This window comes from Ruegeria sp. CK2, from assembly GCF_056536585.1.
In genome coordinates, this window is record NZ_JBQFPW010000001.1 from 229410 (window position 1) to 284316 (window position 54907).

General features: G+C 56.5%; 63 protein-coding genes, 1 tRNA gene and 1 pseudogene (2 of these 65 only partly in view). 33 read left to right on the forward strand and 32 right to left on the reverse strand.

Translation table 11 applies throughout. The features are described from left to right. From ACR0BU_RS01075 to ACR0BU_RS01090, 4 genes are all read left to right on the forward strand, one after another. Window positions 1-660 carry the 3' portion of a S41 family peptidase gene (locus tag ACR0BU_RS01075; RefSeq protein WP_480735178.1) on the forward strand. The gene continues 519 nt to the left of window position 1, outside the view, so the window shows 660 of its 1179 coding nt (coding positions 520-1179); its start codon lies off the left edge, out of view; its stop codon occupies window positions 658-660. 233 nt (window positions 661-893) lie between these two features. Continuing rightward, complete coding sequence (locus tag ACR0BU_RS01080) at window positions 894-1727, forward strand: creatininase family protein (RefSeq protein WP_480735177.1); 834 nt, start codon at window positions 894-896, stop codon at window positions 1725-1727. Window positions 1728-1979: 252 nt separating this feature from the next. Next, window positions 1980-2303, forward strand: a complete 324-nt coding sequence (locus ACR0BU_RS01085; RefSeq protein WP_298932607.1) for a 2Fe-2S iron-sulfur cluster-binding protein — start codon at window positions 1980-1982, stop codon at window positions 2301-2303. After that, window positions 2303-3097 carry an FG-GAP repeat domain-containing protein gene (locus ACR0BU_RS01090; RefSeq protein ID WP_480735175.1) on the forward strand — a complete coding sequence of 265 codons (795 nt, stop codon included), beginning with the start codon at window positions 2303-2305 and terminating at the stop codon, window positions 3095-3097. The genes ACR0BU_RS01085 and ACR0BU_RS01090 overlap by 1 nt, the downstream gene beginning before the upstream one ends. A gap of 90 nt (window positions 3098-3187) precedes the next feature. On the opposite strand, the gene purD is transcribed toward ACR0BU_RS01090, so the two are convergent. Next, a complete protein-coding gene (gene purD / locus ACR0BU_RS01095) occupies window positions 3188-4450 on the reverse strand; it encodes a phosphoribosylamine--glycine ligase (protein WP_480735174.1) in 1263 nt (420 codons plus the stop codon). Between the two features lie 75 nt (window positions 4451-4525). On the opposite strand from purD, the gene xseA reads away from it, so the two are divergent. Both xseA and ACR0BU_RS01105 read left to right on the forward strand, forming a co-directional pair. Next, window positions 4526-6010 carry an exodeoxyribonuclease VII large subunit gene (gene xseA / locus ACR0BU_RS01100; RefSeq protein ID WP_298932611.1) on the forward strand — a complete coding sequence of 495 codons (1485 nt, stop codon included), beginning with the start codon at window positions 4526-4528 and terminating at the stop codon, window positions 6008-6010. Window positions 6011-6013: 3 nt separating this feature from the next. Further along, window positions 6014-6655: a glutathione S-transferase family protein gene (locus ACR0BU_RS01105; protein WP_480735172.1), complete on the forward strand. Its 642-nt coding sequence runs from the start codon at window positions 6014-6016 to the stop codon at window positions 6653-6655. Between the two features lie 7 nt (window positions 6656-6662). Here the strand turns inward: ACR0BU_RS01105 and ACR0BU_RS01110 are convergent, their stop codons facing one another. Further along, complete coding sequence (locus tag ACR0BU_RS01110) at window positions 6663-7043, reverse strand: hypothetical protein (protein WP_480735171.1); 381 nt, start codon at window positions 7041-7043, stop codon at window positions 6663-6665. Between the two features lie 161 nt (window positions 7044-7204). Between ACR0BU_RS01110 and ACR0BU_RS01115 the strand changes: the two genes are divergently transcribed. The 5 genes from ACR0BU_RS01115 (at window position 7205) to ACR0BU_RS01135 (ending at window position 11466) form a co-directional block, all read left to right on the forward strand. Then, window positions 7205-7843 (forward strand): lysoplasmalogenase family protein, encoded by a 639-nt coding sequence (locus tag ACR0BU_RS01115; RefSeq protein ID WP_480735169.1) that lies wholly within the window; start codon window positions 7205-7207, stop codon window positions 7841-7843. Window positions 7844-7901: 58 nt separating this feature from the next. Continuing rightward, window positions 7902-9044: a signal recognition particle-docking protein FtsY gene (ftsY, locus tag ACR0BU_RS01120; RefSeq protein WP_299078261.1), complete on the forward strand. Its 1143-nt coding sequence runs from the start codon at window positions 7902-7904 to the stop codon at window positions 9042-9044. Between the two features lie 88 nt (window positions 9045-9132). Further along, complete coding sequence (locus ACR0BU_RS01125; protein WP_480735167.1) at window positions 9133-10035, forward strand: EamA family transporter; 903 nt, start codon at window positions 9133-9135, stop codon at window positions 10033-10035. A gap of 16 nt (window positions 10036-10051) precedes the next feature. After that, window positions 10052-10657 (forward strand): inner membrane-spanning protein YciB, encoded by a 606-nt coding sequence (locus tag ACR0BU_RS01130; RefSeq protein WP_300067460.1) that lies wholly within the window; start codon window positions 10052-10054, stop codon window positions 10655-10657. 140 nt (window positions 10658-10797) lie between these two features. Beyond that, on the forward strand, window positions 10798-11466 hold the full coding sequence (locus ACR0BU_RS01135; RefSeq protein WP_298932623.1) for a Crp/Fnr family transcriptional regulator: 669 nt from the start codon (window positions 10798-10800) through the stop codon (window positions 11464-11466). Window positions 11467-11861: 395 nt separating this feature from the next. On the opposite strand, the gene ACR0BU_RS01140 is transcribed toward ACR0BU_RS01135, so the two are convergent. The 6 genes from ACR0BU_RS01140 to rpiA form a co-directional block, all read right to left on the reverse strand. Continuing rightward, complete coding sequence (locus ACR0BU_RS01140) at window positions 11862-13301, reverse strand: Do family serine endopeptidase (protein ID WP_298933466.1); 1440 nt, start codon at window positions 13299-13301, stop codon at window positions 11862-11864. A 175-nt stretch (window positions 13302-13476) separates the two neighbouring features. Then, complete coding sequence (locus tag ACR0BU_RS01145; RefSeq protein WP_480735165.1) at window positions 13477-13671, reverse strand: DUF2065 domain-containing protein; 195 nt, start codon at window positions 13669-13671, stop codon at window positions 13477-13479. Beyond that, window positions 13671-14564: a protease modulator HflC gene (gene hflC / locus ACR0BU_RS01150; protein WP_299078253.1), complete on the reverse strand. Its 894-nt coding sequence runs from the start codon at window positions 14562-14564 to the stop codon at window positions 13671-13673. Before hflC ends, ACR0BU_RS01145 begins: the two co-directional genes overlap by 1 nt. After that, window positions 14564-15706, reverse strand: coding sequence for an FtsH protease activity modulator HflK (gene hflK / locus ACR0BU_RS01155; RefSeq protein ID WP_298932629.1), 1143 nt, complete (start codon window positions 15704-15706; stop codon window positions 14564-14566). The genes hflC and hflK overlap by 1 nt, the downstream gene beginning before the upstream one ends. Before the next feature lie 72 nt (window positions 15707-15778). Further along, window positions 15779-17137, reverse strand: coding sequence for a glutathione-disulfide reductase (gene gor, locus ACR0BU_RS01160; RefSeq protein WP_480735164.1), 1359 nt, complete (start codon window positions 17135-17137; stop codon window positions 15779-15781). A gap of 128 nt (window positions 17138-17265) precedes the next feature. Beyond that, window positions 17266-18054, reverse strand: a complete 789-nt coding sequence (gene rpiA / locus ACR0BU_RS01165) for a ribose-5-phosphate isomerase RpiA (RefSeq protein ID WP_299885075.1) — start codon at window positions 18052-18054, stop codon at window positions 17266-17268. 167 nt (window positions 18055-18221) lie between these two features. On the opposite strand from rpiA, the gene ACR0BU_RS01170 reads away from it, so the two are divergent. From ACR0BU_RS01170 to ACR0BU_RS01180, 3 genes are read left to right on the forward strand one after another with little or no spacing between them, the layout of a single operon-like run. Beyond that, window positions 18222-18923, forward strand: a complete 702-nt coding sequence (locus ACR0BU_RS01170) for a glutathione S-transferase family protein (protein WP_299885078.1) — start codon at window positions 18222-18224, stop codon at window positions 18921-18923. A 1-nt stretch (window position 18924) separates the two neighbouring features. Continuing rightward, entirely contained in the window at window positions 18925-20298 is a 1374-nt protein-coding gene (locus ACR0BU_RS01175; RefSeq protein ID WP_480735161.1) for an L-serine ammonia-lyase, read from the forward strand. 51 nt (window positions 20299-20349) lie between these two features. Beyond that, window positions 20350-21264: a DMT family transporter gene (locus ACR0BU_RS01180; RefSeq protein ID WP_300067469.1), complete on the forward strand. Its 915-nt coding sequence runs from the start codon at window positions 20350-20352 to the stop codon at window positions 21262-21264. Here the strand turns inward: ACR0BU_RS01180 and ACR0BU_RS01185 are convergent. Continuing rightward, on the reverse strand, window positions 21209-21937 hold the full coding sequence (locus tag ACR0BU_RS01185; protein ID WP_480755720.1) for a thiamine diphosphokinase: 729 nt from the start codon (window positions 21935-21937) through the stop codon (window positions 21209-21211). The two genes, ACR0BU_RS01180 and ACR0BU_RS01185, sit on opposite strands and share 56 nt — an antisense overlap. A gap of 100 nt (window positions 21938-22037) precedes the next feature. Here ACR0BU_RS01185 and ACR0BU_RS01190 point away from each other — a divergent pair, with 100 nt between their 5' ends. Both ACR0BU_RS01190 and ACR0BU_RS01195 read left to right on the forward strand, forming a co-directional pair. Then, window positions 22038-23597, forward strand: coding sequence for a hypothetical protein (locus tag ACR0BU_RS01190; RefSeq protein WP_480735159.1), 1560 nt, complete (start codon window positions 22038-22040; stop codon window positions 23595-23597). A 200-nt stretch (window positions 23598-23797) separates the two neighbouring features. Continuing rightward, entirely contained in the window at window positions 23798-24346 is a 549-nt protein-coding gene (locus ACR0BU_RS01195) for an N-acetyltransferase family protein (protein ID WP_480735157.1), read from the forward strand. A gap of 8 nt (window positions 24347-24354) precedes the next feature. On the opposite strand, the gene ACR0BU_RS01200 is transcribed toward ACR0BU_RS01195, so the two are convergent. The 7 genes from ACR0BU_RS01200 to nthA form a co-directional block, all read right to left on the reverse strand. Continuing rightward, window positions 24355-24555, reverse strand: a complete 201-nt coding sequence (locus ACR0BU_RS01200) for a hypothetical protein (RefSeq protein WP_480735156.1) — start codon at window positions 24553-24555, stop codon at window positions 24355-24357. 63 nt (window positions 24556-24618) lie between these two features. Next, window positions 24619-24849: a hypothetical protein gene (locus ACR0BU_RS01205; RefSeq protein ID WP_480735155.1), complete on the reverse strand. Its 231-nt coding sequence runs from the start codon at window positions 24847-24849 to the stop codon at window positions 24619-24621. Between the two features lie 30 nt (window positions 24850-24879). After that, window positions 24880-25116, reverse strand: coding sequence for a DUF2842 domain-containing protein (locus ACR0BU_RS01210; protein WP_298932648.1), 237 nt, complete (start codon window positions 25114-25116; stop codon window positions 24880-24882). Next, window positions 25116-26411, reverse strand: coding sequence for an adenylosuccinate synthase (locus ACR0BU_RS01215; protein WP_299078225.1), 1296 nt, complete (start codon window positions 26409-26411; stop codon window positions 25116-25118). The genes ACR0BU_RS01210 and ACR0BU_RS01215 overlap by 1 nt, the downstream gene beginning before the upstream one ends. Before the next feature lie 131 nt (window positions 26412-26542). Then, on the reverse strand, window positions 26543-26878 hold the full coding sequence (locus ACR0BU_RS01220) for a nitrile hydratase accessory protein (RefSeq protein ID WP_299078222.1): 336 nt from the start codon (window positions 26876-26878) through the stop codon (window positions 26543-26545). Further along, the gene (gene nthB, locus ACR0BU_RS01225; RefSeq protein WP_480735152.1) at window positions 26875-27549 is read right to left on the reverse strand and encodes a nitrile hydratase subunit beta; all 675 of its coding nucleotides are present in this window, start codon (window positions 27547-27549) and stop codon (window positions 26875-26877) included. The genes ACR0BU_RS01220 and nthB overlap by 4 nt, the downstream gene beginning before the upstream one ends. Further along, a complete protein-coding gene (gene nthA, locus ACR0BU_RS01230; protein ID WP_480735150.1) occupies window positions 27546-28160 on the reverse strand; it encodes a nitrile hydratase subunit alpha in 615 nt (204 codons plus the stop codon). Before nthA ends, nthB begins: the two co-directional genes overlap by 4 nt. A gap of 150 nt (window positions 28161-28310) precedes the next feature. On the opposite strand from nthA, the gene secG reads away from it, so the two are divergent. From secG to ACR0BU_RS01285, 11 genes are all read left to right on the forward strand, one after another. Further along, window positions 28311-28676 (forward strand): preprotein translocase subunit SecG, encoded by a 366-nt coding sequence (secG, locus tag ACR0BU_RS01235; RefSeq protein ID WP_120635078.1) that lies wholly within the window; start codon window positions 28311-28313, stop codon window positions 28674-28676. Between the two features lie 159 nt (window positions 28677-28835). After that, a complete protein-coding gene (locus tag ACR0BU_RS01240; protein ID WP_299078213.1) occupies window positions 28836-30479 on the forward strand; it encodes a CTP synthase in 1644 nt (547 codons plus the stop codon). 100 nt (window positions 30480-30579) lie between these two features. Further along, entirely contained in the window at window positions 30580-31356 is a 777-nt protein-coding gene (locus ACR0BU_RS01245; protein ID WP_480735148.1) for an isocitrate lyase/PEP mutase family protein, read from the forward strand. Window positions 31357-31426: 70 nt separating this feature from the next. Then, the gene (locus ACR0BU_RS01250; protein ID WP_298932663.1) at window positions 31427-31720 is read left to right on the forward strand and encodes a DUF1330 domain-containing protein; all 294 of its coding nucleotides are present in this window, start codon (window positions 31427-31429) and stop codon (window positions 31718-31720) included. Between the two features lie 42 nt (window positions 31721-31762). Continuing rightward, the gene (locus tag ACR0BU_RS01255; protein ID WP_298932665.1) at window positions 31763-32212 is read left to right on the forward strand and encodes a tellurite resistance TerB family protein; all 450 of its coding nucleotides are present in this window, start codon (window positions 31763-31765) and stop codon (window positions 32210-32212) included. 20 nt (window positions 32213-32232) lie between these two features. Then, the gene (locus ACR0BU_RS01260) at window positions 32233-32670 is read left to right on the forward strand and encodes a tellurite resistance TerB family protein (RefSeq protein ID WP_298932667.1); all 438 of its coding nucleotides are present in this window, start codon (window positions 32233-32235) and stop codon (window positions 32668-32670) included. Beyond that, window positions 32667-33419: a phosphate/phosphite/phosphonate ABC transporter substrate-binding protein gene (locus ACR0BU_RS01265; protein ID WP_480735146.1), complete on the forward strand. Its 753-nt coding sequence runs from the start codon at window positions 32667-32669 to the stop codon at window positions 33417-33419. Before ACR0BU_RS01260 ends, ACR0BU_RS01265 begins: the two co-directional genes overlap by 4 nt. 125 nt (window positions 33420-33544) lie before the next feature. Continuing rightward, complete coding sequence (locus ACR0BU_RS01270) at window positions 33545-34321, forward strand: ABC transporter ATP-binding protein (protein ID WP_298932669.1); 777 nt, start codon at window positions 33545-33547, stop codon at window positions 34319-34321. Between the two features lie 32 nt (window positions 34322-34353). Beyond that, complete coding sequence (locus ACR0BU_RS01275; RefSeq protein WP_298932671.1) at window positions 34354-35103, forward strand: transporter substrate-binding domain-containing protein; 750 nt, start codon at window positions 34354-34356, stop codon at window positions 35101-35103. Between the two features lie 82 nt (window positions 35104-35185). Beyond that, window positions 35186-36073, forward strand: coding sequence for an ABC transporter permease (locus ACR0BU_RS01280; RefSeq protein ID WP_298932672.1), 888 nt, complete (start codon window positions 35186-35188; stop codon window positions 36071-36073). After that, window positions 36070-36876, forward strand: a complete 807-nt coding sequence (locus ACR0BU_RS01285) for an ABC transporter permease (protein WP_299078205.1) — start codon at window positions 36070-36072, stop codon at window positions 36874-36876. The genes ACR0BU_RS01280 and ACR0BU_RS01285 overlap by 4 nt, the downstream gene beginning before the upstream one ends. A 75-nt stretch (window positions 36877-36951) precedes the next feature. Here the strand turns inward: ACR0BU_RS01285 and ACR0BU_RS01290 are convergent. Together ACR0BU_RS01290 and ACR0BU_RS01295 are read right to left on the reverse strand one after the other, a co-directional pair. After that, a tRNA-His gene (locus ACR0BU_RS01290) sits at window positions 36952-37028 on the reverse strand. A 47-nt stretch (window positions 37029-37075) separates the two neighbouring features. Beyond that, window positions 37076-37557, reverse strand: a pseudogene (locus ACR0BU_RS01295) (N-acetyltransferase family protein). 77 nt (window positions 37558-37634) lie between these two features. Between ACR0BU_RS01295 and ACR0BU_RS01300 the strand changes: the two are divergent. Continuing rightward, window positions 37635-37823 (forward strand): DUF6324 family protein, encoded by a 189-nt coding sequence (locus ACR0BU_RS01300; RefSeq protein ID WP_120635781.1) that lies wholly within the window; start codon window positions 37635-37637, stop codon window positions 37821-37823. Here ACR0BU_RS01300 and ACR0BU_RS01305 read toward each other — a convergent pair. Further along, window positions 37813-38244 carry an MmcB family DNA repair protein gene (locus ACR0BU_RS01305; RefSeq protein WP_299885129.1) on the reverse strand — a complete coding sequence of 144 codons (432 nt, stop codon included), beginning with the start codon at window positions 38242-38244 and terminating at the stop codon, window positions 37813-37815. The genes ACR0BU_RS01300 and ACR0BU_RS01305 overlap by 11 nt on opposite strands. A gap of 113 nt (window positions 38245-38357) precedes the next feature. On the opposite strand from ACR0BU_RS01305, the gene ACR0BU_RS01310 reads away from it, so the two are divergent. Both ACR0BU_RS01310 and ACR0BU_RS01315 read left to right on the forward strand, forming a co-directional pair. Next, a complete protein-coding gene (locus ACR0BU_RS01310; protein ID WP_480735143.1) occupies window positions 38358-38678 on the forward strand; it encodes an ArsR/SmtB family transcription factor in 321 nt (106 codons plus the stop codon). After that, the gene (locus ACR0BU_RS01315) at window positions 38675-39100 is read left to right on the forward strand and encodes an SRPBCC family protein (RefSeq protein ID WP_480735142.1); all 426 of its coding nucleotides are present in this window, start codon (window positions 38675-38677) and stop codon (window positions 39098-39100) included. Before ACR0BU_RS01310 ends, ACR0BU_RS01315 begins: the two co-directional genes overlap by 4 nt. A gap of 215 nt (window positions 39101-39315) precedes the next feature. Here the strand turns inward: ACR0BU_RS01315 and ACR0BU_RS01320 are convergent, their stop codons facing one another. From ACR0BU_RS01320 to ACR0BU_RS01340, 5 genes are all read right to left on the reverse strand, one after another. After that, a complete protein-coding gene (locus tag ACR0BU_RS01320) occupies window positions 39316-39621 on the reverse strand; it encodes a hypothetical protein (RefSeq protein ID WP_480735141.1) in 306 nt (101 codons plus the stop codon). Between the two features lie 59 nt (window positions 39622-39680). Further along, window positions 39681-40163, reverse strand: coding sequence for a transcription antitermination factor NusB (nusB, locus tag ACR0BU_RS01325; RefSeq protein WP_480735139.1), 483 nt, complete (start codon window positions 40161-40163; stop codon window positions 39681-39683). Then, window positions 40160-40711 (reverse strand): 6,7-dimethyl-8-ribityllumazine synthase, encoded by a 552-nt coding sequence (locus ACR0BU_RS01330; protein WP_298932685.1) that lies wholly within the window; start codon window positions 40709-40711, stop codon window positions 40160-40162. Before ACR0BU_RS01330 ends, nusB begins: the two co-directional genes overlap by 4 nt. Before the next feature lie 2 nt (window positions 40712-40713). Further along, window positions 40714-41835 carry a 3,4-dihydroxy-2-butanone-4-phosphate synthase gene (gene ribB, locus ACR0BU_RS01335; protein WP_298932686.1) on the reverse strand — a complete coding sequence of 374 codons (1122 nt, stop codon included), beginning with the start codon at window positions 41833-41835 and terminating at the stop codon, window positions 40714-40716. Between the two features lie 117 nt (window positions 41836-41952). Continuing rightward, window positions 41953-42540: a riboflavin synthase gene (locus ACR0BU_RS01340; RefSeq protein WP_480735138.1), complete on the reverse strand. Its 588-nt coding sequence runs from the start codon at window positions 42538-42540 to the stop codon at window positions 41953-41955. Window positions 42541-42681: 141 nt separating this feature from the next. Between ACR0BU_RS01340 and ACR0BU_RS01345 the strand changes: the two genes are divergently transcribed. The 3 genes from ACR0BU_RS01345 (at window position 42682) to ACR0BU_RS01355 (ending at window position 47197) form a co-directional block, all read left to right on the forward strand. Continuing rightward, complete coding sequence (locus ACR0BU_RS01345) at window positions 42682-43980, forward strand: capsule biosynthesis protein (protein ID WP_480735137.1); 1299 nt, start codon at window positions 42682-42684, stop codon at window positions 43978-43980. Between the two features lie 79 nt (window positions 43981-44059). Beyond that, complete coding sequence (locus tag ACR0BU_RS01350) at window positions 44060-45193, forward strand: polysaccharide biosynthesis/export family protein (RefSeq protein WP_480735136.1); 1134 nt, start codon at window positions 44060-44062, stop codon at window positions 45191-45193. 3 nt (window positions 45194-45196) lie between these two features. Continuing rightward, window positions 45197-47197, forward strand: coding sequence for a capsular polysaccharide biosynthesis protein (locus ACR0BU_RS01355; protein WP_480735135.1), 2001 nt, complete (start codon window positions 45197-45199; stop codon window positions 47195-47197). Window positions 47198-47206: 9 nt separating this feature from the next. On the opposite strand, the gene ribD is transcribed toward ACR0BU_RS01355, so the two are convergent. The 8 genes from ribD to dnaG all read right to left on the reverse strand — a co-directional run. After that, window positions 47207-48307 carry a bifunctional diaminohydroxyphosphoribosylaminopyrimidine deaminase/5-amino-6-(5-phosphoribosylamino)uracil reductase RibD gene (gene ribD / locus ACR0BU_RS01360; protein ID WP_480735134.1) on the reverse strand — a complete coding sequence of 367 codons (1101 nt, stop codon included), beginning with the start codon at window positions 48305-48307 and terminating at the stop codon, window positions 47207-47209. Next, window positions 48304-48774: a transcriptional regulator NrdR gene (gene nrdR, locus ACR0BU_RS01365; protein WP_117869416.1), complete on the reverse strand. Its 471-nt coding sequence runs from the start codon at window positions 48772-48774 to the stop codon at window positions 48304-48306. The genes ribD and nrdR overlap by 4 nt, the downstream gene beginning before the upstream one ends. A 120-nt stretch (window positions 48775-48894) precedes the next feature. Further along, window positions 48895-49308, reverse strand: a complete 414-nt coding sequence (locus tag ACR0BU_RS01370; protein ID WP_480735132.1) for a secondary thiamine-phosphate synthase enzyme YjbQ — start codon at window positions 49306-49308, stop codon at window positions 48895-48897. A gap of 21 nt (window positions 49309-49329) precedes the next feature. Next, a complete protein-coding gene (locus tag ACR0BU_RS01375) occupies window positions 49330-49731 on the reverse strand; it encodes a hypothetical protein (RefSeq protein ID WP_480735130.1) in 402 nt (133 codons plus the stop codon). A gap of 79 nt (window positions 49732-49810) precedes the next feature. Then, complete coding sequence (locus ACR0BU_RS01380) at window positions 49811-50398, reverse strand: DUF4166 domain-containing protein (protein ID WP_480755722.1); 588 nt, start codon at window positions 50396-50398, stop codon at window positions 49811-49813. Further along, the gene (locus tag ACR0BU_RS01385) at window positions 50349-50771 is read right to left on the reverse strand and encodes a thiol-disulfide oxidoreductase DCC family protein (protein ID WP_299885162.1); all 423 of its coding nucleotides are present in this window, start codon (window positions 50769-50771) and stop codon (window positions 50349-50351) included. The genes ACR0BU_RS01380 and ACR0BU_RS01385 overlap by 50 nt, the downstream gene beginning before the upstream one ends. A gap of 407 nt (window positions 50772-51178) precedes the next feature. Then, window positions 51179-53167 (reverse strand): RNA polymerase sigma factor RpoD, encoded by a 1989-nt coding sequence (gene rpoD, locus ACR0BU_RS01390; protein ID WP_298932702.1) that lies wholly within the window; start codon window positions 53165-53167, stop codon window positions 51179-51181. Between the two features lie 114 nt (window positions 53168-53281). After that, window positions 53282-54907, reverse strand: the 3' portion of a protein-coding gene (gene dnaG / locus ACR0BU_RS01395) for a DNA primase (protein WP_480735126.1). 324 nt of this gene lie beyond the right edge of the window; 1626 of the gene's 1950 nt are visible here — the last part of the coding sequence; its start codon lies off the right edge, out of view — the gene reads right to left on this strand; it ends in the stop codon at window positions 53282-53284.

The window sequence follows — 54907 nt, forward strand, 5'->3', positions numbered from 1 at the left end:
TCAAACATTGTTCCTGCGTCGCAATTGTATCCGAGAAATGAGCATGGACAGATGGATCCGGTGTGGGATTTCAAAGCCCTCGCCGATATCGCGGTATGGCCCGGGATCGGGCTCTCTGTGTGCCTACCCGGCTTTCTGGAAACAGACGACAACCGACTATCCAGATCAATCGCGAAAGCAGCAGCTCGACTACGAAGCTATGCAGCCGTACCTCTGCTAATCGACGTCAGGGGAAACACTGGGGGAGATTTCCTGAAAACCCTGCCTTTAATTGATGCAATCGCAGAAAGCTCGAACAAGCGCCGTTGCGCGGTCCTTGTCGACAAATTCACATTTTCTGCCGCAATTGTTTTTGTGGCTATTCTAAAGCACCGTTTAGGACGCAATCTCGTTCTTGTAGGGGAAGAGATGGGCGATGGCCTGAAGTTCTTCGCTGAAGGCGGATCGGTTGTTCTGCCAAGCAGCGGCGCTGTCGTGCGATATTCAACCGCCCTTCACGATTGGGCGTCTGGATCCATCGATCGCACCACACCGCCCGAAGTCGCAGAGCAGATTCTTAAAGTGGGAAAACTGGAAATCGATCGACACTGGACAGCGTCACCCCAACATGTGGAATCACCAGCTGAAACCTATCAGAGAATTCTTCGAGAGCTACATTGACCACCGACCTAGCAAGCCTGGCATCCCTTTCTGCACCCACCAAAACGTCCGGATCGGGCCGAATATTCTCGGTTTCTTCCAAATCCCTTGGATCACCGCGCATGCACGTTTCACCCGACCTGTATTTTGCCGTGTGACAACACGGGCGCTACTGGTTTCGGCTGACGATGACTGGCGCAAAGAATGATGACCGGCTAGTGCTATTCCACAGAACAGGATCAGAAGGGTTTTGCATGCGTCGGTCGTTGTCTACCAGAAACATCTCGCTTTTGGTATTTGCGGCATTGGCCCTCGCAAGCTTGAACTACTTTCGGGTTGCATCCTCTACGTTCCAATCCAATCGCTTGTTCGTGGAAGAAATGACGTGGCCAGAAGTCCACGCCGCGCTGGAAGCAGGGTATAAAACGGTCATCATCCCGACCGGCGGCACAGAACAGAATGGGCCTCACACCGTTCTTGGTAGGCACAACTTTGTTGTAGCGCATACCAGTAAGAAAATTGCCGACAGGTTAGGAAATACACTGATCGCGCCTGTGATGCCCTATGTGCCGCAAGGTGATGTCGGCGCAGAACCGACTGTTCATATGAAATGGCCCGGAACCATTTCTGTGCCAGAACCTGTTTTTGAACAACTGCTTGAAGCTTCGGTTCGGAGCTTTGCTGTGCACGGGTTTAATGAAATTCTCCTCATCGGAGATAGCGGCGGAAATCAGGCCCCTCAATCCCGTGTTGCCGACACAATGACCCTTGAACTTGCTTCTGCTGGCGTCGTTGTGCGTCACATCTCCGACTATTACGACAGGAACGGTCAAATCGCGTATCTCGAAAACTTGGGATTCGACAAAGAACAGATCGGAACCCATGCCGGGCTTCGTGACACGTCTGAGATTCTTTTCGTTAAACCGGATGAAGCAAACCGTACTCCTCTGCCAATTCCGCCGGGTTGGTATACGGGATTTGACGGCCGGCCTGACCTTGCTTCGTCGGAAATTGGTGAGGCATTGATCCTGCTGAAGATCGAAGCAGCATTGGCGCAAATTCACGATCTGCGAAACGCGCGCCAATAGCGCGCAGGGGAAAGGTTCGTAGGTCGCGCACCAAACTGCGGCATTTGCAAACGCCCCTTTGGGCGTGCGCCCAGCCAATAGGCAGGCCGCGATTTCGGGAAACGCGCGAAATGGAACGATGAGAAAAGAACAAATATGGAACAAACAGAAGGAAAGTCCAGACCCGGCGAGATGAGTCGCAAATGAGACTGGAAAGACCTAAATGCCTTGACTAAGGAAGAGTTCGAACATCGCAGAAGGAAGACGCACGCAATGGCAAAGATCACCTATGTCGAGCATGGCGGTACCGAACACACAGTCGAAGTCGCCAGCGGACTGACCGTCATGGAAGGGGCCCGTGACAACAACATCCCCGGCATCGAAGCCGATTGCGGCGGCGCCTGTGCCTGCTCGACCTGCCACGTTTATATCCACCCAGACTGGGTCGAGAAAATTCCCGACAAAGATGACATGGAAGAAGACATGCTGGACTTTGCTTATGAGCCGGACCCTGCCCGGTCGCGCCTGACCTGCCAGATCAAGGTCACGGATGCGCTGGACGGTCTGGTTGTGCAGATGCCCGAAAAACAGATCTGATGCATCTTGAAGCGCCGCACACGCGCGCTCGCCGGTGGCTGGGCCGGGCTCGCGGCGCACTGCTGGCGTCAAGCGTGTGGTTGTTAACAATAGGGCCAACGTCAGCGGCTGACACGATCATATCCGCACGCTTCACAGAACCGACCACCCGATACGCACATGGTGTGTTGGGTGATAATATCGAATACGGCACGCTGGAAATCACGGTCCAGACCCAACGGTCAAAACAGACACAGGCAACTGATGCTGCCCAAGATCATTCGGTCCTGACTATCCGCCTTCCAGAAAATCGGGTATTCGAAGATCTCTCTCCACGTCTCATGGACGTAGATTCCGATGGCAAGTTCGAAGTAGTCGTCGTGGAATCTCAAGCTCAAGAAGGCGCTCAGCTGGCGATTTATGACGCCTCGGGGCAGAAGATTGCCGCCACCCCGCATATTGGCACACGCTTCCGCTGGCTTGCCCCGATCGGCGCGGCGGATCTGGACCGTGATGGTCATATTGAAGTCGCCTATATCGACCGCCCGCATCTGGCTAAGACCTTGCGAATCTGGCGCTTTGAAAACGGGCAATTGACCGAAATCGCCACCCTGCCCGGCCTCACCAATCATCGGATCGGGGAAGACTTCATCAGCGGTGGCATCCGGGAATGCGGATCAGGTCCGGAACTCATTGTGGCCAGTGAAGATTGGCGCAACATTTTCAGTGTGCGCTACGCGAACGGTTGGGTAAAAAACCAACTCGGCCCGTTTTCGCCCGCAGCTATGGATCAGCACATGGCCTGTTCACAATAGTACTGCCGCAGCCCGCGACAGCGGGCTGCCCGGCCCAAGGCCTGTTGAGACGCATCTAAGATGCGGCGCAAGGGCACGGGAGCTTTTTGATCAAAGCGCTCGCCAGCCGATGTCGCGCCGGTAAAACCCGTCCGGCCAATCGATCCCGTCAACCATCGCGTAAGCCCGGTCGCGTGCTTGCTTCAAGGTCTCACCACGTGCGGTAACGTTCAGCACGCGCCCGCCTGAGGCGGTGATCTGACCGTCAACAGACTTGGTCCCTGCATGGAAAACCATGTTTCTGCTGTCTTCAGGAACACAATCCAGACCTTTGATAAAAGTCCCTTTTTCATAGGATCCCGGATACCCGTCGGCAGCCATGACCACCGTCATTGCATAATCATCCGCCCAGTTGACCTGCGTTTCGCCTAACCGTCCCTCAGCTGCCGCGTGCATCAGATCCATCGCCTGCGCCCCCAAGCGCATCATCAAAACCTGACACTCCGGGTCACCAAAACGAACGTTGTACTCCACCAAACGGGGCCGGCCGTCCTTGATCATCAATCCCGCGTACAGGACACCCTGAAACGGCATACCCCGGCGCTTCATTTCCTCCATGGTGGGCCGGATGATTTCTTCCATCGCGCGCGCCTCGATATCAGCACTCAATACCGGCGCGGGGGAATAGGCGCCCATGCCGCCGGTGTTCGGTCCGGTGTCACCTTCACCGACGCGTTTGTGGTCCTGAGCGGTTCCGATCGAAAGAATCCCCTCGCCATCGCAGAGCACAAACAACGACGCCTCTTCGCCGTCCATGAACTCTTCGATCACAATCTCAGCCCCGGCACCGCCAAAAGCCCCTCCGAACATGTCGTCTATCGCGTCCAGAGCGTCCTGTTCCTCCATCGCCACGATCACGCCCTTGCCTGCAGCCAGACCATCAGCTTTGACGACAATCGGCGCGCCCTGTTCGCGAATATAGGCTTTAGCAGGCCCAGCTTCGGTAAATCGCGCATACGCCGCTGTCGGTGCCCCCGACGCATCACAGACTTCCTTGGTAAAGCTCTTTGAAGCCTCCAATTGCGCCGCTTCCGCCGAGGGTCCGAAAACCAACACCCCGGCTTCACGCAGACGATCTGCAACACCCGCAGCCAATGGCGCCTCGGGGCCTACAATGACAAAATCAATCGCGTTTTCTTCCGCAAAGCTGACCACCGCACCGCCGTTTTCGATATCCAGCGCCGCGCAATCGGCAATTTGGGCGATCCCGGCATTGCCCGGCGCCACGATCAGGCGGTCACATTTAGGGTTTTGCAACACGGCCCAGGCCAGGCTGTGCTCGCGCCCACCACTGCCGAGAATGAGGATATTCATGAATGCGCTCCGATTTGCTTGGCCTTGCCTTCCGGGCGTTCTAAGCTGGGCACGCATTTGACACAAGGCGCTGAAATGTCCGACCTGCTTGACGACCCGGTTCCGGGCCAAAACACACCCGAATACACCGTCTCGGAAATCTCGGGCGAGGTGAAACGCACGCTCGAAGGCTCGTTCGGGCGAATCCGCGTGCGGGGCGAGGTTGGGCGCGTGTTCAAAGCGCGGTCCGGGCATCTCTATTACGACGTCAAAGATGATCGGAACGTTCTGGCCTGCACCACTTGGAAAGGGCAAGTTTCCGGCCTGTCTGTTGTTCCCGAAGAAGGGCTGGAAGTTGTAGTAACCGGTCGTCTGACCGCATTTGGGGCGCAGTCGAAATACAACCTGAATGTCGACGAAGTTGCAGTCGCCGGGCAAGGCGCGTTGATGGCCTTGTTGGAAAAGCGAAAGAAACAGCTTGAGGCCGAAGGTTTGTTTGCGCAGGAACGCAAAAAGCCCCTGCCCTATTTGCCGCAAGTCATAGGCGTTGTGACTTCGCCATCAGGCGCGGTGATCCGGGATATCCTGCACCGCCTACGAGATCGTTTTCCCCGTAAGGTGTTGATCTGGCCAGTGGCCGTTCAGGGTTCAAACTGTGCACCCGAAGTCGCGAACGCAATAACTGGGTTCAACCAGTTTACATCCGGCGGGGCGCTTCCACGTCCCGACCTGATCATTGTTGCACGTGGCGGCGGATCAATCGAAGATCTCTGGGGATTCAATGAAGAAGCGGTGGCCCGTGCTACGGCAGCGTCGGACATCCCGTTGATCTCCGCCGTTGGACATGAGACGGATACAACGCTGATCGATTTTGTTTCGGACCGTCGCGCACCCACGCCCACGGCGGCGGCCGAACTGGCTGTGCCAGTGCGCATTGAGTTGCTAGCCTGGACCGGCGAACAAGGCGCCCGCCTGTCGCGGGCAGCCACAGATGCGGTCCAACGGCGGGCCCAGCGTTTGCGCGATCTGTCTCGCGCCCTGCCCCGGGCCGAGACGCTGCTGGACACGCCGCGTCAGCGGCTGGATCAGGTGTCAGAACGGCTCCCCAATGCGCTCATCCGTGGCGTACAGAACCGCCGAGTCAAACTGCTGGATGCGTCCGCGCACCTGCGCCCTTCGACATTGCGCGGACTGGTGGAGACACGGCGCGACCGCTGGCGCAACCTGTCGTCACGCCTGTCTTTACGCCCGATCCAACGTGAACTCGAAGCCCGTAGCGAGACTTTGTCCCGATTGACCGAACGGCTCAACATCGCACAAACCACGCGACTGGACCGATTGCGCCAGCAGCTTGAGGCAACCGACCGCCTGCGCGAAACACTCAGCTACAAAGCAACGCTGGAGCGCGGCTACGCTGTTGTCCATGCCAACGGCGAGGTGATGACAACCAGGTCACAAGCCGCAGAGCATTCGGTTCTGGAAATCGAATTCTCCGATGGTCGTTTGAAAACCGGCGCGACTGGCAAAACGCCCGCCAGGAAAACCAAACAGGACACCCCTGACCAAGGGTCGTTGTTCTAAGCCATGCTGACCATCTGGGGCCGCAAAACATCATCGAATGTTCAGGCCCTGATGTGGTGTGTTGGTGAACTTGGCCTTGAATATCGACGCCATGATTTAGGACATCACTTTGGTGGCTTGGACACCGAACCGTTCAAACACTTGAACCCAAACCAGACCATTCCGGTTTTGCAGGACGGCGACACCCCACCGATTTGGGAAACCGGTGCGATCCTGCGCTACCTTGCCGCCCGATACGGGGACGATACGTTCTGGCCAAAGGACCCTGTTCAGCGGGCCGAGGTGGACAAATGGGCTGAATGGGCAAAGATCAATGTCGCGATGGCGTTCACAGTTCCAGTGTTCTGGCGCATCGTTCGAACGGCTCAGTCGGCACGGGACGAAAGTGCCATTTTAGCTGCTGTCAACGCGCTCGAAAGCAAACTGAAAATCGCGGATTCGAAACTGATGCAGAGCCAGTTCATCTCCGGGCCCGACCTGACACTGGCTGACATTCAGCTTGGCCACATACTTTTCCGCTACTACGATATTGAAATTCCAAGAGCATCTCTGAAAAATATCCGCCGCTATTACGACGACCTGAGCCAACGAAGCGCGTTCCACGAACATGTCATGATCAGCTATGACGACCTGAAGGTGACTTGATCCGGTTTCAGACCCCAACCTCAGGCCCGTAACAGATCATTTCTTCGCCTATGTCATCCGCTTCATACAGTTCGGTTGCCTGCGGATCGCCTTCGAACTGGGCGATCAAGCCGCCGCCTGACTGCGTAAACACCCAACACTGAGGGTCCAGACGATCCTCATAAATAAAGCAGATTTGCTCACCTTGTTGATACCAGATGCCGTCGCGGCACTTGCCGTCAAGGAAAGACCAGACAACCCGCTGATTGGGCAAATACCGCTCAACCCCATAAACTTGGCCATCATTGCCATAGTACAGCGTCTTACCGCGCGTATAGCTGTCAAATTCTGGGCCGGACAACGGAGGCTGCCCTGCGGCTGCATTGCCCAAAAACACCAACGGAATCATCAGACATCTCAACATGCCTGCATTTTGTCAGATGCAGTGCGCCCGCGCCATACAAGCTTTGGCATCATGGCGCGCACAACTGACTGCCTCGACGTCACTGCTTGCGCCCAATCCGGAACCGAAGTGACATGGCCAAGAACGGTATTTGATCGGGACCTTACATGAAGACAATCCTACTCTGGGCCGCCTTCGGATGCGCCTTGGCCTATCTGGCCCTTACAGCACGCGCCGCCAGCCCCATTCGCACCGTTTTGAAAACGTCGTCGGTCGCCATACTGGCGTTGGTCGCGCTGATGCTGTCCACCCCTTGGATGCTGGTCCTTGCTTTGGCTTTGTGTGCCGTGGGCGACGCCTTGCTATCGCGAGAGACAGAGACAACCTTCATGGCCGGGATCGCAGCGTTCGCCGCCGGGCATCTGACCTATATCGCTTTGTTCCTGACGCACCCTGGAAGCGATCCTGCACTAATCCTGGCATCACCCGCAGTCTTCTGGTCCCTGATCATTCTTGGGATTGTAATGGCGACACTGCTCGCACCGCGAGCGGGCGATCTCAAGGGTCCGGTATTGGCCTACATCCCGATCATCCTCGGGATGGGTGTAACGGTTCTGGCCCTGCCCGAAACCGGCGCGCTACGATGGGCCTTACCTGCTGCCATAGCCTTCATTGCATCGGATTTGATCCTGGCGACCGAGAAATTCCTTCTGCCCGAAGATCATCCGGCGCTCAAGCTTACGCCCTATATGGTCTGGCCGCTTTACTGGGGTGCACAAGCTGGCTTTCTGATCGCCTTTTCGTGACCCTTTGCAACTGCCGTCAATCCGCATTAGGTGAGGGGAACACCTGTGGAGACCAAAGATGGCGTTTTTCTCAAAGCTGAAGGACAAGCTGTTCAAATCCTCATCGCGCCTTGAAGAAGGGCTCGACGCGATTGTCGAGGATGGCGGCGAGGAAACCACAACCCCGGATCCGGTTATCCCGGAACCCGAACCCGAACCGCACCCCGTCCCCGAGATCCCTGAACCCGCGCCGGTCCCGCAGCCGGCTGAAACGCCCTCTCCAATCCCAGCGGACCCCACACCTGCAACGCCACCGCCCGAAGTGCCGAGTTCCAAGGGAGTACTGGGTCGCCTGTTTGCTCGCAGCGACACCCCCACCGAAGTTCGACGCACACTGGACGATGACATGCTCGAGCAACTCGAAGAGCTGCTGATCGCATCTGACATGGGCGTCGATACCGCCCTGCGTGTCACCGCCAACATGGCCGAGGGTCGCTTTGGCCGCAAACTTTCAACGCGTGAAATCAAGCAGTTGCTGGCGCAGGAAGTCATCCGTGTCATGGAACCGGTCGCGAAACCTCTGCCGATTTACCCTAAACGCCCACAAGTGGTTCTGATCGTCGGCGTTAACGGCTCAGGCAAGACCACCACGATCGGTAAGCTGGCCAGCCAATTTAAATCGGCTGGCAAGAAGGTGGTCATTGCCGCCGGCGACACATTCCGCGCAGCGGCAGTCGAACAGTTGCAAGTTTGGGGCGATCGCGCTGGCGTTCCGGTTCTGACAGCGCCCGAAGGCTCTGACCCGGCATCGCTTGCCTTTGATGCCCTGAGCAAAGCGCAGGAAGATGGCGCTGATCTGCTTATGATCGACACCGCTGGCCGTTTACAAAACCGCGCCGACCTGATGGAAGAACTGGCCAAGATTGTCCGCGTCATTCGTAAAGTCGACGATACCGCCCCGCACAACACCCTGCTTGTACTGGATGCAACCACCGGTCAGAACGCGCTGAACCAGGTCGAAACCTTCCGCAATCTGGCCGATGTCTCGGGCCTTGTGATGACCAAGCTGGATGGCACGGCCAAGGGTGGCGTGCTGGTGGCGCTGGCTGACAAGTTCGGCCTGCCGATCCATGCCATCGGCGTGGGCGAGCAGATCGACGACCTGGCCCCATTTGACCCAGAGGAATTCGCCGCCGCCTTGACGGGCCTGGAACAGAGCTGATCCACATCTTCATCTGGCTTCAAATATCCTCGGGGGGTCTGGGGGGCAGACAGCCCCCCAGCCTCTGCGCAAGCGAAAGCCCCGAGGCTTGAGCGACTGGCTGATTTCTCTGGAGGGTACCGAGGCAGGTCACCAACTTGCCCTCGGCCTCGCCCTGATGGCAGCCTTCCTGCATGCCGTATTTGGTGCGCTGCAAAAGGGTCGTCACGACGCATGGCTGTCACGCGGTGCAATCGACGCCTGCTATTGCCTGATGGCCACGCCTTTTGCTTTCTTTGTGGTGCCATGGCCGGAACCTTATATGTGGCCGATCTTTGCAATGGTTTGGCTGATCCACATTGCCTACAAAACGCTTCAGGCCATGGCCTATACCAAGGGCTCCTATACCGTCGTCTATCCGGTCGTCCGCGGAACCGGTCCGCTCTTCACGGTTATTGGCGCCTATTTGTTGTTCGGAGAAGTCTTCACCGGTCTGCAATGGTTCGGCGTTGCTGTCTTGTTGGCCGGAATATTTGGCTTGGCCGCCTATAACCTTCGCTTCCTGGAAACCGACCGCGACACACTGGGTGTCGCGCTGGCATTGGCACTGGCCACGGGTTTGTTCGTTGCGATTTACACCACCTATGATGCTTACGGCATCCGCGCCACGGCTGATCCGTTCACCTTCCTGGCCTGGTTTTTCATGATAGATGGGGCAGCTATGCCGATCTATGCGTTCTTCAGGTGGCGCGCCATGATCCATCGCCCTACCATCGGACCGCTGATGTTGCGCGGTCTCGCAGGGGGTATCATTGCTCCGCTGTCTTTCGGGGCGATCATGTTGGCCACGCGTCTGGACAAGGTCGGAGAAGCGGCTGTGCTGCGCGAGACGTCAACGGTGTTCGCAGCCTTGATCGGGTGGCTCGTTTTGAAAGAAACCGTCGGTCCAAGGCGTATTGCGCTGATGGCATTGATTGCACTCGGCGCTGTAATAGTTGAAATGGGCGGGTAAGTAGCAGGACGATAGCATGACCGAGAAAAAAGAAATCAATCCGTTTCTGAAGCAGGCCCTGGAATTGGGCCCACCCTTGGCGTTTTTCTTCATCTACCTGCGCTTGCGTGATGACAGCTTTCAATTCGGCAATACCGAGTATTCTGGCTTTATCGTTGCGACGATTGTTTTTGTTCCGCTGATGTTGGGCGCGATGGGCGTTCTTTGGTTCCTGACTGGCAAGCTTAGTCGAATGCAGATCTTCACAGCTTTCATGGTGATCTTCTTTGGCGGCCTCACAGCCTGGTTCAACGACGAGCGGTTCTTCAAGATGAAGACGACGCTGGTTTATGGATTTTTCGCGCTGATCCTGGGTATCGGTCTGCTACAGAAGAAATCCTATCTGGCCTACGTGCTGGACGAGATGCTGCCCATGCGCCACGAAGGCTGGATGATCCTGACCCGGCGCCTCTGCGCCTGTTTCGTCGTATTGGCGGTGGCAAACGAATTGGTCTGGAGAACATTGTCCACTGATCTGTGGGTCAAGATCGAAACTTTTGGGTTCCCCATCGCATTGATGGTTTTCCTGATGTTGCAGTTCAATCTGCTGCAAAACTTCATGGACGATCCCGACCACCAATAGCCAAAACTGACCTGAACGGCGGATTGCATCAGCAATTGGCCGCAGATTAACAAAAATCAGACAAAAAACCTTGGCTTAGCCTTCAAGCTGTGAAACCTTAACTCACCACTCACCATCCAATTCCGGAGAACAGCGCCCGAATGACGGCCTTCCCAACCAGCGGATTCCTGTCCGAAGCATCCGACGGGCTGAGAGAAATGCTTGCCGATCAAGCATCCGAAATTTCTTTGGCTCAGGGCGAAATTCTATTCGAACAAGACGACGAAGGCGACGCGTTGTACGCCATTTTGGACGGCACGCTCGAAGTTTCGTTTCTCGCGATGAGCGGCAGAAAGCTGACGCTGACGTTGATGCGTCCCGGCGAAGTGTTTGGCGAGATTGCTTTGTTCGACAGCGGTCCTCGCACAGCCACCGTCGCGGCCGCAGAGCCCTCGCGCGTTCTGCGTGTCCGTCGCAGCGACGTCATGAACCAAATCCGCCGACACCCTGATCTGGCCGTAGATATGGTCCGCCTCGCCGGTTTAAGGATGCGGTGGATGGGATCGCAACTCAACGAGCAGGTCTTTCTGCCGATGCCAATACGGCTGGCTCGGAAACTCCTGCATTTGTCCGGCCTGCAGGACGACCCAACTGAACGTATCACATTGTCGCAAAGCGAGTTGGCTGAATTCGTTGGAGCAACACGTGAGGCCGTGTCCAAGACAATTGCCACATGGAAACGTGACAATGTCGTTGAAGCCTCTAGGGGTGGCTTGCTGATACAGGATTTCGACGCCCTACGCGAATTGGCAGATTCCGACCTGATCTGACCGCGTGTGAACTCCTTCACATACCAAGAACAAGTCCTGAGCTAATTTGGATTCGTTACCGTAGGAGGTCAGAGAATCATCCCCGATATCTGTCCACTGACCTCTCCCTGTATCTGAGCCATATGCCCGCACGGCATATGGCTCATTTTCTTTTCAGCATTGTCACAAACCAGACTTACGTTGTCATCGGCAAGCAATGGTGAACTCTCTGTTTTCAGAATTCCCGGATGAAGTGTTCATTAACGACTTCATTTTGCGAAAGCATATGTCCAACCTGCGCCGCTTCTGTGCCGTTCAGCCATTCCCAGTTGTCTAAAAGAAAGGAGGCCCAAAATGAGCCTCCTTAACAATCATCTTAGTGGTCGCCTGTCGGCATTGCCCAACTGCCTCTTGCTTTACTCTTCCAGGCTCAGCGCAACAAAACGCGGATCACCGCCTCGACGCACCAAAAGCAACAGGGATTTTCGCCCAGCTACGCGCGCTTCCTCCATTCGTCCTTCCAGATCTTCGATCGTTTCGACCTTTTGCTGACCCGCTTCGGTAATCAGGTCGCCTGCACGTAGCCCTTTGGCATAAGCCTCGGATGCCTCATCCACATCAGCGACAACCAGCCCTTCTGCATCAGCGTCCAGACCAAGATCTTCCCGGAATTTGTCTGTTAGCGGGGAAATGGTCAGACCCAGGATATCAGCATTTTCACCACCCTCAGCGTCAGGTGTTTCTTCTTCTTCGCTTTCGCTGCTTTCAGCGTCTTCACGACGTCCCAGCGTAACCAGAATGGTCTGTGTGCCGCCGTCGCGCTGAACAACGACCCGCACGGATTTCCCCACCGTAGTCTCGCCAACCTGACGTACCAACCCACGCGTATCTTCAACGTCAACACCGTCAAAGCTGAGGATCACGTCACCCGCTTTAAGGCCGGCTTCTTTTGCCGGTCCTTCGGGTACATCGCTGATCAATGCGCCGCCGGGTTTCTCCAGCCCCATTGCCTCTGCCATATCTTCCGTAACGTCCTGAATGCGGACGCCGAGCCAACCGCGGCGCGTTTCTCCGAACTCACGCAGTTGATCTACAACTTTGATCACCACGTTGGAGGCCATTGAAAATCCGATACCGATAGAGCCGCCATTGGGCGACAAGATCGCGGTATTCACACCGATGACCTGCCCGTCCATGTCAAACAGCGGCCCGCCCGAGTTGCCACGGTTGATCGCTGCGTCGGTCTGAATGTAGTCATCATAGGATCCGCTAAGCGCCCGATTGCGGGCCGAAACAATCCCGGCTGAAACGGAAAAGCCTTGTCCCAACGGGTTGCCCATTGCGATGACCCAATCACCGACCCGAGCGTTGTCACTGTCGCCGAAGGTCACGTATTTCAGCGGCCCCGATGCCTCGACCTTAAGAAGCGCGATGTCGGTTTTCTCGTCAGTACCGATAACTTCAGCGGGTAGTTCCTTTTTGGGCTGACCGTCGCCCGGGAAGAATTCAACAAGGATTTCGTCTGCTTCGGCGATGACGTGATTGTTGGTGACGATATAACCGTCTTCGGAAATCACAAAACCCGACCCCAGCGCGTTGCTGCGGCGCGGACGATTTTCGTCATCGCCGTTGCGGTCTTGAAAATCCCGAAAGAAGTCTTCGAATGGCGACCCTTCGGGAACGATACCCTGCGGGCCGGTCTGCCCTTCTATCAAGGTGGATGTAGTGATGTTCACGACCGCAGGGCTGATTTGTTCCGCCAACGGCGCCAGGCTTTCCCCCCGCGCATGCGCGGCCATCGTCTGTGCCAAAACGAGTAGCATGCTGGCAAAGGCCAGCCACATCAGCCGCATCATAACACTAACATCGTCCCAACGGACGGACACACTGCGCGCTTTTGCCTGCACTTGGGATCTCCTTGTCGACTAACTATCCCGACGGATATGCCGGTATTTCTAACCAATGTAGTCAGTTTGGGTCTGCCCGCAACTCGGGAACAGGGGGAAATCACCAGCACGTGACATCACCAGATCAAAATCCCAACTGATATGCGCCCCACAAAAGAACAAAACCGCTGACCACACAAAGCAAACCCATCAGACGCCGGGCTGGTTCCGGCAGGGCGCGCAGCGCCTCTAACATGCGCTCAATAAGCGAAGGGGCCAGCGTATAGGCCAGCCCCTCGACTATCAATACCAGCCCGAAGGCCAGAAGGATCAGGCCCATTACTCGGCTACCGCAGCCGGCGCTTGCCGGCCGGTGGGAGAGCTGAGGTAGTTGAAGAACTCTGAATCCGGGCTCATTATCAACGAGCTGTTTCCGCCCTGCAGCGCATTCTCATATGCAGTCAGAGAGCGGTAGAATTCAAAAAACTCAGGGTCCGCGCCGTAAGCTTCGGCAAAGATCGCGTTGCGTTCAGCGTCAGCTTCACCGCGGATGATCTCGGCCTCGCGACGCGCGTCAGAAACCAGCTCCACAACCGTCCGGTCGGCTTGAGCGCGCACACGCTGCGCGGCCTCGTTACCGCGGGCACGCTCGTCGGTCGCTTCCCGTTCCCGTTCGGCTTTCATCCGATCAAACGTTGCTTCGAGGTTGGCTTGCGGCAGGTCAGTGGCCTTCAAACGAACGTCAATCACGCTCACGCCCAGCGCCTGCGCCTCGGCAATCGCGCTGTTGCGGATACGAAGCATCAACGCGGCACGATCCGAGCTGAGGATATCGCGAGACGATACCGAACCCAGAACCTCACGAGTTTCGGCGCGCAGGATCCGGTCCAGACGGTCTTCGGCAACCGGAATACCGCCGACACCAACCGCCTGACGGAACTGTTCAAGGTCTGAAATCCGGTAGCGTGCAAACGCGTCAACCACCAGACGGCGATCATCCAAAGGCGTAACCTCAAGCGGCTGAACGTCGATGGACAAGATACGGTCGTCGTATCGGACTACTTCTTGAATAACCGGGATTTTGAAGGCGAGACCAGGCTCTTCCTTGACCGCAACAACGCGACCAAATTGCAGAACCAACGCGCGTTCGCGCTCGTCCACGATAAAGATCGAGGACAGACCCACAACCGCCAGGATGAAAACAAGGATCAGAATAATAGGTGATTTACGCATCAGTTGCTCTCCGCGGCAGGGCTACGACGCAGCTCGTTAAGCGGCAGATAGGGTACGACACCCTGCCCCTGCCCGCCTGAGTTCTGGTCCAGAATGATCTTATCTACGTCGCCCAGAACCTGTTCCATTCGCTCAAGATAGAGACGCTTACGGGTGACATCCGGCGCTTTGGAGTATTCTTCAAGAACCGCGCTAAAGCGGCTGGCCTCACCCTGAGCGCTGTTTATCTGCTGAGCACGATACCCTTCAGATTCTTCCAGGATTTGCGCAGCTTCACCACGCGCCTCGGCGAGAACCCGGTTGGCATAGGCGTCAGCGACATTCTGCAATCGGTCCCGCTCCTGCGCGGCAGCCTGAACGTCGCGGAACGCGGCAATCACGTCCTGCGGTGGGTCGGCCTTGTCGAAGTTCACCCGCACAATGTTCACACCAGAGTTATAGCTGTCCATCGTGGACTGGATCAGTTCCTGCAGGCGATCCGCAATAATACCCCGATCCCGGTTCAGGATCGGAGCCAGCTCTGATTGCGCAATGATCTCACGCATGGCGGATTCCGACACGGCCTGAATGGTTTGCTTAGGATCTCGCAAGTTAAAAAGGTACTTGGCGGGGTCGTTGATGTTCCAGACAACCTGATAGTCGATGTCGACCACGTTTTCGTCGCCGGTCAGCATCAGACCGTCATCGCTGCCACGCGCTCCGCCCATATCTTCGTTCTGTTCGCGGGTCACCGGAATGACCTCGGCGGTCACAAGCGGCCAAGGCGCAAAGTTAAGGCCCGGGTTACCGACGGCAGAGAACTCGCCCAGAAACAACTCAACAGACTGTTCTTCTGGCTTGACCGTATAAAAGCTTGCTGCCGCCCAAAGACCAGCCGCGACCAACAGACCAATGGCAACAGTGCCTTTGGTGAAGATGGGACCGCCACCACCACCCTTGCCATTCGAACCACGGCCACCGCCGCCGCGCCCGCCCATAAGGACGCGCAACTGCTCCTGGCCCTTCTTCATCAGCTCGTCGATCTCGGGAATCTGCGGGCCGTCGCTTTCGGGGGGCTTGCGCCCGTCCCCGTTGTTACCCCGATTTCCTCCGCCACCCGAGGAGCCTCCGCCCCCCCAGGGGCCACCGCTGTTGCCCGCCATATTTTTCAATTCCTTCGCTTAGGCCCGTGTGATCACGGGGTCCCTTGTAACTTGTGTGCGCGTACTTGCAAATCAAGCAGTGCGCACAGGTTGCCGCATTGTCACCAATTCCTCGGCCATCACCGGGTGAACCGCGACCGTACGGTCAAAGTCTTCCTTGGTTGCGCCAATCTTTACCGCAATACCTGCCAACTGAATCATCTCACCTGCGCCCGGCGCGACGATGTGACAGCCTAACACCTTTCGTGTCGCCTGGCTGACAATCAGTTTCATCAAAACACGCTGGGTTCCACCAGCAAACGCTTTCTGCATCGGTTTGAACGAGGTGGCATACACCTCGATCGGTTCCTGTTCGGCGGCCTCTTCCTCGCTCAGGCCAACCGTGCCCATTTCCGGCTGGGTAAAGATCGCTGTTGGGATAAGCTCGTGATCGACCGGTGTAGGGTTGCCCTTAAACACGGTTTCGACGAAAGCCATCCCCTCGCGGATCGCAACCGGCGTCAGATTGACCCTGTCGGTGACATCGCCAATGGCGAAGATCGAGGGAACGGCCGTCTGGCTGTAGTCATCGACGACAACCTCGCCTTTACGCCCCCTCTCAACACCCAAAGCTTCAAGCCCCAGATCATCGGCATTCGGCGCGCGGCCCGTCGCGTACATAACCGTGTCAAACAGTTGTTCAGACCCGTTGGTCGCCTTGACCCAGATCTTGTCGCCCTGCTTCTTCATCTCAAGCACGTTTGTGCCCAGGTGAACATCGATCCCGTTCTGGCACATTTCTTCGCTGATCAACCCACGCGCCTCGTCATCGAAGCCGCGCAGAATTTGCGCGCCGCGATAAAACTGTGTCGTCTTGACCCCAAGCCCGTTCATGATCCCTGCAAATTCGCAAGCAATGTACCCGCCGCCGACAATCAACATTGTCTCGGGCATCTTTTCCAGATGGAAGATTTCATTCGACGTAATCGCCAGCTCTGATCCTGGAAACGCAGGCACAACCGGACGACCGCCTGTGGCCACCAGAATGTGCTTGGCGGTCTTGCGCATACCATCGGCCAGCTCGACTGTGTGTGCGTCCACCAAATGGGCACGCTGATCAAAGCTTTCGACGCCGTTGTTCTTCAGGATACTGCGATAGATACCTTCCAACCGATCCAGTTCTGCATGCAGTTTGCCGCGGAACGTTTCCCAATTGAAAGCACCGGGTTGAATGTCCCAACCATAAGCTTGTGCGTCAGCCACGGTGTCAGCAAATTCGCTGGCAAAAACCATCAGCTTTTTCGGAACACAGCCCCGAATGACACAGGTTCCGCCATAACGATCCTCTTCAGCCAACGCCACTTTGGCGCCGGTTTCGCCAGCCGCGACCCGCGCCGCGCGTACCCCCCCCGAGCCACCACCGATGACGAATAGATCATAGTCAAAGCTCATGCCGGGTTCCTTCGTTCAACTTGCAAGAATTCTCTGGATATCTGGGCGCAGAAAAACGCCTGCCAACCCCTTTGGAGAGGAAATAGCTGCTTTTCTTACAAGATTTGCGCCGCGACACATCAAATGGCTCAATCCGACAAATCGGAGAACAAGTTTTCGCCGGCCCCTTCGATCAACTGGTCCAGCTCGATTGTGCCCTCGTTGATGTCGCGTAATTCAACCCGACCATCCCCATGCCCGATGACGACCTTGTCGCAAATGTCGATGAACAAGCCATTCTCGACCACGCCCGGCACCTGATTCAGCACCAAGGCCATTTGCCGTGCGTTGCCAATGCGTTGTAGATGCAGATCAAGAATATGGTTTCCCTCATCCGTCACAAATGGCGCCTCACCATTCATACGCAGTGCAGCCGAAGTGCCAAGCACATCCATTGTGTCCAGTGCTTCTTCGATCAACGTTCGCGTGGTTTGCCAACCAAACGGGATCACCTCGACCGGAAGTGGGAAAGCACCCAGTGTTTCGACCTCTTTTCCCGCATCCGCAATCACGATCATCTGGTCACTGGCGGTGGCCACGATTTTTTCCTGCAAATGCGCACCACCGCCGCCCTTGATCAGGTTTAGATCGCCGTCAAACTCGTCTGCTCCGTCGATGGTCAGATCCAGCCACCCGGCCTGATCCAGCGAGACCACCTCGATACCAACCTCGCGGGCCAGCTGAGCGGTCCGGGTCGATGTCGGAACACCCATGATCCGCAGGTTTTCACCCTGAACCCTTTCGCCCAAACGGCGTACCAGCCAGGCGGCGGTGGACCCGGTGCCCAAACCGACACGCATTCCGTCTTCAACCATGTCGGCTGCACGGCGCGCTGCAACGTATTTTGCCATATCGATGGGCGACAGTTCTCCGGTCATGGCAGCTATCCTTTGTTTTTCTGTCGATCTTATACGGAATGCGTCGAACGACTGCGAGCCCGAAATCGCCTAAGCGCTTACCAATGATGTCGCAAAAATACGCGTTTCCTATCGGAAACGTCGCAATCAAGTCTTCCTGTTTCCACGTAGCGCTATAAGTAGACAGAATGACGACGCTGTATCGCCTCCACTATGCTCCTGACAACGCCTCGCTGGTGATCCGACTGGTGTTGGAAGAAATGGACCTGCCCTATGAAACTGTGCTGGTCGATCGCAGCCGGAACGAGCAAGAAAGCGTGGCCTACCGGGCGCTAAACCCGAACGGGTTGATTCCTGTTCTTGAGACATCGCAAGGCCCGATATTTGAGACGGCCGCGATTCTGTTGTGGCTGGCAGACACCCATGGTGAGCTCGCGCCCTCCTCAGCCAGCCCTAACCGCGGTGATTTCTTGAAATGGCTGTTCTTTGCGTCAAACACGCTGCATTCAGATCTGCGTATCCTGTTTTACGCGGACCAGTACATTGAATCTGCAAAGGCAGCGGAACTGCGCGCCGGAATGTGTCCTCGCCTGCGTCGACACCTGAACGCACTAGATACGGTGGCAAAACAATCGCCCGAATGGCTACACGCCGATCACCCATCGATCCTGACCTATTATCTGGCCTGTATGATGCGGTGGATGGCGCTGTATCCTGCCCGAATGGATCGCAGCTGGTATCAGCTGCCCGACACGCCCTATCTACAGAAAATTCTGATGCAACTTGAAACCCGCCCTGCGACGCGTGCAGCCATTGCGGCCGAGGGTCTTGGGGTCACACCTTTCACATCTCCCACTCACGCCACTCCTCCTGAAGGCTCAGCTATCTGACATGTTCCTCTCTGTCTTTGATATGTTCAAAGTGGGCATTGGCCCATCCTCGTCGCACACAATGGGACCGATGGTTGCCGCTGCCCGGTTTCTTGACATGATGCGCGCCTCGCCATTTGAATTTGCGGGACTGCGCGGGTCGCTACACGGCTCGCTGGCCTTTACTGGTGTCGGCCATGCCACAGATCGGGCGACCATCCTGGGCCTGGCAGGGTTTGTTCCGGACACCTACGACAACGCCAAAGCCGAGGCCGCATTGGCGGCGATCTCCGAGAGCCACTCCGTTACGCCCGACGGTTTGCCAACCCTCAAATTCGATCCCAAGGCCGATCTTCTCTTTGATTATGAAAACACCCTGCCGGGTCACGCCAATGGCATGATCCTGATGGCGACGGACGCACAAGGCGACGTCATCCTGCGCCAAGTGTATTACTCGATCGGTGGCGGCTTTGTGATGACCGAGGAAGAACTGGCTGCAGGCAAAGCAACCGACGAAGGCGCACCGGTTCCGTTTCCCTTCAAATCTGCCGCCGAGATGTTGGAGATGTCCAATTCCAGTGGCAAAAGCATCGCCCATATGAAGCGCGAAAATGAAATCGCGCGCGGGTGCGCCAACAGTTTTGCCAAAGGGTCGGCCCGCTTGTGGCAAGTGATGAATGACTGCATCGAACGTGGGCTGTCCACGGATGGTATTCTGCCCGGAGGTCTGAGCGTGCGCCGCCGCGCAAAGGGTATCTACGATGCCTTGATGGCCGAGCGCGGTATGAACCTGACAGCGCCGCACACCATCAACGACTGGATGAGTGTTTACGCCATGGCCGTGAATGAAGAAAACGCGGCCGGTGGTCAGGTCGTGACAGCCCCGACTAATGGCGCGGCGGGCGTGTTGCCTGCTGTTCTGCGTTACTACTTGGATCATGTCCCGGGCGCATCAGAAAGCCATATCGAAGACTTCCTTCTGACCGCAGCCGCCATTGGAGGGCTGGTGAAATACAACGCCTCGATCTCGGGGGCCGAGGCTGGTTGCCAGGCCGAAGTTGGCAGCGCGTCTGCCATGGCCGCTGCGGGTCTGTGCGCAGTAATGGGTGGAACCCCGGAACAAGTGGAAAATGCTGCCGAGATCGCGTTGGAACATCACCTTGGCATGACATGTGATCCAGTAGCTGGTCTTGTTCAAGTGCCTTGCATCGAACGCAACGGGCTTGGCGCGATCAAAGCCGTTTCGGCGGCGTCACTGGCACTGCGCGGCGATGGTCAGCATTTCGTACCTTTGGATGCGGTGATCGAAACCATGCGCCAGACCGGGCAGGATATGCATGAGAAGTATAAAGAAACTTCACTCGGTGGTCTCGCGGTGAACATTCCCAACTGCTGAACGAGCGTTTAGCCCTTCCCCCCCGGCACAGCTTGACCTAGCGTGCCGGGCATGACCCAGGATCGCCCCGTCTTTGGCATCGTTCTGATGCTTGGTTTTTGTGTGCTCGCGCCGCTTGGCGACGCGACGGCGAAGCTGTTGGGGGAAACCACACCATTGGGTCTGTTAGTGATGGTGCGTTTTGCGATTCAGGCGCTGATCCTGATTCCGTTGATTGCCGCCACCGGCCGCCCCTGGCGAATGCGCGGACGCATTCTACGACTGACAATGATCCGCACTGTGCTGCATATCGTTGGGATTACAGCAATGTTCAGTGCCTTGAAGTTCCTGCCGCTTGCAGATGCCGTCGCGATCGCATTTGTGATGCCATTTATCATGCTGCTGTTGGGGAAATACGTGCTGGGCGAAGAGGTTGGCGCCCGACGTTTGATCGCCTGTATCGTTGGATTTGCAGGCACATTGCTGGTTATTCAACCCAGCTTCGCAGAAGTCGGCGCGCCTGCCTTGCTACCCCTAATCGTCGCCGTGGTTTTTGCGCTTTTCATGCTGGTCACACGGCAGATCGCAAAAGAAACCGATCCGGTTTCGTTGCAGGCCGTGTCTGGTGCGTTTGCGACGATACTATTACTGCCAGTGCTTTTGATCGGAACGAGTGCCGACATCTGGGAGATCTCGGTGATCGTACCGACTGGCAACTCCCATTGGCTATTGCTGGGCATCGGTATCCTGGGCACCGTGGCGCATCTGTTGATGACCTGGTCGCTGCGCTACGCGCCCTCGGCCACTTTGGCCCCGATGCAGTATTTGGAAATCCCGGTTGCGACCCTGATTGGTTGGATGATCTTCAAAGATCTGCCTGACGGTCTTGCCGCGCTTGGGATTTTCATCACGATCCTTGCTGGGCTTTACGTCATTCTGCGCGAGCGGGCCACAGCCCGGTCTGCCCCGACAGAAACGCCTGCATGACCTGATCCAGCGCGTTGCGCGGGACCATAACCAGCAAGCCCGGTCCATCCATCTGCAGCTCGACCTCTGACAAGGCGCGATTGGACGTGCCCACCTGCCCGTTCGGTTCAAAAATCAAATCCTCGATGGGCCACTCCAACCCATTGCTGCGGCCAGTTACCCGAGCAAGTGGAAACAAAGACACTATGTCTCCGGGCGCTATTGCCAGCGAAATCTTAGGCGGCGCATGAAAGACTACTTCGTGTTCGCCAAACAAAACGCATGCTCGGTCTTGATAGGTGACCAGAGTATTGAGCACCGCTAACTGGTGATCCAGACGCCCGCCTAAAAACCCAGCGCCCAGAACCAAGGGTGCCTGCACACTGCGCAAGGCCTTGTCAAAATCCGTGCTGTCTTGTTCCCGTATGGGAAACAAGCGGTCGTCAGGGATTCTGTCTTTGATTGTACTCTCTAACGAATCAAAATCGCCGATGACAGCATCCGGCAATCGCCCCGAATCTACCAAAACCGCTGCTCCACCATCCGCCGCGACAACGGTGGTGACGCGATTCAGCACCAAATTCAGGTCATCTGGCCCAATCTGACCGCCTCCAAACAGCCCAATGGGGCCATTTGACCGTATAATTGTCCCATTTTTTCTAAGATTGACCATTTTTTCCGGATTTGGACACATTGAGACCACAAAATGATAGGTTCATACAAAAAGTTTTAAGCCAACAGGTGTGCCCGGACCCGGGCAAGTTGGCTCGTAGTTTGTAGAGGACATGTGTCTGATGGTACAGAATAACAAAGTGTTGACCGTTTCTTATGGAACCTTTTCCTGCACATTAGAAGGATTTGACAATTCCTTCGAAACTCTGAAAGCCATTGCCGACTACTTCCGCGAACTCGCTGCGGATGACCGGTATTTCGGATCTGAGCCGCCACAGCCAGATGCAGAAATGCTAAACCGCATCGCTCAGCGCAATCCCTCCCAACACATCGAGGCCAGTCACAGCGAAGCCGGTCTGTTGCTGCGCGCCACAGAAGCTGCTGCGCCCTCAACTGCAACTGCACCCGAAGAACCGACCTCGCAAGCCGCCTCGCTGAACATGATTGAAACGCCTGCCCCCGAAGCACAGACAGAGCCTGATGTTGCCAAGACAGACAGGCCCGTTGGCGCAGCAGCTGCGCCTGCTGATAGTATAGCATCCAAGTTGCAACGCATCCGCGCCGTCGTTTCACATTCGGATGCAAACCCACAGGGCTATGTCGAAGACGAAGACACCTCGTTGCTAAAAAGCAAAGAAGCCCCAGCAGACGCACTTACCGCCGCGTTCGAGGCGGGCGCGCTGAGTTCAGAAGATTTACAGCCGGCAAACGTTAAAAGCCCGTTTTCAATGGATGACCCCCAGCCAGTGACCGAGACGGCGCGGAAAGACGATCCTCAAACTGACGAAATTCTCTTTTCTGATCTCGACGAAACGTCGGAGGTCGAATTAGACGATGACGGCATGCTCAACATCCTGAGCGATGAGGAAGTTGCTAGCCAGCCGGAAGGCGCGTCGATTGAGGACGCGCCGGGTCAAACCGCCGAAGGTGTCATCACCGCCGAAGATGAGGCAGACCTGCTAGATGAGATTTCGGAAGTCGAATCAAAGCTTTCGGATCCGTCAGGCATCAAGCTGGCCGAGAAGACCGATCCGGACCAGGATGTTTTTCGCCTCATGGAAGAAGCCGGAACACAGATGGAAGACCCGGCCAACAACAACAAACGCGAAACCTACTCGCACCTACGCACAGCGGTTGCCGCAACCGAAGCCGCGCGCAAGGTTGAAGGTGACGCTGGACAGAAATCACTGGATCAGGACTATCGCGGCGATCTGGCGTCCGTGGTCAGCCCCCGCCGTCCGGACACGAATACGACCAGCGCGCGGCCCGACTACGATAGTGCTGCACCTCTTAAACTTGTTGCAGAACAGCGTGTCGATGACGGGACGGAAGACGCTGGCCCGGTTTCGCCGCGCCGCGTAAGTACTCAGTTGGAAGACGCTGTCCCCGAAGAGGGTGGTTTTGCCCAATTCGCCCGCGAACAAGAGGCACAATCCCTGCCCGATCTTCTTGAAGCGGCCGCAGCATACTTGTCCTTCATTGAAGGTCAGGAGCAGTTTTCGCGCCCGCAGCTGATGAACAAAGTACGGTCGTTCAAGCAAGATGAATTTGATCGTGAAGAAAGCCTGCGTTCTTTCGGACAATTGTTGCGCGACGGCAAAATCCAAAAAGCGGGTGGCGGTCGTTTCGCGGCGTCGCACCTGATTGGGTTTCGCCCAGACGATGCCCGCGCCGCGGGCTGACACTCAAGGAAATTGAACTAAAAGGGCCGAGAGTTTCTCTCGGCCCTTTGCTTTTTGCATAGCTCTGTCGACACCAAGAGATGTGCGAATTGCCACTCATGCGATCAATTGACCAAGTTATGCTGCAGCGCAGAATTGTGTTACAGTGAACCCGGCTTCCTTTTTTTGCCAAGATATCCCGCTCAGACAGAGGCCGCGCCATGCATGACATCGCAATCCGACGTTTGCGTAAATACGATAAGGCTCAGGTGATTACACATTTTAGTAATCTGGACAGCGAGGCCCTGACATCTCGTTTCGGCGTACCTGTTCGCCCACAACGGTTACAAACCTACATATCAGACATGTTTGGCACCGCAGCATTGGTGTTTGGCGCTTTCCCGGATACTTGCCTGCGCGGATTGGCAGAATTGTATCTACAACCTGACGGCAATGGTCACATTGCCGAAGCCGCATTTTCGGTGGAAAGCCCCTGGCAAGACCAGGGCATCGGTGACGCCTTGTTGTCTCGGCTGCTAACGGCAGCTCAAAACAGAGGGATTCGCGAAGTCCACATGCTCTGCCTTGCGACAAATCAAAAGATGAGGCGATTGGCGTCACGTCACCAAGCTGATCTTACTCTTTTGCCTGGCCAGGTTGCGGCGACGCTGACCACGCCGTGGCCCACTCCATTTAGTATGGCCGAGGAACTGACTGGTGAATACCACGCCTTTGCACGTGCGATTCTGAGTTGGCCAAGTAAACAATAGAGAATCAATTAAGCTTGGAAATTAAATGCCAGCGCGACATATGGGCCGGTCAGAATCAGATCAATTACGTTTTCGCCCTCTTCGAAATCCACACTCAGATGTCGATTCCCACCTGCAACGTCGATACGGTCGGTCCATTTCCAACTGGCTTGAACCACCGCCTCCCACTGAAAATCTGACCCAACATCAAAACCCCCAACATTACCCATGGCCGAGACACCCCAATGCGAATTGATCGCCCTGCTATATCAAGCGCCGATCAAGGGGTCGGTCTAACTCTCATCAGTGCTGGCAGTAAATCCTGCGACAGTCGTCGACAGGTCCAGATCCCAATGCCTTAGCCCACCGAATGCTTCGACTCGGGATTGGCCATCGTCAAACACCGAATAGCCCAAAACCAACGAGGTCATTGTGCCGTCCAATACCCAGTTTGCAATGTCATTAAACGGCCCGATGTTCACATCGTCGCCAAGGCATCGGTGCTCAAGCAGGGTCTCGTGCAAACTGTTTCCAGGCAACGGTCTGAGAGCGCTTCAGGACTGATCTGGATCTTCTTTGCCGACGCCCCGAAACACGAACTTGAATGGCAACGCCCACAATATGCCCAGAACGATATAAACCAGCAATTCCAACCAGATCGGTGGACGATCCAGCCAGTTCAATACCGTCACCACCGCCACAATATACAGCGGCAGCCCAACCAAAAGAACCACCAACGACCAGCGGCGACGCGCCTTATAGCTGAGGCCGGGTTTGTCCTCGCCACTCATCAGTCGGCAAATGGGTCGGTCACCAGGATGGTGTCGTCCCGTTCCGGGCTGGTTGACAGTAGTGCGACCGGGCACTCGATCAATTCCTCGACCCGGCGCACATATTTGATCGCATTTGCCGGCAGGTCCGCCCAACTGCGTGCGCCTTCAGTGGATTCGCTCCAACCCGGCACTTCTTCGTAGATGGGTTTGCAACGCGCCTGTTGGTCTGCGGCAGTCGGCAGGTAACCCAGACGTTCACCATCAAGTTCATAACCGGTGCAGATCTTCAGCGTCTCGAAGCCATCCAGAACATCTAATTTGGTCAGCGAAATACCATTCACACCGCTGGTGGCGCAGGTCTGACGCACGAGGCATGCGTCAAACCAACCACACCGGCGCTTGCGGCCAGTGACCGTGCCAAATTCATGCCCACGGGTTCCAAGGCGCAAGCCGTCATCATCGTCCAGCTCAGTCGGGAACGGGCCCTCACCTACACGCGTAGTGTAAGCTTTCACAATACCCAGAACAAAGTCCACGGAGCCCGGACCAATGCCAACCCCGGTTGCCGCTTGCCCGGCAATCACATTCGACGACGTCACAAACGGATAAGTTCCAAAGTCGATATCCAACAACGCGCCCTGAGCGCCCTCAAACAAGATACGCTTACCAGCCTTGCGCTTTTCATTCAGAACTTTCCAAACGGGTGCAGCAAACGGAAGGATCTGCGGCGCAATTTCTTTCAGCTGAGCAACCAGCGCATCCCTATCAACGGCCTCAATACCCAATCCTTTGCGGAGCGGATCATGGTGTTGCAGCGCCCGGTCTACACGCGCCTCAAGTGTCGCCTCATCAGCAAGATCGGCAACACGCACAGATCGACGACCAACCTTGTCTTCATAGGCAGGTCCGATCCCGCGACCTGTGGTGCCGATTTTCGTCCCTTTGCTCGCCGCTTCCTCGCGCGCGCGATCCAACTCACCATGAATGGGTAGAATCAATGGCGTATTCTCGGCAATCATTAGCGTTTCGGGCGTAATCTCGACGCCTTGCTTTCGGATCGAAGCAATCTCTCCCACCAGATGCCAAGGGTCCAGAACAACCCCGTTGCCGATCACACTCAGCTTACCGCCGCGTACAACACCTGAAGGCAGAGCATTCAGCTTGTAGACTTCACCATCGATGACCAGTGTATGACCGGCGTTATGCCCGCCTTGAAAACGCGCGATCACGTCTGCCCGCTCGCTGAGCCAGTCGACGATCTTGCCTTTTCCTTCGTCACCCCACTGGGCGCCGACAACAACCACATTGGCCATATCCGGTCCTTTTGCGCTGAGTTATCAAACTCGGCTCATATAGCGGGGCGCAAGCGGCAGGGAAACCGGTAATTCGACGCAGTCCACAATCGCTCTGCGTGCGATGCCTCCGGCGGCGGCAGCGCCCACTTCTAAGTGGGGGATATTCGAACGGGCTGACCGTGAGGTGTCGTCAGGTAGGCATTTTCCCAAGCGCTTTGCAGGCGCATAACATCTTCCGGCGCGGCTTCGCCTTGGTCTGCCAACAAATCTTCAAGCGTTTCGAGCCAAGCGTGGAAGTAGTCGTCACCACCATCCAGATCCCTGTTCAATCCATGACGCTTTAGAGTGTCCGAGAATCGTACCGCCCAGTCGGGCCAAGCGAACCGCCCAGCTTCGTTCAGCGCCACCGTCACTGCAAAGACCTGTGCATGCCAGGGTTCCGCAAACACTGGTTCGGGGGCGCAATGCACAATGCAATCCGTCATAGCGGTTCCAGGTAGCTTTGCCATAGATCCAGCACAACTTCGTCCTTCGGGTGTTCCGGGTTTGCCCAGAGTTCGGATGCAGGGAACACGACAGCGTAGAGCGGCTCGGGCGCTTCACCCAACCCGTGCGCGTTTGAGTCCGGCAGAACATGGGTTCCATGTAACTTGAGAACACGCCCCTTTGCGCCTGAGGCGTAGCCCGGCAATCGGGTGTGGCCCCCATCAACAAAACGATTTGCGGTTGGGCGCACTGTGCGGACGCTCTCGCCGATCTCGAATTTGATTGGAGTGTTCGAAGCGCGATCTGCCGGGCCGCCCTTGGCCAGAGCACCTGCAACAGCTTCGGCCTTCAACATTCGCGCCGCCAAAGGGTGGTCACCCTCACTTGCATCTCGCAGATCATCCAGAGTCAGAACGTCGTTTTCGACCAACAGGTCGGCCAGGCCTGATATCCACTTTTCATAGTAAGAAAACCGAGAGTAGTCCTTGGGTGACAAACGTTCCCGAGCGTGGCGCGACACGTCAATGTTCCATTGCCCCAAGAATCCCGAGGCCAGTGTCACGGCCAGTGCCCGCGCGTGCCAATTTTCGGCAAAGACCGGTTCGGATTCGGATTCGGGGCGGATCGCCCCGTCACCGAACCGTCCACCCATGTCATGAACCCGGGTCATGAACGCACCCTGGGTAATCCTGTGCCTATCATACTGTCGCGGGTTACCAGAGCTGCCAGTTCATCCTCGCTTAATCCTTCGGTTCGACCTGGGCGCATTGGCAAGACGAGGTACCTAATCTCGGCCGTTGAATCCCATACGCGCACAGAAGTGTCTTTGGGCAAACTGACACCGAATTCGGACAAAACCTTGCGAGGTTCCCGCACCGCACGTGCGCGATAGGCGTCAGATTTATACCACCCCGGAGGGATGCCCAGCAACGGCCAAGGATAACAACTGCACAAGGTGCAGACGACCATATTGTGCTGTTCAGGCGTATTCTCGACCACCACCATGTGTTCGCCTTGCCGACCGTAATACCCCAGATCCGCAACAACGGCGGTCGCGTCCTGCAGCAGAGCCTGCTTGAACTCCGGGTCAGCCCAAGCTTTGGCAACGACTCGTGCCCCGTTCTTCGGGCCGATCTTGTTTTGATATGTGTCGATAATCTCATCCAGCGCCGCCGGATCGATCAATCCCTTGCGGGTCAGAATCGTTTCCAGCGCTTTGACTCGAAGCGCAGGTTCGGGCGGCAATAGGGCATGCGGGTGGTCGTGATCATCATGTGGCATGGGCACAACTTGCGTCACTGATCATTTGGCTGTCCAGTCCCTTTACCGTGATATCAGATATCACGTCTTGTGATGCCAACTCGTCCCTTGCCCCCAGCTTCAAACTTGCATAAGTACCACGCGATACACGCTACGCCGCACAGGAACACCATGGAAAACGTCGTTCTCATCATCCATCTCCTCCTGGCCCTGGGCCTGATTGCCGTTGTTCTGATGCAGCGGTCCGAAGGCGGTGGCCTTGGCATGGGCGGCGGTGGCGGTGGTGCCATGGCGGGCCGGTCAGCAGCGACCGCATTGGGCAAAGTCACTTGGGTGTTGGCCGCGTGCTTTATCGTGACCTCGATCACCCTGACGATTCTAGCTGCGCAAAAATCCTCGGGCAGCTCGGTTATCGATCGTTTGGGCGTTCCGGCACCGGCATCGACCGAAGAAAGCACTCCGGCGGTTCCGTCGGCGGATGATCTGCTGCCACCCACGCAGGGTGACAATGCGCCGCTGATCCCGCAAGCCGACTAAGCCACAAAACCTAGAAATCTGACAGAGAGCTGCAACAGCATCTTGCGGTTCTCTTGCGCTGCCTGCGCGAATCCTTTATACGTGAAGTCCCGTGGTGCAGCGGTTTTTTCAAGCCGCCGGGCAGCTGATAATGACGTCTCACGGGAGCAGCCGAAAAACATGGCGCGTTTTATTTTCATCACTGGTGGTGTGGTTTCGTCCTTGGGTAAAGGACTGGCTTCGGCGGCTCTGGGCGCCTTGTTGCAGGCCCGGGGGTACTCGGTGCGCTTGCGCAAGCTGGACCCTTATCTGAACGTCGATCCGGGCACGATGTCTCCGTTTGAACATGGTGAGGTTTTCGTCACAGATGACGGGGCCGAGACCGATCTGGACCTTGGTCATTACGAGCGTTTCACCGGCGTCGCGGCGCGCAAGACCGACTCGGTCAGTTCGGGCCGGATTTATTCCAACGTGTTGGAAAAAGAACGCCGCGGCGATTATCTCGGCAAGACCATTCAGGTGATCCCGCACGTCACCAACGAAATTAAGGATTTCATCGCAATCGGTGAGGATGAAGTTGATTTCATGCTATGTGAAATCGGCGGCACCGTGGGCGACATCGAGGGCCTGCCCTTTTTCGAAGCGATCCGCCAGTTCAGCCAGGATAAGCCGCGTGGTCAATGCCTGTTCATGCACCTGACGCTGCTGCCCTACATCAAAGCCTCGGGCGAGTTGAAAACCAAACCGACCCAGCACTCAGTGAAAGAGCTGCGCTCTATCGGTCTGGCCCCCGATATTTTGGTCTGCCGTTCTGAAGGTCCAATCCCGACGAAAGAGCGCGAAAAGCTGGCCCTGTTCTGCAATGTCCGCGCTGACAGTGTGATCGCGGCTCAGGACCTGAGCACCATCTACGATGCCCCGCTGGCCTATCACCGTGAAGGTCTGGATCAAGCCGTTCTGGACGCGTTCCAGATCAGCCCTGCGCCTAAACCCGATCTGACCAAATGGGAAGATGTCAGCGACCGTATCCACAATGCCGAAGGTCAGGTGAAGGTGGCCATCGTTGGCAAATACACGCAGTTGGAAGACGCTTATAAATCGATTGCCGAGGCCCTGACCCATGGCGGAATGGCCAACCGGGTCCGCGTGAAGGTCGAGTGGGTCGATGCCGAAGTGTTCGACACCGAAGACGCCGCGCCACATCTGGAAGGGTTCCATGCGATCCTTGTCCCTGGCGGGTTTGGCGAACGTGGCACCGAAGGTAAGATCAAAGCCGCGCAATATGCACGCGAACATAAAGTGCCATATCTGGGCATTTGTCTGGGCATGCAGATGGCTGTCATCGAAGCGGCGCGCAACGTGGCCGGCATTAAAGAAGCCGGTTCAGAAGAATTTGACCACGAAGCAGGAAAGAAACGGTTCGAGCCGGTTGTCTATCACCTAAAGGAATGGGTGCAGGGCAATCACAAAGTCGAACGCAAAGTAGGCGATGATAAGGGCGGCACCATGCGTCTGGGTGCTTACGACGCCGTTCTGGCCGATGGCTCGAAAGTGAACGAGGTTTACGGCGGCACAAATATCGAAGAACGCCACCGTCACCGGTATGAAGTCGACATCAAATACCGCGACAAACTGGAAAAGGCAGGCTTGAACTTCTCAGGCATGTCACCGGATGGTCGCCTGCCCGAGATCGTTGAATGGTCGGATCACCCTTGGTTTATCGGTGTGCAGTATCACCCCGAGCTGAAATCCAAACCTTTTGACCCACACCCGTTGTTCCGCGATTTTGTACGTGCAGCCAAGGAAACGTCACGCTTGGTCTAAGCTTGAAATCACTGCAATGTGACGGAATACGCAGAATTTTCTGTACGTGATAGTCGATCACACGGATAACTGTCGTCAACACAGCGACAGGAGACCGGCCATGACTGATCAAATCACCCGCGCAGAACTCTTTGCCGCCCTGCACAAAAAGGGCGATCCAATTGTCCTCTACAATATCTGGGATGCAGGCAGCGCTGGTGCCGTACGTGATGCCGGGGCCAAGGCGCTGGCCACGGGCAGTGCTCCGGTTGCCATGGCGCAGGGTTTTGCAGATGGTCAGAACATACCCTTCGATCACGCGCTGGATAACGCCCGTCGGATCGTCGCGGCGGTAGATCTGCCGGTCTCGATGGATCTTGAGGGGGCCTACGCCGAAGACCCGGCTGAGATCGCAGTCAACGTTCGGAACGCCCTTGAAACCGGGGTCATCGGCTTTAACTTTGAAGACCAAATCATTGGCACCAAAGACCTTTATGACATCGAAACTCAATCGGCCCGGGTCGCCGCAATGCGTGAAGGCTGCGATGCAGCGGGCATCCCCGCCTTCATCAACGCGCGCACTGATGTCTTTCTGAAAGCTGCGCCCGACACTCACAACGACGCTATGCTAGACGAAACCATTTCCCGTGCCAGATCCTATGCCGATGCCGGCGCCAGCGGTTTCTTCGCCCCTGGTCTGAAAGACGAAGCCATGATCAAACGGCTGTGCGACGCAACCGATTTGCCCGTCAACATCATTGCCCTGCCCGGCACGCCCGACACGCCTACTCTGGCCGGGCTTGGCGTGGCACGGATCAGCTACGGGCCGGTGCCGTATCGGCAAATGCTCGCCTGGCTGCAGGACAATGCGCATAAGGCGATTGGCCCGTCGAACTGACCACCTTTAGGGGATTGCATTTTCTTCGTTTCCTTCGCACCTTGCGTGGGAATCCACAGGAGGACGCGCCGTGGCCAAAGGCTATTGGGTTGCCCATGTCGATGTGCACGATATGGAGACATACAAGAATTACATCGCCGCAAACGGTGCCGCGTTTGCCAAATATGGCGCAAAGTTCCTTGTGCGCGGAGGCGAGCGGGTCGAGCCTGAGGGTCAGGCCCGATCCCGCACGGTTGTAATCGAATTCCCCAGCTACGCCGATGCGCAGGCCTGCTATGAAAGCGATGCCTATCAAAAGGCCAAAGCCCTGCGTGACCCGGTCTCGACCGGCGATCTTGTGATCATTCAGGGCTATGACGGGTAGTCCACGCTTGGCGGACCACAAAATATGGAATAACCTGTTCCCATGCTGAAAAAGTTCTTTCAGGCGTTTCGACCGCCGCAACATGATCACCTGCCTGACCCGGATGCCGAACTGGCTTTAGGGGCCTTGATGGTGCGCGTTGCCCAAGCGGATCGAGACTACAAACTGGAAGAGATCAGCCTGATCGATCGCATTCTCGCGCGCCTGTATCAACACAACGCCATTGAGGCCGCCAAGGTGCGCGCCACCTGCGAAAAGCTGCACGCTGCTGCCCCAGAAACCGACACCTTCGGGAAGCTAATCCGCGAAACCACCGATTTGAAGGAACGTCTGGCTGCGCTAGAGGCGCTTTGGGAAGTTGTCGTCGCTGATGGCAACATGGACGAAGGCGAAATGAAGATCGTCGAAGAAGCTCGAATAGCGATGGGTCTAAGCTTCAATGACAGTCAGGCTGCGCGCGAGCGTGTGCAATCCCGCTTGGATGCGGGCTAAGCCGAGTCTATATCTGTCTCATGTTTAGTGATTTTTTATCCCGGCTGACCCAGCCTCAGCCCGATCCGATGGTCGATGACGATGCCCGCCTGGCCCTGACGGCCCTATTGGTGCGCATCGCACGATCCGACAACGACTATGCTGATTCTGAAATGGCCCGGATCGACCGGATATCAGCCGAGCGGTATGGCCTTTCGCCTTTCGAATCGGCGAGCCTGCGCGCGCAGGCCGAAGACCTGGAGGCAGAGGCACCAGATACCGTCCGGTTTACCCGTGCGATCAAAGAGGCTGTTGCCTACGAGGATAGGCTGGCCGTAGTTCAGGCGCTTTGGTCGGTTGCCTTGGCTGACGGTCATCGCACCGGTGAAGAAGATTCTCTGCTGCGTTTGGTCGTCAGTTTACTAGGTGTTAGCGATGTGGACTCTGCAATGGCACGGCAGAGCGTGGCGAAATCGTGACAGCCATGCTGGGCATGTATGACATGCCTGCCGTGCGGCCAGCAAATGATCGGTTCTGGGGTCTGATTCGTGCTGAATTGAACGACGGTCCAGCGCAACTGACCCGTAATTGCGACATGTGGAAGGTCTGGATGAGCCCGGACCTGATCTTTGCCCAAACCTGCGGGATGCCCTACAGAACCAAGCTGCATAATCACGTGCAATTGGTCGGTACGCCGGACTACGGATTGCCAGGATGCCTGCCGGGTTATTATCGCTCGGTGATTGTGGCCCGGTCAGAAGATCAGCGTGATCTGCAAGAGCTGGCGCAAGGTGTTTTTGCCTATAACGAGGCTCTTTCCCAATCAGGCTGGGCCGCGCCAATTACTCATTTGTCTCAGATGAGTCTGGTGCCGACAAGGCTGCTGGAAACGGGCGGGCATGCGTTATCCGCCGAAGCCGTCGCAGATGGAACGGCCGATTTTGCCTCGCTGGATGCGCTGACCTGGCTTTTGCTAGAAGAACATACAGATTTGGGGGATAGATTGCGTGAAGTGGCTGCCACTTCGCCGACCCCCGCGCTGCCCTTTATTACGGCCCTTGGGCGAGATGCTTGCCGGATTGCAGACGCGGTTCAGTCAGCCATTGTCGAACTGTCACAAGAAGACAGGCAGACGCTCCACATCCGGGGGCTGATCCCGATAGACGCGGATCAATATCTTGCCGTCCCAACTCCGCCTACGCCACAGGCGCTGCGGCACAATAGCTGACCGTTTTGGTGAAAACGTCTGGTCACTTTGGTGGATTCCGGGCTTGGTTTGGTGATTTGCGCATTGCATTGCTCTGATTTTTAAGCCCTAGTACCGCACCAACACCACAAGCTACTGGACCGTCCGTGACAGAACCCGCTCCCGTTATTGAGATCAACAACCTTCACAAAAGCTTCGGCAATCTCGAAGTGTTAAAAGGGGTCGACATTACCGCCCATCGAGGAGACGTGGTGTCGTTGATCGGGTCGTCCGGCTCAGGTAAATCGACGCTTCTGCGCTGCTGCAACCTGTTGGAAGACAGCCAGGAAGGTGAGATCCTGTTTAAGGGCGAACCGGTGCTTTGGTCGGGGAAAGGCCATAGCCGCAGACCAGCGGATTCCAAGCAAGTTCTGAGGATCCGCACCAACCTGTCCATGGTGTTTCAACAATTCAATCTTTGGGCGCATTTGACTATCCTGCAGAACGTGATGGAAGCGCCGATTACGGTTCTGGGCCGTGATAAGGCTGAGGTTGAAGATAGCGCTCGCAGATATCTGGAAAAAGTTGGCATCGGCGACAAGTGCGATGTTTACCCGGCCCAATTGTCTGGTGGCCAGCAGCAACGAGCGGCCATCGCCCGTGGTCTGTGCATGGAACCTGAAGCTCTGTTGTTTGATGAGCCCACATCGGCGCTCGACCCAGAGCTTGAGCAGGAAGTCATCAAGGTGATCAAAGATCTGGCTGCCGAAGGTCGTACCATGATCATCGTAACCCATGATATGAAGATGGCGGCTGACATCTCAAGCCATGTCGTGTTCCTTCATCACGGTTTGATCGAAGAAGAAGGCACCGCCGAAGATATCTTTACGTCCCCCGAATCCGAACGGCTTCGGGGCTTTCTATCCGCCACTCAGGCGGCATAACTTTCAGGAAGAAACAAACTGGGGAGTAACCAATGAAAAACCTGATTCTGACAACCGCAGCGCTGGCACTGACTGCTGGTATAGCAATGGCAGACACAGTTCGCATGGGTACCGAGGGCGCTTACCCTCCGTACAACTTCATCAATGACGCCGGCGAGATCGACGGTTTCGAGCGTGAGTTGGGCGATGAGCTTTGCAAACGCGCCGAACTGGACTGCGAGTGGGTCAAGAACGACTGGGATTCGATCATTCCAAACTTGGTCTCTGGCAACTACGACACTATCGCGGCTGGCATGTCGATCACCGACGAGCGTGACGAAGTCATCGACTTCACCCAGGACTATTTTCCACCCACCGCATCGGCCTATGTTGCGACGTCTGACGCGGCTGACGTAACGGGCGGTGTTGTTGCAGCCCAAACCGCGACCATTCAAGCAGGCCATGTGGCAGAATCCGGTGCAACTCTGGTCGAGTTCGCAACTCCGGAAGAAACCATCGCAGCCGTGCGTAACGGCGAAGCCGACGCCGTTCTGGCCGACCGTGACTATCTGGCACCGCTGGTCGAGGAATCGAGTGGCGAGCTGGTCTTTATCGGCGATCCGGTTCCATTGGGTGGTGGTATCGGCATGGGCCTGCGTGAAAGCGACGGCGAGCTGCGCGGCAAATTTGATGCAGCCATCACCTCGATGAAGGCGGACGGTACACTGAACGAGATGCTGAAGAAGTGGTTTGGCGAAGAAACCGCCACCTACGGAACAGACGGTACAGTTGTAACCAACTAAGCTATTTGCCTTGCGGTTCGGCGCGCATTAGCGCCGAACCTACCCCGACTTCAGGTCGGGCGCGACGTTCGAAAGACGCCATATGTTCTCCTACTGCGCTGATCCTGACACGCTGGGCACGTTCCGCTGGTTTTCGTGCTATCTGACCAATGGCGTCCACTGGTCATTCTACCTGTCCTTCATCAAGGTTCTGGCACTTTTGGCCGTCACCGCGCCCGTTGCGCTTGGCTTTGGGTTTGCAGGCGCGATGGCAGCACGGTCGCATTTCCTGCCCCTCAGCTGGCTGGGCAAAGGATACATCGCCATTGTACGTGGCGTGCCGGACATCGCATTCTTCCTGTTTTTCGTGATCGCTCTGGATCAGGCCTTCGAATGGACGCGCCATCAGGTCATGTGCCCCGAATGGACGGATCCAATCCGGCAGGGCAACGACTTTATCGTTTGCCGCGCCGCTAAACTACCGCTGGGTACCGCCCCGGAATGGGTCCACGAAACCTATGGGTTCCTGCTGGCGGTCATTACGTTCTCAATTGTTTTCGGCGCTTTCGCGGCCAATGTGCTGTTCGGGGGGATGCGTGCTGTACCGCACGCGCAGCTTGAAACAGCCGAAGCCTATGGGATGACCCGTCGCCAGACATTCTGGCGCATCCTGGTTCCACAAATGTGGGTCTACGCCCTGCCGGGCCTGTCCAACCTGTGGATGGTGCTGATCAAAGCGACCCCCCTGCTGTTCTTGCTGGGAATCGAGGACATCGTCTACTGGGCCCGCGAGCTGGGCGGTACAAAGACGTCAAAGTTTACACAATACCCGCATGGCGACTGGCGCATGTGGTACTTTCTTTTCCTGTTGGTTTTCTATCTTGGCATGACCCGCGTTTCGGAAATCGGGTTGGAACGCCTGATGCAAAAGCTGTCCCATGGCCAGGCCACATCCGGTGGTGAGTTGCTGCGCAAGGAGACGACAGCATGAGCTGCTTGCAAACCATTCAGGACTACGGCCTGAGATCCATCGGCATTGGCGAGCGTCTGCTGCCCAAGAACGATTTTACGCTCTGCGAACAGTTCACCCTCATCGGTTCAGGCATGATCTGGAACGTTTATTTCGGGATCATGGCTCTGGCGACGGGGTTCTTTCTGGCCACTGCACTGGCGCTTGGGAAATTCTCTGCGAACAAGTGGCTGCGAAAACCGTCCGAGTGGTTCATCTTCCTGTTTCGAGGCTCACCGCTATTTATCCAATTCTTCTTCGCCTATTTCTTCTTTCTGTCATTGAAGAAACCCTACCCGATGTTTGACGCCTTCACCTCGGCCTGGCTGGGGGCGTTGATCGTGCTGTTCCTGAACACGGCAGCTTACACAGGTGAGATTTTCTATGGCGCGCTGCGGTCGATCCCCAAAGGCGATCTGGAGGCGGCAGATGCCTATGGGATGTCCGGCTGGTCCCGGTTCCGCCGGATCGTCTGGCCCACGATGCTGCGGTTGGCCTGGCCCGCTTATACCAACGAGGCAATCTTTCTGTTCCACGCAACCACGCTGGTGTATTTTTCTGCCTTTCCTGCGTGGCAGCAACGGGGTGATGCGCTGTACTATGCCAGCTACTTTGCCGACAAGACATTCAACCCGTTTGTCCCCTACCCGATCCTGGCGTTTTATTTCATCGTGCTGACTCTGGTGATCGTCTGGGGCTTTGGCCTGATCAACACACATCTGAACCGGCATCTTCCCGTCGCCAAACAAGGCAAGATGAAATTCAGGCTGAACCTGGCGCGCTGATCAAACTGCGCGTCTGAAGTTTTCATCGCGGAATCAACGCTCACAACGCCATATTGTTCTGATTTTTTAGAGAGATGGTACCGCCTCCCTGGCTTGAACAGGGGACCTCTGGATCCACAATCCAGCGCTCTAACCAACTGAGCTAAGGCGGCACTCGTGAGGGGCGATTTACCGAACACGCCCCCGGAATGCAAGAGGATTAAAGCTGAATTCTCCAGCTTTGTTCAACAAGATCGACGCCAAAAGACCGCACAGATTTACTGTCTAATAGCTGCCAGCCGTTTGCCCGATACAGCGCACAGGCCGCCTTGTGGCTTTCGTGTGTCCACAAGGCCATTTCCTGATACCCAACATTGCGTGCAAACCCTGTACAGGCGGCCAGAAGGCGCTTTCCCAAACCCAACCCGCGCGCCTGTGGAACCAACAGAAACAACCGCAGCTTTGCTGTTTCTTGGGTCAGGGAGACACAGAAAATACTACCCAGCTCTGCCCGCCTTTTTCGGCAATCCAACCCCGCTCCCGCGACGGATCATGCTCGGCGATGAAGTCATCCAAAATCTGCGCCACGAGCTGGCCAAAGCTGTCGTCAAACCCTTCAGCCTGTGCATACAGCGTGCCGTGCTGTTCGATCAGCCAAGGTGCGTCATCGGGGCGAAACGGTCTGAGAACAACGTCTTCCATACCGCATCTGATAGCAAAGGTGACTTGATTCTCAACCCTTCGCGCGCTAGCACGAACGCTCAGTCCCGGAGGCACACATGGGCATCAACACCGAACGCGACATTCAGGCGAACCTTCAGATCGGGCCGACAGATCACGGCATGGTGCGGCTGTTCATCGAGGCAGATGGGGTCGAAGTTCCAATGGATTTCGAACCCGAGGAAGCCGAAGAAATCGCAGACGAACTCCGCGCTGCCGCGCAGGCTGCCCGAGCCGTCAAAGCCTAGGATCACGCAGCATCTGCAGGCGGCGCGCTGCATCTGTGGCGAATTTTTGGATCATTTTTTTGCGGCGAGCCGGAGCCACCCTGTCTTCCGGGGCCATACGAATGATTTCGGCATCGTAGGCGTCCGCAATGATCAGCCCCGTTTCGTTGGGCAACAGATCGGTTGGAAACTCGGTATCCACCGCCCAGAAAAACCGATCACACCAGTCCAGATAGCCCTGCCACTTGGAGTCTGACTGGAAATCAGCACGGCTGGACTTGCACTCAATCACCCATAGTTCACCCTTGGGGCCCAACCCCATGACATCCACACGCAATCCACGTTGCGGCACGAATTCCTCAACAGACACAAAGCCGTGCGCGCTTAGGTGGCGCGACACGCCCCGTGCCAGTTTCTGTCCAGGCTGCAGATCCAACGTCATGTCAGGAATGTGAACAATTAGCGAACAAAAGTAAAGCAGGCAGCTGCCTTGACATGATACCATTTAGTATCTTATTTATATAGAACCAAATGGTATCCCAATTGAGGCTACTGATGCATATCCAAACCCAAAACGCCTTTCGTGCCCTTGCTGATCCTACCCGTCGGGACATCGTACAAATCCTTGCCGCCCAAGAGATGACGATCGGGCAACTTACTGCCCGGTTCGATATGACCCGCGCCGCTGTAAAAAAGCACCTAACCGTTCTTTCGGACGGTGGACTGATTTCGGTCGAAGCGCGCGGAAGAGAACGTATTAACCGACTTGAACCTCAGGGCCTGGCCCCAGTGCTCGACTGGCTCAGCTACTTCGATCAGTTCTGGGATGATCGCCTCAACTCTCTCAAAGAAGCTATTGAAAGGAAAAAGAAATGACTGAAGCCGTTCTGCAAAAAACGATCTTCCTACGCGCTGAACCTGAAACTGTTTGGGCCTATCTGACAGAGCCTGACAGGTTGGCAGAATGGTTTCACAAACCCGAACGCCCGCTGGCCCAAGGGCAAAAGCTCGAGATGTTTGGAACAACCAGCGGCGATCTGCTGATCTGGGGAGAGGTGCGGGTCGCGCAGCCGCCGAAATACTTGGAGTATACGTTCACGGTCAAACCCATGGGGGAAGCCGTGAGTGTCGTCAAATGGACCCTGGACCCCGTCGCAGGAGGCACACGCCTTGGCCTGCAGCACGAAGACTTGCCGCAGGGCGCAGAGGCCTTTGGCCTGATCTTGGCTCTGGACAATGGATGGGACGAACATTTTGGCAAGATGCGTACCGCGCTGCACGAAACAGTTGACGCCTGACCCCTTGTGCAAGCCCGCCGCACAGCCTACTTAGGCGCGTGGCGGGTTCTGCCCTTCTTGTGACAGGTAGCATTCTGGTGGCCTTAAGCAATTCCGAGGGGGCTGGCTCTGTTCAGGTCCTGGCCTGATTACCTGGCGCCCACCTGTACATACAGGTCCTCGGGAATCAAACCGCACGGTTGACTGGTGGTCCCGCCACACATCTTAACCTGATATCAGCGCCCTGCCTCGGCTTCTTGCTTTGCAACTGCCGGCTCGAAGCTGTGCGCGACGGGGGTACCGCGGCGTGGGCCTTGCGGTTTGTCAGCCATGCTCATAATCGCGTAGGCAAACTGCACGCCTGCAAAGACGATCCCGTTCATGAACCAGATCATGACAAGGGCAATCAGGCCAATCTCAGAGCTTGTAATCAAGTGACGCAGATTGGCGACGTTCAAGGCCAAAAGCACTCCGACAAACACGGCCGAAATCGCAAAGCCCCAAGCAACCTGAGTGATGTATAGGCGGATCAGTTTGGGCATGACGAACCTCCTTGCGCTATGATTTTGAGTCTAGTGCATGTGAGGTTCGGGTAAACGTGTCAGAACGCCTCGGGCTTGGCTTCGTGGGCCATGTGATCCAGGACGGCGTTGACGAATTTGGGTTCTTTGCCTTCCGGGAAAAAAGCGCGTGCCACGTCGACAAATTCGGTGATTACCACTTTGGGCGGCGTATCACTTTGCGTCAGTTCAGCCCCTGCTGCGCGAAACAATGCGCGCAGCGTTGGGTCAATCCGGGAAATCGGCCATTTCGCAACCAGCGCACGGTCGGTCAACTGGTCGATGGGCGCCTGGTAGTTCACCGCATCATCCACCAACCCGCGAAACACCGAGATATCGCCATCCAGCATTTCGTCACCCTCATAGACAGCGCCAAACCGGTGATCCAGAAACTCAGCAACAACCTGTTCGGTCGTCTGGCCCGACTGCTCCATCTGGAACAGCGCCTGCACGGCGTACAGCCGCGCGGCGGATTTCATCAGGCGTTTCCGGTTGGCCGGTTTCGGCGCGTCTTTCTGGGTCATGCTGTCGTGGGTCCGTTGCTATCGCCCGCCACAAGGATGGACTCGGACGGCGGCTTGAAGCCAACGCCCTTTTTCGAAGCGCCCCACTTACGGCTGAGTGCGATCAGATGCAAGGCCGCAGCGGCCGCCCCGCCGCCTTTGTTCATCTTTTCAGGGTTGGCGCGCACCTCGGCCTGATCGTCATTCTCGACCGTAAGGATGCCGTTACCGATGCACAGACCTTGCAGACCCATCAACTGGATGGCGCGGCTGGAGTCATTGCACACCGTCTCATAGTGCGTGGTCTCTCCGCGAATGACACAGCCCAATGCAACATAGCCGTCGAAATTGCACTGACGGTCAGCCATGGCGATGGCGGTGGGGATTTCCAGCGCACCGGGCACTTCGACCACGTCACAGGTGCCGCCTGCCTCTTCGATCTCGGTCTTGGCACCGGCAACCAGGTTGTCAGCGATGGCGCGGTAGAACGGCGCGACGACAATCAACAATTTCACCGGGCGGTCGAATGTTGGCGTTGGCAGAACGCCGTGTTTGTCTTGTTCAGCCATGATCATCCCTCCTTGAGAATGGAGCGGTTTCCGACGATGGACAGACCAAAGGCGTCCAGACCCAGATATTTGGTTTCTGGTGAGTCGGTCAGCAAGATTAACTCCTGAACGCCCATCTTGGACAGGATCTGAGCCCCAAGGCCGGTTTGCTTGATGGTCCTCGGCCCTTCGTCCTCGGCCGCGTAAAGCGAATTGCGCGGCTGACGGAACAGGCAGACCACACCTCGTCCTTCTGCAGCGATGATTTCCATCGCACGGGGCAGTTCCTGTGGCGGTTTGGGTCCCAGGCCCAGAATATCGGGCGCTTCGTGCAGGGCATGGGTGCGTGTCAGAACGGGCTCGGGTGTCGTGATATCGCCTTTGATCATGACGACATGTTCGATGCCGTGGGTCTGATCGGTGAAAATCCGCATCTCCCAATCGCCGCCATATTCCGAGGTGACCGTTTCACGCGAGGTTTCGACCACCAGATTGTCGTTGCGAGACCGATACGTGATCAGATCACTGATGGTGCCGATCTTCATGTCATGCTCTTTGGCAAAAGCCACCAGATCCGGCAGGCGTGCCATGGTGCCGTCAGCCTTCATGATCTCACAAATCACGCCCGAAGGGTTCAACCCTGCCAGCCGCGAGATATCGACCGCGGCCTCGGTATGACCCGCGCGCACCAGCACCCCACCCCGCTTAGCCCGCAGCGGGAAAACATGACCGGGTGTCGCGATATGCGCCATGGTGTTTTGCTCGTTGATCGCAGTCGCTACGGTCAGCGCGCGATCAGCGGCAGAAATCCCGGTCGACACGCCCTCGCGCGCCTCGATCGAAACGGTAAATGCTGTTTCGTGACGGGACGAATTATTCACTGCCATCATTGGCAGACCCAGCAAATCGATACGTTCCGCCGTCATTGGCAGACAGATCAGACCGCGCCCATGGGTGGCCATGAAGTTGATCGCCTCGGCATCCGCAAACTCGGCAGCGATCACCAGATCGCCTTCGTTTTCGCGATCTTCGTGATCGACCAGAATGTACATCCGGCCTTTGCGCGCCTCGTCGATGATCTCTTCGATCGGGCTGATCGCGTCGCGCAGCTCGGCCTCAACCGGTCCGGGTGTTTCAAAGCTCATGGGGCAGCCTTTCACAAGAGCATATCTGCAGGGCGGGATAGACCACCACGCGCCCAAAGGCCAGACCGCAAACGGCGCTGGCTGGCCGCGACGCGACGTTGTGTGCCCCAAACCAGGTCAGGTCATTTCGGCCAAACGCGCGACGTAGCGTGCAAGTGTGTCGATCTCGAGGTTGACACGGTCGCCCTTTGATACGTCGCCCCAGGTCGTAACGTCCTTGGTGTGCGGAATGAAATTAATCCCGAAATCGCAGCCCTCAACTTCGTTTACCGTCAAAGACGTGCCGTTCAAGGCAACCGACCCCTTTGGTGCGATAAACCGCGCCAGATCCTTTGGCGCGCGCAAGGTGACACGGGTGCTGTCGCCTTCGTCGGCGACTTCGACCACCTCTGCCACGCCATCGACATGCCCCGAGACGATGTGGCCGCCCAGTTCATCACCAACCTTCAGAGCACGCTCCAGATTGATCCGCTTCCCAATCGTCCAGCTTTCCAGATTGGTCTTGGAGACGGTCTCGGCACTGATTTGGACGTCGTACCAATCGTCACCCAGTGCAATCACAGTCAGGCAAACACCGTCGCTGGCGATGGACGCACCTATATCGATGCCCGCAGTGTCATAGGCCGTCTTGATCCGCGCGCGCAGGTCACCTTGCTGCTCCAACTCGGCGACAGTGCCAACATCTGTAACGATCCCTGTAAACATTCCGTTAACCCTCAGTTCATAACCTGTGCCTGACTATCACTGTCGAGTTACGCTCAGTAACCCTGGCGGGCAAGCCCTGGCTTGTTGGAATTGGGCGAAACGGGCATAGTTTTGACAATAACTAAGACTAAAGCAGATTACATGCACCACTCGTTTTCAGGTTCCAAAGGTCGCGTCTTCCTGTTCTTGCAGGGACCACATGGGCCATTTTTCAATGCTCTGGGACGCATGCTGCGCGCGTCGGGGGCGCAAACGTGGCGCGTAGGCTTCAATGCCGGGGATCGTGCATTCTGGTCTGAAAAAGCAAGCTACATTCCGTTCCGAGACACGATTGAACAATGGCCGGATGCCTTGGTTGACCTGATCGTTGGCAAAGGTGTGACGGACATCGTGCTATATGGCGATACCCGCCCAGTCCACGCCCGTGCGGCGGAAATCGCCAAATCCCGCGGCGTGATGGTCCATGTGTTCGAAGAAGGGTACCTTCGCCCATGGTGGGTGACCTATGAACGGGGCGGGTCGAACGGCAATTCACGCCTGATGTCACTGGACATCGATCAGATGCAACATGCGCTGGAGGCGTCCGCGTCCAAAGCGCCGCCACCGCCGTCCCACTGGGGGGACATGCGGCAGCACATTTTCTACGGCGCGCTATATCATTGGTTCGTCCTATTCCTGAACGGGCGCTACCGTAACTTCAAGCGCCACCGGGAATTGCCCGTCTCACGAGAATTCATGCTGTATTTCAAACGGCTTATCCTTATGCCGTTTCATCGGGTGCAACGCAGTTGGGCAACCGCACGCGTGCGCTCGGGCGGGTTTCCCTATCACCTCGCGCTGCTGCAATTGGGTCACGACAGCTCGGTGCAGGCTCATTCTGACTTTTCCAGCATGAGCGAATTTCTGGAGACGGTGATCGAGGGTTTCGCCCAAGGCGCACCCAAGCATCACCGGTTGGTCGTTAAGGAACACCCTCTGGAAAACCACCGTGAGCCGCTGCGCCGCCGCGTGCGGCAATTGGCGAAGCAATACGGAATTCAGGGCCGGGTTCACTATGTGCCCGGCGGCAAACTCGCCAAACTGCTGGACGAGGCGAACTCTGCCGTGACAATCAATTCGACGGCGGGTCAGCAGGTTTTGTGGCGCGATATCCCGCTGCGCATCTTTGGGAAATCAGTTTACGACAAGCCTGAATTTGTCTCACAACAATCCATAGCTGCGTTTTTTGCCAATCCCAGCGCTCCTGACGGCGACGCATACCGCAGTTACCGCCAATTCCTTTTGGAAACCAGCCAGATACCGGGCGGGTTTTACTCCCGTCGTGGTCGCCGACAGCTGTTGCGGCGGATGGTAGATATGATGCTTCAGATCCATGATCCCTACCAATCTGTCCTGAAAAGCAACGAGGCGATAACGCCACAGTTGAGAATCGTTGAGTAGCTCTGGCCATCTGCGACTGGAAGTTGCGATTCCAAAGCGGTATTCTGCCGAAAACTAAGAAACTTGAGGATATTCGGCAGTGCAGAGCTTTCCAATCCGATGGATGCGGGGGATTTCCCTTGTCGCGGCGTTTGGCTTTCTGGCCGCCTGCCAGCTTCCCAAGTCCGGGCCTAACAAAAACGAGATCCTGGCCGGTTCTGTCGAAAACGGCGGCAACGCGTTTGTTGTCGAGGTGGATGACCGCGTGGCCAGAGCCACCTCCGCTGTCCCGCAATACGGGTTTTCTTCCTCATTCAGCACCGCACAGACTCTGACGGCTGATACGGTGCGACCGGGTGATGTCCTTGGGTTGACCATCTGGGAAAACGTCGACGATGGCCTTTTGTCCGGTGAGACCGGTGCAGCCACCGCGCTGGACGAAGTTCAGGTCGACAGCGAAGGGTTCATCTTTGTCCCCTATGCCGGGCGCATGCGCGCTGCAGGCAACACGCCAGAGCAACTGCGCGTTTTGATCACAAACAAGCTTCAGGAACAAACACCTGACCCTCAGGTCGAAGTACGCCGTGTCGCAGGTGACGGATCGACCGTGTCCCTGACGGGCACCGTTGCGGCGCCTGGCATCTACCCGATTGAACGGCCTACCCGATCTTTGCTGGGTATGTTGTCTCAGGCTGGTGGTGTTTCTGTCGCCTCGGATATTGCGCTTGTGACCCTGATCCGCGGCGATCAGAAGGGCACCATCTGGTACGAGGATCTGTTCCGCAATCCCAGGCTGGATGTTGCGTTGCGCGGTGGGGATCGCATCCTAGTGGAAGAAGACAGCCGATCCTACATCGCGTTGGGCGCCACAGGTGGGCAATCCCGGGTCGCGTTTGAAAGTCAGGACCTTTCCGCGCTTGAGGCTTTGGCACAGGTTGGCGGATTGCTGACCTTGTCATCGGACCCCACTGGGATCTTCATTCTACGTAAAGAACGGCAGGATGTTGCTCGCAATGTGATGGGACGGGCTGACTTGCAGGGGGAGCAGCGGTTGATCTATCTGTTGAACCTGACTGCGCCAAACGGCCTTTTCGTTGCGCGGGACTTTGTTGTTCGCGACGACGACACAATCTACGTGACCGAAGCCCCCTACGCCCAGTGGAGCAAATCAATCTCGCTTATTGCGGGCGGGCTGACCCCGGTTGCAAACATAGCCACGCTATCAGGTAACTGATGAATGGTCCTGGATCGGGGCACCCCAGCCGGGGCTGAGCGCACCCGGCTGTTTGTCTACAACGGTGGTTTTCTTACAAACAAGCGCATCAGGCGCATTCTGTCGCTGGCCGGGTATGACATACGTCTTGGCCTACCTCAGCAAAGCGATGCTGTGGGTGTTTGGGGAAACAGTCCAACCGCCTATCGCGGGATGCATGTCGCGAAGAAACACAACACGTCGATCCTGCGCGTAGAGGATGCCTTCCTCAGGTCACTACACCCGGGTCGGGGCGGTGAAGCGCCGCTGGGTCTGTTATTGGATCAAACCGGCCTGCATTTTGACCCCGAAACGCCGTCGGATCTCGAAACGCTTCTGTCGTCTCACCCGTTAGATGACACCGCCTTGCTGAACCGGGCACGTGGCGCGATTGAGCGGTTGAAAGAATTGCACCTCAGCAAATACTCGGCTTTTGACTTGGACGTTCAACCACCCGAACCCGGTTATGTTCTTGTCATTGATCAAACACAGGGCGATGCGGCTGTGACAGCCAGCGGTGGCGACCATGCCCGTTTCCGAGAAATGCTGGTGATTGCTCAGGAAGAAAACCCCGGAATGCGCGTTCTGATCAAGGCGCACCCGGAAACGCTTGCAGGTCACCGCGAGGGATATTTCTCGGACCAGGACCAGTCGGATCGGGTGTCTGTTCTGCGCAAGCCAATAAGCCCGTGGTCGTTGTTGGATGGGGCTGTCGGTGTTTACACCATGTCTTCGCAAATGGGGTTCGAGGCGATCCTGGCGGGCCACAAACCACGCGTTTTTGGACACCCTTTCTATTCTGGTTGGGGCCTGACACAGGATGAAAACCCAATCCCACGCCGCCAACGCAATCTGACCCGGGCGCAATTGTTTGCCGCAGCCATGCTGCTTTACCCCACATGGTATGACCCATATCGGGACCAGCTTTGTGAGCTTGAAACCGTATTGGACACGTTAGAGGCGCAGACCCGGGCGTGGCGCCAGGATCATTTGGGCTGGACGGCTTCGGGGATGCGTCTGTGGAAGCGCAGACACCTGCAGCAAATGTTTGGGCGGCACCAAAAGATTCGGTTTTTCTCGGCAGCCCCTACAGTATCAAAACGTCCGCATATGGTCTGGGCCAGTCAGGCCAGAGGCATCGAAGACGCCACACGGGTCGAGGACGGCTTTCTGCGTTCGCGTGGGCTAGGAGCAGAACTTGTGCCCCCAGTCTCGCTGGTGACGGATGATCTGGGGATTTACTACGATCCGACACGGCCCAGCCGGTTGGAAGAACTGATCGCAAAACGTGAAACCCTGCGACCCGATCAGGAACAAAGGGTCGAGCGTATGGTAGGACAGCTGCTGTCCAAAGGGTTGAGCAAATACAATACCGGCAGCACCAGTCTTTCACTTCCCGAAGGTCATCGGGTCCTGGTTCCGGGGCAAGTTGAAAATGATGCGTCTATCTTGTTGGGAACCGGTGAGGTGCGCACGAATATGGACCTGCTAAGTGCCGCGCGGGATGCGCATCCAGACGCAGTATTGATCTACAAGCCTCATCCTGACGTCGAAGCTGGTCTGCGGGAGGGAAAGATTGACGCCCACAAACTGGCAGATGTGGTGGCCGAAAACATGGATCCTGCGGCTTTGTTGGCGCAAGTCGACGAGCTCTGGACCATGACCTCGCTGACTGGGTTCGAGGCGCTTTTGCGAGGGGTTAAAGTCACGACGCTGGGGGCACCTTTTTATGCAGGTTGGGGGCTGACCACCGATCTTGGCACAGTCCCAGCACGCCGGGGCGCGCGACCTTCTCTAATGGGTTTGTTTCACGCGACGTTGATCGACTACCCGCGCTACATGGACCCCGTCACAGGACAGCCCTGCCCCGTTGAAATCGTCGTCGAACGCCTGTCGAGCGGTTACGTCGCTCATCCCAGGCCGCTGAACCGTATTCTGTCTAAACTGCAAGGCATCTTCGCAACCTATGCCCATCTGTGGCGTTGAGCATCTCGCCTATTGCGTAGATCGTCGCCATCGGTGGAATACATCGTCCCCTAGTGCGCGCGTTTCGACGAGCTCGAAACGGGGGGCAGCATCCAGTTTCTCCAACCCCAGCGTTCCAACCGCAGCAAGACCTTCGGCCCCGATGGTCAGTCCTGCTGTGAACCCTACCAGCTCGTCAACCAGATCCCCTGCCAGCAATGAGGCAGCCAGCGCAGCCCCGCCCTCACAGAAGACGCTGGTCAAACCTGCATGGCCCAGTTGCTGCAGCACATCGACCGCATCAATATGGTGATCTTTCAGGGTGCAGGGTATCAAACGTGCGTCTAACCCCTCCCACGCCCGAGCCCGATCGGCATCCGGGTGTGGGCCATGGCACAACCAAACCGGAATTTCGGACGCCGTACGCGCCAACTGGCCCATCAGCGGCAAATCCATATGCCGCGACACGACAACGCGCACGGGCTGATGAGTTGCGCCAACATCTCGCACAGTCAAAGACGGATCATCTGCGCGCGCCGTGCCTGCCCCGACCATCACCGCATCATGACGCGCCCGCATTGCGTGGACCGCGCGTCTGGATATTGGGCCAGTGATCCATTGGCTGTGGCCTGTCGCGGTCGCGATCCGCCCATCAAAGCTGCTGGCCAGTTTCAGCGTTACAAAGGGGCGGCCTTGTTCAGTTTTCAGAAAGAAGCCAGCCAGGTGCAGCGCCGCCTGATCTGACAAAACACCAGTTTCAACTTTGATCCCCGCATCGCGCAGCATTGCAAAGCCTTGCCCCGCCACACGCGGATCGCTGTCCTCAAGCGCAGCAACGACGCGACCTACGCCAGCGGCAATTATCGCTTCGGCGCAAGGTGGTGTTTTGCCATGATGGGCGCAGGGTTCCAGTGAAACATAGGCTGTCGCACCACGGGCTGCCGCACCGGCCTGCGTTAATGCTTCGGTCTCGGCATGGGGGCGTCCGCCGGGTTGTGTCCAACCACGACCAACAATCCGCCCGTCTTGCACTATGACACACCCGACGGCGGGGTTGGGCCAGCATCCGCCTTGGCCGCGCTGGCCCAAAGACAAGGCCAACGCCATAAATCGCTTATCTGTGTCGCTCACTCGTCCGTCGAAGGCTGCGGCGGGCGCAGTTCGTGGACAAACTCCTCGAAATCATCGGCCGCCTGGAAATTCTTGTATACGCTCGCAAAGCGAACATAGGCAACGGTATCAATCCGCGCCAGAGCTTCCATGACGATTTCTCCGATCTTGTTGGAGGGAATATCGGTATCCCCCATGCTTTCCAATCGGCGCACGATGCCCGAGATCATCTGATCGATCCGTTCAGGATCCACCGGACGCTTTTGCATCGAGATGCGGATCGAGCGTTCCAGCTTGTCCCGATCAAAATCTTCCCGTTTACCGTTGGTTTTGATAACGACCAAGTCGCGCAGTTGAACGCGCTCATATGTCGTGAACCGGCCCCCACAGGCAGGGCAGAATCTGCGCCGACGGATCGCGACGTGATCCTCTGCCGGGCGTGAATCCTTGACCTGGGTATCTATGTTTCCGCAAAACGGGCAGCGCATCCGCCGTCTCCTCGTCCCTTGTTCGGCCTCTTTTTGTAAGCGCTACGGCTTACTTATCCACAACTATAGGGCAGCCGCTAGGATTTGGGTAGTCGGAATTTTGCACCGCTAAATAAAGTGTCAGCCCAGATGGGCCGCAACCAAACGTGTATGGGGTGAAGCGCGATGTTCGGCCAGGTAAATCCCCTGCCATGTGCCAAGAAGTGGGCGCCCTTGAGACACTGGTATCGACAGTGACACGGGCATCAAAGCGGCTTTGATATGCGCCGGCATATCGTCTGGTCCTTCATAGGTGTGCCGCAGATACGCCATGGACGGGTGGTCAGACGGGGGAACGAGCCTATCGAAAAACGCACGCAGATCGGTTTGCACTTCCGGATCGGCATTCTCTTGTATCAGCAAGGAACAGGACGTGTGGCGAACGAACAGGATCAACACGCCATCCGTCGCCACTAAATTTGACCACCGAACTATCTCATCAGTGAATTCATACAGACCCGGCCCCTGCGTTTGAATTGTGAATTCTGCCTGCAATGCGAACCTCCCATGTGCTCCTTAGCGGAGAAACGGACGAATGTTACAGCGGCCATTGGCGCCTTGAACGGACATGCTGTAGCCCACCGGGAAGCCAACCGTGATAAAGCTGCTTTGCTGAGGAACGCCCCCAGTCGGGGGTTTAAGTGAAAACTGCACCGCTGTTCTGCGCCCAGTCGTCACGCTAGGTCCATATCCACGCAACACATAGATTCGCTGCTGCCATCCTGCCCCCAACTTGCGTCGGGCAAAATCCGCCGCGGCGCACCAATATCCATCTGTATCTTGACGCGCCCTAGGAATAACTTCGAATTCTGTGCTGTTTATCGGCTCGGTCCGATATCCGTTTGGTGCGGCATCAGCAGTCGCAGGAATGCTGAACGCAAAGGCAGCGAGAGTGGCGCTTACAATAATCTGTTTCATAGCTATCATCTTCCCTAATTGCGTGTGCCTAAGACGTTAGATCACGGATTAACCCTGCATAGTGGGGATCACAATCAATTCAGCTTTGACCCGATGCTCCGTGAACTGGCGTGAGCCAGCCTTGATATCGGATCAACAATCCCAGACCGGGCGCCTCTGCCGCAACATCAAACCTAAAACGCCCGCGATCGTCCTGCCATTCAATTGTATCGGAACGAGGCAAAAGAAACTTCGGGACTGGAAGTCCCAGTATGGTCAATCGGTGAATCGAAATTCCAAGCCGCCGCCCGTCGAAAGACGGTTGCAACCATATCGACATCGGGCCGAAATCTTCGCGGACGCATCCTGTGTCGTGATCATATGTCAGGCTGGATTGCATCCTATGGCCATTGAAATCGCGTACCCAGTACCATCTCTGACCGTCCCCACTGATCGTGACCTTAACGGGTGTGTTTCTGCCCGCCGGGGGAAATCGACCCAGACGCAACGCCATGGCAACCAGCCTTCCTTGACCGCGTTCAATCCGACAACGCCCGGTGAAGCACCCTCCAGTACTGTGCAGGGTACACACTGCTGTTGGCAATTCCGTCGCAGCCGGCAGAGCATTTAGAAATGGATCACTCACTCTGAAACCCCTGCGGTGCAAAACGCGATCGCATATCTGCATCCGGCACAAAGCAGAGCTCAGCGCGCCCAAAAATCGCGTATCTGTTTCGGGCAATCGCGTTATAGAACGGATCTTTCAACATGGCAGGAAGAAACCGGCAAAGTGACAACACTGGCCACGCCATCGGTAATTGCTGCATAGCTGCAGCGAATGCGTCCAGGCGCTGGTAGACCTTACCGTCGACAAAAACCAGGTTGGTCTGAAAATCTCGCGTCGGCAGTCCAAGCTGCCGAAACAGATACTGACCCAACGGTGACTGCGCCGTCGCAAACTGAAACCGCCGCGATCGATCCCGCTTAAGCATGAATTGAAAAAACCTCGAACACAAAACGCATTCGCCATCAAAAACAATCAGGTTTTTCCCATCGAACATCTCTGGACTCGCACCACATTCCATATCCCTGACATCCCTGCCGAGAAAATTTTTTTTCAGGATGTCATGCGGTACTGACAACGGCAATGCGACAAGAAAGAACCACAAGGAATGTGTGAATACAGTCAGAAGCCGTTGGTTAGGCGTCGAAGTTTCAACGTCGGCCTAGTCCAGTCGAAATGGCCCTTGTGGCGCGACAGGAGTTGTCGAAGAGAGGAAGCGCCCTGCCTGAAACCAGGGTCATCAGCGATTTCTACCTCGCCCCGGCCCGTCCCATGAGTGGACAAGCCGAACATAGAAACGGAGCAATTCAGGTTCTTTTGATTTCCTGCCAAGGTTTTTGGCAATACCGCCAAATCGCTGTTTTCTAAAACAAAAAAAGGCGCCTCAATCCGAGGCGCCTTTTTCTATTGATCCAGGAACGACCGCAGTTTGCGCGATCTGCTGGGATGTTTTAGTTTTCGCAGCGCTTTCGCTTCGATCTGACGGATCCGTTCACGGGTCACGCTGAACTGTTGACCCACCTCTTCCAGTGTGTGGTCGGTGTTCATACCAATGCCGAACCGCATCCGCAGAACCCGTTCCTCGCGCGGAGTGAGCGAGGCCAGAACCCGAGTCGTGGTTTCCTTGAGGTTCTCCTGAATGGCGCTATCGAGCGGCAGCACGGCATTCTTGTCCTCGATGAAATCGCCAAGCTGGCTGTCTTCCTCGTCGCCGATGGGCGTTTCCAGAGAGATCGGTTCCTTGGCGATTTTCATCACCTTGCGAACCTTCTCAAGCGGCATCTGCAGCTTTTCAGCCAGTTCTTCTGGCGTCGGCTCACGGCCAATCTCATGCAGCATCTGACGACCGGTGCGGACCAGCTTGTTGATCGTCTCGATCATATGGACCGGAATACGGATGGTCCGGGCCTGATCCGCGATAGACCGCGTGATCGCCTGACGGATCCACCAAGTCGCATAGGTCGAGAACTTGTACCCACGACGGTATTCGAACTTGTCGACCGCCTTCATCAATCCGATGTTACCTTCCTGAATAAGATCAAGGAATTGCAGGCCACGGTTCGTGTACTTTTTGGCAATCGAGATCACCAGACGAAGGTTAGCTTCGACCATCTCTTTCTTGGCCTGACGGGCCTCTTTCTCGCCCTTCTGAACCTGCTGCACGATGCGGCGGAATTCAGGGATGTCCAGGCCGATATACTGACCAACCTGGGCCATATCGTTGCGCAGTTCTTCAACCTTATCGGTCGAGCGTTCGATGAACATCTGCCAGCCGCGTCCCGGCTTTTCTGCCATCTCAGCCAGCCAATTCGGGTCCAATTCGCGTCCACGATAGGCATCGATGAACTCACGCCGGTTAATACGGGCCTGATCGGCCAATTTCACCATCGAACTGTCCAACGACATAATGCGGCGGTTGATACCATAAAGCTGGTCGATCAACGCTTCGATCCGGTTGTTGTGAAGATGAAGTCCGTTCACCAACTCAACGATTTCAGCGCGCAGTTTCTGATAGGTCTCTTCGTCTTTTGCGCTGAACGTGTCGTCTTCGTTAAGAGTGGCCGAAATCCGGCTGTCCTGCATTTCAGAAAGCATCGCAAAATCGGTCGAGATCCGTTCCAAAGTGGTCAGAACCTGATCCTTCAGCGCGGCTTCCATCGCAGCGAGCGACATGTTGGCCTGTTCGTCTTCGTCATCATCGTCGTCCTGAGCAATCGGATTTCCATCCGCATCTAACTCTGGCCCGGTGTCCTTTTCAGGCTTTGCCGCAGAAACGGCCGATGTGTCGACAACCGGCTCTTCAACGTCGCCGTCTTCGTCCATCTGGTTGCCAAAGGTGGTTTCCAGATCGATGACGTCACGCAGCAAAATGTCTTCGGACAGCAATTCGTCGTGCCAGATCGTAATCGCCTGGAAGGTCAGCGGGCTTTCGCACAGCCCCAGGATCATCGTGTTTCGACCTGCTTCGATCCGCTTGGCGATGGCAATTTCGCCCTCGCGGCTCAGCAGTTCGACGCTGCCCATCTCACGCAGATACATGCGGACGGGGTCGTCTGTACGGTCGAGCTTTTCCGTCTGCGAACCGGCCAGGGTTACTTCGCGATTCGTATCGGTGGTGACCAGATCGGTCGAGCCTTTCTGCTCTTCCTCTTCGGCCTCTTCGTCTTCGATGATATTAATGCCCATTTCGGACAGCATCGACATTACATCTTCTATCTGTTCCGAGCTGACCTGATCAGGCGGCAGAACCTGATTGAGCTGGTCGTAGGTTATGTAACCTTTCTCGCGGGCCTCGGCGATCATCTTCTTGACGTTGGCCTGGCTCATGTCCAGCGAGATTTCCTGTTCCTGCTCGTCGGATTTGCGGTCTTCGTTCGTATCCTTGGCGGCCATTCAATGCTCCTGCAGGGATGGGTGATTCGTTAGAGCCGAATCATTAGCGCGTTGAAGTGATTCGGCCACCCGTTTACCTGTTTTTCTTTTCCAGTGCCTTACGAAAACATCACTTTAACGACGTTTCCGCTCGAAATTGATACCTGATGTGATCGCCTTGAACGCGTCTTTCTCGTCGCGGTTGATTCGCGCACCGTTATCCGCGATGTCGAAAACGGCCTTGTCTTCGTTCTGGCTACGGCTTGTTCGGTTGCGCTCTTCGGCGGCTTGAGCCAACCGATAGGTCAACGCTTCGTCTGCCAGATCGGACAGTTCCTCTTCGGCTTCGGCAATCTCGGCATCCAACCCCCGGAGCGCTTTGATTTTCGCGAGTTCCTCGGCCAGAGTCATCTCGGCCTTTTCAACGTCGCCTGGTTTGAACACACAGGGGATGACTGCCACATGGCGAAGGCTCAGCAAGTTTTCAAGGGCTTCAGCCCCCAAAGTTTCGACGATTTGGTCCTCAAGGTTTTCCGGATCATCGATCGCATGCCGCAAGATGGCCTGGCGCAGGGCCGCATGATCAGGATCATGGCAATCCATGTCCTCAAGCTGATGTTCAAATTGCACCACGACCTGCGGGTTCAGGATAGAGATCGCCAAAATGGCTGCCTCCCGCATCTGAATATCCGCATTCTCAGAAGACGCCAGGAAAGACGCACGGGCCCCAGGCGTAGCCGGCTGTTTCGGCGGTTTCCACTTTCCGCGCGGCTGCCAAGGTTTGTTGTGCGACTGCCGTTGGGGCCGGAACAATTGCCAACGCAGGTCTTTAATTTCCTGCCCATAATGGGATCGGATTGATGGGTCGCGGATCAGCTTGATTTTGTCACGCAGAGCCTTGTCCAAAGCTGCCTTGCGTTCAGGGCTGTCAAAGACCCTGTCTTCAGTCTCTCGCTGCCACAAAAGCTTGACCATTGGAACGGCACTGTCCAGCACTGTTTTGACGGCCTTCGAACCCTCAGCGCGCAGCAGATCGTCCGGATCCTTGCCTTCCGGCATTAGCGCAAAGCGCAGCGATTTCCCGGCCTCAATCAAAGGCAGAGCAAGATCGACGGCGCGCATCGCGGCGCGCAGACCCGCCGTATCACCATCCAGCGCAATAATCGGCTCGTCTGAAATCCGCCAAAGCAATTGTAGCTGATGCTCGGTTATTGCGGTTCCCAAAGGCGCGACTGACGCGCCAAAGCCAGCCTCGGCCAGCGCGATGACGTCCATATACCCTTCGGCCACAATCAGCGGCTGCCCTTTGCCTGCCGCCTGCCGGGCTGGTCCCTGATTGTATAGGCTACGCCCCTTGTCGAACAATTCGGTTTCAGGCGAGTTCAGGTATTTCGCATTGTCATTTGGGTCCATTGCCCGACCGCCAAAGGCAATGCACCGACCACGCGCATCGCGGATCGGGTACATGATACGGTTTCGGAAAGTGTCATAGGGTTTCTTCCCCTTGTTCGAAGGCTTGGCCAGCCCTACCCCAAGGATCAGGTCCTCGTCGACATTCTTGCCGCGCAGATGATCCCACAGACCTTGCCAGCCATCCGGCGCGAATCCGATTTCCCAGCGATCCAGCGCCTCCGCATCCAGACCCCGGCGCGACAGATAGTCCCGCGCATCCGCCCCCGCTCCGGTTTTCAGTTGAAGCCGGAAAAACTGCACCGCCTGCTCCATCACTTCGGCAAGCTGCGTTCGGCGGTCTTGTTTTTC

Excerpts from the sequence above, each read along its gene's own strand:
- rpiA (WP_299885075.1), bottom strand. The coding sequence starts at position 18,054 with ATGACCGGAGAACTGTCGCCCATCGATATGGCAAAATACGTTGCAGCG.
- ACR0BU_RS01110 (WP_480735171.1), bottom strand. The coding sequence starts at position 7,043 with ATGATTCCGTTGGTGTTTTTGGGCAATGCAGCCGCAGGGCAGCCTCCG.
- purD (WP_480735174.1), bottom strand. The coding sequence starts at position 4,450 with ATGAATATCCTCATTCTCGGCAGTGGTGGGCGCGAGCACAGCCTGGCC.
- ACR0BU_RS01220 (WP_299078222.1), bottom strand. The coding sequence starts at position 26,878 with ATGACGGATTGCATTGTGCATTGCGCCCCCGAACCAGTGTTTGCGGAA.
- ACR0BU_RS01310 (WP_480735143.1), top strand. The coding sequence starts at position 38,358 with ATGCATATCCAAACCCAAAACGCCTTTCGTGCCCTTGCTGATCCTACC.
- nthB (WP_480735152.1), bottom strand. The coding sequence starts at position 27,549 with ATGACCCGGGTTCATGACATGGGTGGACGGTTCGGTGACGGGGCGATC.
- ACR0BU_RS01090 (WP_480735175.1), top strand. The coding sequence starts at position 2,303 with ATGCATCTTGAAGCGCCGCACACGCGCGCTCGCCGGTGGCTGGGCCGG.
- ftsY (WP_299078261.1), top strand. The coding sequence starts at position 7,902 with ATGGCGTTTTTCTCAAAGCTGAAGGACAAGCTGTTCAAATCCTCATCG.
- ACR0BU_RS01305 (WP_299885129.1), bottom strand. The coding sequence starts at position 38,244 with ATGACGTTGGATCTGCAGCCTGGACAGAAACTGGCACGGGGCGTGTCG.
- ACR0BU_RS01315 (WP_480735142.1), top strand. The coding sequence starts at position 38,675 with ATGACTGAAGCCGTTCTGCAAAAAACGATCTTCCTACGCGCTGAACCT.
- hflK (WP_298932629.1), bottom strand. The coding sequence starts at position 15,706 with ATGGCGGGCAACAGCGGTGGCCCCTGGGGGGGCGGAGGCTCCTCGGGT.
- ACR0BU_RS01185 (WP_480755720.1), bottom strand. The coding sequence starts at position 21,937 with ATGTGTCCAAATCCGGAAAAAATGGTCAATCTTAGAAAAAATGGGACA.
- ACR0BU_RS01285 (WP_299078205.1), top strand. The coding sequence starts at position 36,070 with ATGAGCTGCTTGCAAACCATTCAGGACTACGGCCTGAGATCCATCGGC.
- ACR0BU_RS01280 (WP_298932672.1), top strand. The coding sequence starts at position 35,186 with ATGTTCTCCTACTGCGCTGATCCTGACACGCTGGGCACGTTCCGCTGG.
- ACR0BU_RS01385 (WP_299885162.1), bottom strand. The coding sequence starts at position 50,771 with ATGTTCGATGGGAAAAACCTGATTGTTTTTGATGGCGAATGCGTTTTG.
- ACR0BU_RS01115 (WP_480735169.1), top strand. The coding sequence starts at position 7,205 with ATGAAGACAATCCTACTCTGGGCCGCCTTCGGATGCGCCTTGGCCTAT.
- xseA (WP_298932611.1), top strand. The coding sequence starts at position 4,526 with ATGTCCGACCTGCTTGACGACCCGGTTCCGGGCCAAAACACACCCGAA.
- nusB (WP_480735139.1), bottom strand. The coding sequence starts at position 40,163 with ATGACCCAGAAAGACGCGCCGAAACCGGCCAACCGGAAACGCCTGATG.
- gor (WP_480735164.1), bottom strand. The coding sequence starts at position 17,137 with ATGAGCTTTGACTATGATCTATTCGTCATCGGTGGTGGCTCGGGGGGG.
- ACR0BU_RS01135 (WP_298932623.1), top strand. The coding sequence starts at position 10,798 with ATGACGGCCTTCCCAACCAGCGGATTCCTGTCCGAAGCATCCGACGGG.
- ACR0BU_RS01345 (WP_480735137.1), top strand. The coding sequence starts at position 42,682 with ATGCACCACTCGTTTTCAGGTTCCAAAGGTCGCGTCTTCCTGTTCTTG.
- ACR0BU_RS01380 (WP_480755722.1), bottom strand. The coding sequence starts at position 50,398 with ATGCAGATATGCGATCGCGTTTTGCACCGCAGGGGTTTCAGAGTGAGT.
- ACR0BU_RS01085 (WP_298932607.1), top strand. The coding sequence starts at position 1,980 with ATGGCAAAGATCACCTATGTCGAGCATGGCGGTACCGAACACACAGTC.
- ACR0BU_RS01300 (WP_120635781.1), top strand. The coding sequence starts at position 37,635 with ATGGGCATCAACACCGAACGCGACATTCAGGCGAACCTTCAGATCGGG.
- ACR0BU_RS01105 (WP_480735172.1), top strand. The coding sequence starts at position 6,014 with ATGCTGACCATCTGGGGCCGCAAAACATCATCGAATGTTCAGGCCCTG.
- ACR0BU_RS01320 (WP_480735141.1), bottom strand. The coding sequence starts at position 39,621 with ATGCCCAAACTGATCCGCCTATACATCACTCAGGTTGCTTGGGGCTTT.
- ACR0BU_RS01340 (WP_480735138.1), bottom strand. The coding sequence starts at position 42,540 with ATGTTTACAGGGATCGTTACAGATGTTGGCACTGTCGCCGAGTTGGAG.
- ACR0BU_RS01240 (WP_299078213.1), top strand. The coding sequence starts at position 28,836 with ATGGCGCGTTTTATTTTCATCACTGGTGGTGTGGTTTCGTCCTTGGGT.
- ACR0BU_RS01190 (WP_480735159.1), top strand. The coding sequence starts at position 22,038 with ATGGTACAGAATAACAAAGTGTTGACCGTTTCTTATGGAACCTTTTCC.
- ribB (WP_298932686.1), bottom strand. The coding sequence starts at position 41,835 with ATGAGCTTTGAAACACCCGGACCGGTTGAGGCCGAGCTGCGCGACGCG.
- ACR0BU_RS01180 (WP_300067469.1), top strand. The coding sequence starts at position 20,350 with ATGACCCAGGATCGCCCCGTCTTTGGCATCGTTCTGATGCTTGGTTTT.
- ACR0BU_RS01145 (WP_480735165.1), bottom strand. The coding sequence starts at position 13,671 with ATGGGCCTGATCCTTCTGGCCTTCGGGCTGGTATTGATAGTCGAGGGG.
- rpoD (WP_298932702.1), bottom strand. The coding sequence starts at position 53,167 with ATGGCCGCCAAGGATACGAACGAAGACCGCAAATCCGACGAGCAGGAA.
- ACR0BU_RS01080 (WP_480735177.1), top strand. The coding sequence starts at position 894 with ATGCGTCGGTCGTTGTCTACCAGAAACATCTCGCTTTTGGTATTTGCG.
- ACR0BU_RS01140 (WP_298933466.1), bottom strand. The coding sequence starts at position 13,301 with ATGATGCGGCTGATGTGGCTGGCCTTTGCCAGCATGCTACTCGTTTTG.
- ACR0BU_RS01130 (WP_300067460.1), top strand. The coding sequence starts at position 10,052 with ATGACCGAGAAAAAAGAAATCAATCCGTTTCTGAAGCAGGCCCTGGAA.
- nthA (WP_480735150.1), bottom strand. The coding sequence starts at position 28,160 with ATGCCACATGATGATCACGACCACCCGCATGCCCTATTGCCGCCCGAA.
- secG (WP_120635078.1), top strand. The coding sequence starts at position 28,311 with ATGGAAAACGTCGTTCTCATCATCCATCTCCTCCTGGCCCTGGGCCTG.
- ACR0BU_RS01200 (WP_480735156.1), bottom strand. The coding sequence starts at position 24,555 with ATGGGTAATGTTGGGGGTTTTGATGTTGGGTCAGATTTTCAGTGGGAG.
- ACR0BU_RS01275 (WP_298932671.1), top strand. The coding sequence starts at position 34,354 with ATGAAAAACCTGATTCTGACAACCGCAGCGCTGGCACTGACTGCTGGT.
- hflC (WP_299078253.1), bottom strand. The coding sequence starts at position 14,564 with ATGCGTAAATCACCTATTATTCTGATCCTTGTTTTCATCCTGGCGGTT.
- ACR0BU_RS01330 (WP_298932685.1), bottom strand. The coding sequence starts at position 40,711 with ATGGCTGAACAAGACAAACACGGCGTTCTGCCAACGCCAACATTCGAC.
- ACR0BU_RS01375 (WP_480735130.1), bottom strand. The coding sequence starts at position 49,731 with ATGAAACAGATTATTGTAAGCGCCACTCTCGCTGCCTTTGCGTTCAGC.
- ACR0BU_RS01255 (WP_298932665.1), top strand. The coding sequence starts at position 31,763 with ATGCTGAAAAAGTTCTTTCAGGCGTTTCGACCGCCGCAACATGATCAC.
- ACR0BU_RS01355 (WP_480735135.1), top strand. The coding sequence starts at position 45,197 with ATGGTCCTGGATCGGGGCACCCCAGCCGGGGCTGAGCGCACCCGGCTG.
- ACR0BU_RS01195 (WP_480735157.1), top strand. The coding sequence starts at position 23,798 with ATGCATGACATCGCAATCCGACGTTTGCGTAAATACGATAAGGCTCAG.
- ACR0BU_RS01245 (WP_480735148.1), top strand. The coding sequence starts at position 30,580 with ATGACTGATCAAATCACCCGCGCAGAACTCTTTGCCGCCCTGCACAAA.
- ACR0BU_RS01210 (WP_298932648.1), bottom strand. The coding sequence starts at position 25,116 with ATGAGTGGCGAGGACAAACCCGGCCTCAGCTATAAGGCGCGTCGCCGC.
- nrdR (WP_117869416.1), bottom strand. The coding sequence starts at position 48,774 with ATGCGCTGCCCGTTTTGCGGAAACATAGATACCCAGGTCAAGGATTCA.
- ACR0BU_RS01170 (WP_299885078.1), top strand. The coding sequence starts at position 18,222 with ATGACGACGCTGTATCGCCTCCACTATGCTCCTGACAACGCCTCGCTG.
- ACR0BU_RS01175 (WP_480735161.1), top strand. The coding sequence starts at position 18,925 with ATGTTCCTCTCTGTCTTTGATATGTTCAAAGTGGGCATTGGCCCATCC.
- ACR0BU_RS01215 (WP_299078225.1), bottom strand. The coding sequence starts at position 26,411 with ATGGCCAATGTGGTTGTTGTCGGCGCCCAGTGGGGTGACGAAGGAAAA.
- ACR0BU_RS01260 (WP_298932667.1), top strand. The coding sequence starts at position 32,233 with ATGTTTAGTGATTTTTTATCCCGGCTGACCCAGCCTCAGCCCGATCCG.